60 protein-coding genes, 3 tRNA genes and 1 pseudogene are annotated in these 40537 nt (G+C 53.2%); 33 read left to right on the top strand and 31 right to left on the bottom strand.

Annotation, left to right across the window (positions count from 1 at the left end; genetic code table 11):
* Positions 1–218: 218 nt before the first annotated feature.
* Positions 219–1514 (top strand): MFS transporter, encoded by a 1296-nt coding sequence (locus ACOTYN_RS21470; RefSeq protein WP_023331104.1) that lies wholly within the window; start codon positions 219–221, stop codon positions 1512–1514.
* Here ACOTYN_RS21470 and ACOTYN_RS21465 read toward each other — a convergent pair.
* The 5 genes from ACOTYN_RS21465 to trxC all read right to left on the bottom strand — a co-directional run bounded on the left by ACOTYN_RS21465 (position 1511) and on the right by trxC (position 7232).
* Positions 1511–1834 carry a YfiM family lipoprotein gene (locus tag ACOTYN_RS21465; RefSeq protein ID WP_014884860.1) on the bottom strand — a complete coding sequence of 108 codons (324 nt, stop codon included), beginning with the start codon at positions 1832–1834 and terminating at the stop codon, positions 1511–1513. The two genes, ACOTYN_RS21470 and ACOTYN_RS21465, sit on opposite strands and share 4 nt — an antisense overlap.
* Positions 1835–1879: 45 nt before the next feature.
* On the bottom strand, positions 1880–3235 hold the full coding sequence (gene pssA / locus ACOTYN_RS21460; RefSeq protein WP_023331103.1) for a CDP-diacylglycerol--serine O-phosphatidyltransferase: 1356 nt from the start codon (positions 3233–3235) through the stop codon (positions 1880–1882).
* 110 nt (positions 3236–3345) lie between these two features.
* Positions 3346–6009, bottom strand: a complete 2664-nt coding sequence (locus ACOTYN_RS21455) for a bifunctional acetate--CoA ligase family protein/GNAT family N-acetyltransferase (RefSeq protein ID WP_058691192.1) — start codon at positions 6007–6009, stop codon at positions 3346–3348.
* Between the two features lie 35 nt (positions 6010–6044).
* On the bottom strand, positions 6045–6743 hold the full coding sequence (gene tapT / locus ACOTYN_RS21450) for a tRNA-uridine aminocarboxypropyltransferase (protein WP_071922980.1): 699 nt from the start codon (positions 6741–6743) through the stop codon (positions 6045–6047).
* Positions 6744–6812: 69 nt separating this feature from the next.
* Positions 6813–7232 carry a thioredoxin TrxC gene (gene trxC / locus ACOTYN_RS21445; protein ID WP_014884856.1) on the bottom strand — a complete coding sequence of 140 codons (420 nt, stop codon included), beginning with the start codon at positions 7230–7232 and terminating at the stop codon, positions 6813–6815.
* A 204-nt stretch (positions 7233–7436) separates the two neighbouring features.
* Here trxC and ACOTYN_RS21440 point away from each other — a divergent pair, with 204 nt between their 5' ends.
* Entirely contained in the window at positions 7437–8567 is a 1131-nt protein-coding gene (locus tag ACOTYN_RS21440) for a tRNA/rRNA methyltransferase (protein WP_014884855.1), read from the top strand.
* A 40-nt stretch (positions 8568–8607) separates the two neighbouring features.
* Here the strand turns inward: ACOTYN_RS21440 and ung are convergent, their stop codons facing one another.
* Positions 8608–9297 (bottom strand): uracil-DNA glycosylase, encoded by a 690-nt coding sequence (gene ung, locus ACOTYN_RS21435; RefSeq protein ID WP_071922981.1) that lies wholly within the window; start codon positions 9295–9297, stop codon positions 8608–8610.
* A gap of 314 nt (positions 9298–9611) precedes the next feature.
* Here ung and grcA point away from each other — a divergent pair, with 314 nt between their 5' ends.
* Complete coding sequence (gene grcA, locus ACOTYN_RS21430; RefSeq protein ID WP_071922982.1) at positions 9612–9995, top strand: autonomous glycyl radical cofactor GrcA; 384 nt, start codon at positions 9612–9614, stop codon at positions 9993–9995.
* 52 nt (positions 9996–10047) lie between these two features.
* Here the strand turns inward: grcA and srmB are convergent, their stop codons facing one another.
* Positions 10048–11376, bottom strand: coding sequence for an ATP-dependent RNA helicase SrmB (srmB, locus tag ACOTYN_RS21425; RefSeq protein WP_014884852.1), 1329 nt, complete (start codon positions 11374–11376; stop codon positions 10048–10050).
* A gap of 132 nt (positions 11377–11508) precedes the next feature.
* Between srmB and trmN the strand changes: the two genes are divergently transcribed.
* A complete protein-coding gene (gene trmN, locus ACOTYN_RS21420; protein WP_332959045.1) occupies positions 11509–12246 on the top strand; it encodes a tRNA(1)(Val) (adenine(37)-N(6))-methyltransferase TrmN in 738 nt (245 codons plus the stop codon).
* Here trmN and nadB read toward each other — a convergent pair.
* Positions 12231–13850 (bottom strand): L-aspartate oxidase, encoded by a 1620-nt coding sequence (gene nadB, locus ACOTYN_RS21415; RefSeq protein ID WP_071922983.1) that lies wholly within the window; start codon positions 13848–13850, stop codon positions 12231–12233. The genes trmN and nadB overlap by 16 nt on opposite strands.
* Before the next feature lie 343 nt (positions 13851–14193).
* On the opposite strand from nadB, the gene rseD reads away from it, so the two are divergent.
* The 6 genes from rseD (at position 14194) to ACOTYN_RS21385 (ending at position 18618) form a co-directional block, all read left to right on the top strand.
* Positions 14194–14277, top strand: a complete 84-nt coding sequence (rseD, locus tag ACOTYN_RS21410) for a rpoE leader peptide RseD (RefSeq protein ID WP_223605340.1) — start codon at positions 14194–14196, stop codon at positions 14275–14277.
* Positions 14274–14849, top strand: a complete 576-nt coding sequence (gene rpoE / locus ACOTYN_RS21405) for an RNA polymerase sigma factor RpoE (protein ID WP_006176728.1) — start codon at positions 14274–14276, stop codon at positions 14847–14849. The genes rseD and rpoE overlap by 4 nt, the downstream gene beginning before the upstream one ends.
* Positions 14850–14880: 31 nt before the next feature.
* Positions 14881–15531, top strand: a complete 651-nt coding sequence (gene rseA / locus ACOTYN_RS21400) for an anti-sigma-E factor RseA (protein ID WP_014832926.1) — start codon at positions 14881–14883, stop codon at positions 15529–15531.
* A complete protein-coding gene (gene rseB / locus ACOTYN_RS21395; protein WP_071922984.1) occupies positions 15531–16484 on the top strand; it encodes a sigma-E factor regulatory protein RseB in 954 nt (317 codons plus the stop codon). Before rseA ends, rseB begins: the two co-directional genes overlap by 1 nt.
* A complete protein-coding gene (rseC, locus tag ACOTYN_RS21390; RefSeq protein WP_014884848.1) occupies positions 16481–16957 on the top strand; it encodes a SoxR-reducing system protein RseC in 477 nt (158 codons plus the stop codon). The genes rseB and rseC overlap by 4 nt, the downstream gene beginning before the upstream one ends.
* A 431-nt stretch (positions 16958–17388) precedes the next feature.
* Positions 17389–18618, top strand: coding sequence for a site-specific integrase (locus ACOTYN_RS21385; protein ID WP_332959041.1), 1230 nt, complete (start codon positions 17389–17391; stop codon positions 18616–18618).
* Here the strand turns inward: ACOTYN_RS21385 and xis are convergent.
* From xis to ACOTYN_RS21285, 20 genes and pseudogenes are all read right to left on the bottom strand, one after another.
* The gene (xis, locus tag ACOTYN_RS21380; RefSeq protein ID WP_163313352.1) at positions 18596–18880 is read right to left on the bottom strand and encodes an excisionase Xis; all 285 of its coding nucleotides are present in this window, start codon (positions 18878–18880) and stop codon (positions 18596–18598) included. The genes ACOTYN_RS21385 and xis overlap by 23 nt on opposite strands.
* 46 nt (positions 18881–18926) lie before the next feature.
* Entirely contained in the window at positions 18927–19166 is a 240-nt protein-coding gene (locus tag ACOTYN_RS21375; RefSeq protein ID WP_332959038.1) for a DUF4060 family protein, read from the bottom strand.
* Positions 19153–19593 (bottom strand): hypothetical protein, encoded by a 441-nt coding sequence (locus tag ACOTYN_RS21370; protein ID WP_332959036.1) that lies wholly within the window; start codon positions 19591–19593, stop codon positions 19153–19155. The genes ACOTYN_RS21375 and ACOTYN_RS21370 overlap by 14 nt, the downstream gene beginning before the upstream one ends.
* Entirely contained in the window at positions 19590–20237 is a 648-nt protein-coding gene (locus tag ACOTYN_RS21365) for a hypothetical protein (RefSeq protein WP_332959034.1), read from the bottom strand. Before ACOTYN_RS21365 ends, ACOTYN_RS21370 begins: the two co-directional genes overlap by 4 nt.
* Positions 20234–20458 (bottom strand): hypothetical protein, encoded by a 225-nt coding sequence (locus tag ACOTYN_RS21360; protein ID WP_332959032.1) that lies wholly within the window; start codon positions 20456–20458, stop codon positions 20234–20236. The genes ACOTYN_RS21365 and ACOTYN_RS21360 overlap by 4 nt, the downstream gene beginning before the upstream one ends.
* Before the next feature lie 91 nt (positions 20459–20549).
* Positions 20550–20741, bottom strand: coding sequence for a DUF1382 family protein (locus ACOTYN_RS21355; RefSeq protein WP_332959030.1), 192 nt, complete (start codon positions 20739–20741; stop codon positions 20550–20552).
* The gene (locus ACOTYN_RS21350) at positions 20738–21034 is read right to left on the bottom strand and encodes a DUF4406 domain-containing protein (protein ID WP_332959028.1); all 297 of its coding nucleotides are present in this window, start codon (positions 21032–21034) and stop codon (positions 20738–20740) included. Before ACOTYN_RS21350 ends, ACOTYN_RS21355 begins: the two co-directional genes overlap by 4 nt.
* A complete protein-coding gene (locus tag ACOTYN_RS21345; RefSeq protein ID WP_006176198.1) occupies positions 21031–21249 on the bottom strand; it encodes a hypothetical protein in 219 nt (72 codons plus the stop codon). Before ACOTYN_RS21345 ends, ACOTYN_RS21350 begins: the two co-directional genes overlap by 4 nt.
* A complete protein-coding gene (locus tag ACOTYN_RS21340; protein WP_332959055.1) occupies positions 21246–21848 on the bottom strand; it encodes a phage N-6-adenine-methyltransferase in 603 nt (200 codons plus the stop codon). The genes ACOTYN_RS21345 and ACOTYN_RS21340 overlap by 4 nt, the downstream gene beginning before the upstream one ends.
* Positions 21837–23252: pseudogene (dcm, locus tag ACOTYN_RS21335) on the bottom strand (DNA (cytosine-5-)-methyltransferase); the annotation flags it as partial. The gene ACOTYN_RS21340 and the pseudogene dcm, both read right to left, overlap by 12 nt.
* The gene (locus ACOTYN_RS21330) at positions 23249–23710 is read right to left on the bottom strand and encodes a hypothetical protein (RefSeq protein ID WP_052687530.1); all 462 of its coding nucleotides are present in this window, start codon (positions 23708–23710) and stop codon (positions 23249–23251) included. The pseudogene dcm and the gene ACOTYN_RS21330, both read right to left, overlap by 4 nt.
* 2 nt (positions 23711–23712) lie before the next feature.
* Positions 23713–24393, bottom strand: coding sequence for a lambda exonuclease family protein (locus ACOTYN_RS21325; protein ID WP_252076652.1), 681 nt, complete (start codon positions 24391–24393; stop codon positions 23713–23715).
* Positions 24390–25235 (bottom strand): phage recombination protein Bet, encoded by an 846-nt coding sequence (gene bet, locus ACOTYN_RS21320; protein ID WP_332959025.1) that lies wholly within the window; start codon positions 25233–25235, stop codon positions 24390–24392. The genes ACOTYN_RS21325 and bet overlap by 4 nt, the downstream gene beginning before the upstream one ends.
* Before the next feature lie 18 nt (positions 25236–25253).
* Positions 25254–25538 (bottom strand): host nuclease inhibitor GamL, encoded by a 285-nt coding sequence (gamL, locus tag ACOTYN_RS21315; protein ID WP_265193225.1) that lies wholly within the window; start codon positions 25536–25538, stop codon positions 25254–25256.
* Between the two features lie 7 nt (positions 25539–25545).
* A complete protein-coding gene (locus ACOTYN_RS21310) occupies positions 25546–26517 on the bottom strand; it encodes a hypothetical protein (protein ID WP_332959021.1) in 972 nt (323 codons plus the stop codon).
* A 70-nt stretch (positions 26518–26587) separates the two neighbouring features.
* On the bottom strand, positions 26588–26728 hold the full coding sequence (locus ACOTYN_RS21305; protein ID WP_023327239.1) for a host cell division inhibitory peptide Kil: 141 nt from the start codon (positions 26726–26728) through the stop codon (positions 26588–26590).
* A complete protein-coding gene (locus ACOTYN_RS21300) occupies positions 26725–26883 on the bottom strand; it encodes a hypothetical protein (RefSeq protein WP_332959019.1) in 159 nt (52 codons plus the stop codon). Before ACOTYN_RS21300 ends, ACOTYN_RS21305 begins: the two co-directional genes overlap by 4 nt.
* Positions 26880–27389 (bottom strand): hypothetical protein, encoded by a 510-nt coding sequence (locus tag ACOTYN_RS21295; protein ID WP_332959017.1) that lies wholly within the window; start codon positions 27387–27389, stop codon positions 26880–26882. Before ACOTYN_RS21295 ends, ACOTYN_RS21300 begins: the two co-directional genes overlap by 4 nt.
* Before the next feature lie 145 nt (positions 27390–27534).
* Positions 27535–27765 carry a hypothetical protein gene (locus ACOTYN_RS21290; RefSeq protein ID WP_045899640.1) on the bottom strand — a complete coding sequence of 77 codons (231 nt, stop codon included), beginning with the start codon at positions 27763–27765 and terminating at the stop codon, positions 27535–27537.
* A 57-nt stretch (positions 27766–27822) separates the two neighbouring features.
* Positions 27823–28035 carry a hypothetical protein gene (locus ACOTYN_RS21285; RefSeq protein WP_001514161.1) on the bottom strand — a complete coding sequence of 71 codons (213 nt, stop codon included), beginning with the start codon at positions 28033–28035 and terminating at the stop codon, positions 27823–27825.
* A gap of 346 nt (positions 28036–28381) precedes the next feature.
* Between ACOTYN_RS21285 and ACOTYN_RS21280 the strand changes: the two genes are divergently transcribed.
* Positions 28382–28579 (top strand): hypothetical protein, encoded by a 198-nt coding sequence (locus ACOTYN_RS21280; RefSeq protein ID WP_280021463.1) that lies wholly within the window; start codon positions 28382–28384, stop codon positions 28577–28579.
* 135 nt (positions 28580–28714) lie between these two features.
* On the opposite strand, the gene ACOTYN_RS21275 is transcribed toward ACOTYN_RS21280, so the two are convergent.
* From ACOTYN_RS21275 to ACOTYN_RS21265, 3 genes are all read right to left on the bottom strand, one after another.
* Complete coding sequence (locus tag ACOTYN_RS21275) at positions 28715–29647, bottom strand: hypothetical protein (protein ID WP_047720571.1); 933 nt, start codon at positions 29645–29647, stop codon at positions 28715–28717.
* Positions 29644–30123: a DUF6932 family protein gene (locus ACOTYN_RS21270; protein ID WP_047720573.1), complete on the bottom strand. Its 480-nt coding sequence runs from the start codon at positions 30121–30123 to the stop codon at positions 29644–29646. The genes ACOTYN_RS21275 and ACOTYN_RS21270 overlap by 4 nt, the downstream gene beginning before the upstream one ends.
* A 160-nt stretch (positions 30124–30283) precedes the next feature.
* Positions 30284–30973: an XRE family transcriptional regulator gene (locus ACOTYN_RS21265; protein ID WP_016042178.1), complete on the bottom strand. Its 690-nt coding sequence runs from the start codon at positions 30971–30973 to the stop codon at positions 30284–30286.
* A gap of 110 nt (positions 30974–31083) precedes the next feature.
* Here ACOTYN_RS21265 and ACOTYN_RS21260 point away from each other — a divergent pair, with 110 nt between their 5' ends.
* From ACOTYN_RS21260 to ACOTYN_RS21155, 22 genes are all read left to right on the top strand, one after another.
* Positions 31084–31311 (top strand): transcriptional regulator, encoded by a 228-nt coding sequence (locus ACOTYN_RS21260; RefSeq protein WP_016042179.1) that lies wholly within the window; start codon positions 31084–31086, stop codon positions 31309–31311.
* 29 nt (positions 31312–31340) lie between these two features.
* Positions 31341–31907 (top strand): toxin YdaT family protein, encoded by a 567-nt coding sequence (locus ACOTYN_RS21255; protein ID WP_071283599.1) that lies wholly within the window; start codon positions 31341–31343, stop codon positions 31905–31907.
* Positions 31908–31996: 89 nt separating this feature from the next.
* The gene (locus tag ACOTYN_RS21250; protein ID WP_015571544.1) at positions 31997–32143 is read left to right on the top strand and encodes a hypothetical protein; all 147 of its coding nucleotides are present in this window, start codon (positions 31997–31999) and stop codon (positions 32141–32143) included.
* Positions 32136–33032, top strand: a complete 897-nt coding sequence (locus ACOTYN_RS21245; RefSeq protein WP_332959005.1) for a DNA replication protein — start codon at positions 32136–32138, stop codon at positions 33030–33032. Before ACOTYN_RS21250 ends, ACOTYN_RS21245 begins: the two co-directional genes overlap by 8 nt.
* Complete coding sequence (locus ACOTYN_RS21240) at positions 33022–34455, top strand: DnaB-like helicase C-terminal domain-containing protein (RefSeq protein WP_332959003.1); 1434 nt, start codon at positions 33022–33024, stop codon at positions 34453–34455. Before ACOTYN_RS21245 ends, ACOTYN_RS21240 begins: the two co-directional genes overlap by 11 nt.
* Positions 34455–34799, top strand: a complete 345-nt coding sequence (locus ACOTYN_RS21235) for a winged helix-turn-helix transcriptional regulator (RefSeq protein ID WP_045355016.1) — start codon at positions 34455–34457, stop codon at positions 34797–34799. The genes ACOTYN_RS21240 and ACOTYN_RS21235 overlap by 1 nt, the downstream gene beginning before the upstream one ends.
* Complete coding sequence (locus ACOTYN_RS21230; RefSeq protein WP_166479206.1) at positions 34796–34993, top strand: hypothetical protein; 198 nt, start codon at positions 34796–34798, stop codon at positions 34991–34993. Before ACOTYN_RS21235 ends, ACOTYN_RS21230 begins: the two co-directional genes overlap by 4 nt.
* A complete protein-coding gene (locus ACOTYN_RS21225) occupies positions 34990–35199 on the top strand; it encodes a hypothetical protein (protein WP_332958997.1) in 210 nt (69 codons plus the stop codon). The genes ACOTYN_RS21230 and ACOTYN_RS21225 overlap by 4 nt, the downstream gene beginning before the upstream one ends.
* A gap of 1 nt (position 35200) precedes the next feature.
* Entirely contained in the window at positions 35201–35476 is a 276-nt protein-coding gene (locus tag ACOTYN_RS21220) for a hypothetical protein (RefSeq protein WP_045356266.1), read from the top strand.
* A gap of 3 nt (positions 35477–35479) precedes the next feature.
* A complete protein-coding gene (locus ACOTYN_RS21215; RefSeq protein WP_332958994.1) occupies positions 35480–36028 on the top strand; it encodes a DUF551 domain-containing protein in 549 nt (182 codons plus the stop codon).
* On the top strand, positions 36028–36282 hold the full coding sequence (locus tag ACOTYN_RS21210; protein WP_310834696.1) for a hypothetical protein: 255 nt from the start codon (positions 36028–36030) through the stop codon (positions 36280–36282). Before ACOTYN_RS21215 ends, ACOTYN_RS21210 begins: the two co-directional genes overlap by 1 nt.
* Positions 36283–36510: 228 nt before the next feature.
* Positions 36511–36948 (top strand): recombination protein NinB, encoded by a 438-nt coding sequence (locus ACOTYN_RS21205; RefSeq protein ID WP_032180568.1) that lies wholly within the window; start codon positions 36511–36513, stop codon positions 36946–36948.
* Positions 36948–37118: a NinE family protein gene (locus tag ACOTYN_RS21200; RefSeq protein WP_332958987.1), complete on the top strand. Its 171-nt coding sequence runs from the start codon at positions 36948–36950 to the stop codon at positions 37116–37118. Before ACOTYN_RS21205 ends, ACOTYN_RS21200 begins: the two co-directional genes overlap by 1 nt.
* Positions 37111–37755 (top strand): recombination protein NinG, encoded by a 645-nt coding sequence (locus tag ACOTYN_RS21195; protein ID WP_332958985.1) that lies wholly within the window; start codon positions 37111–37113, stop codon positions 37753–37755. Before ACOTYN_RS21200 ends, ACOTYN_RS21195 begins: the two co-directional genes overlap by 8 nt.
* Positions 37752–37868 carry a hypothetical protein gene (locus ACOTYN_RS21190; protein WP_015705894.1) on the top strand — a complete coding sequence of 39 codons (117 nt, stop codon included), beginning with the start codon at positions 37752–37754 and terminating at the stop codon, positions 37866–37868. The genes ACOTYN_RS21195 and ACOTYN_RS21190 overlap by 4 nt, the downstream gene beginning before the upstream one ends.
* Positions 37865–38554, top strand: coding sequence for a bacteriophage antitermination protein Q (locus tag ACOTYN_RS21185; RefSeq protein ID WP_332958982.1), 690 nt, complete (start codon positions 37865–37867; stop codon positions 38552–38554). The genes ACOTYN_RS21190 and ACOTYN_RS21185 overlap by 4 nt, the downstream gene beginning before the upstream one ends.
* Positions 38555–38652: 98 nt before the next feature.
* Positions 38653–38727 (top strand) — tRNA-Asn (locus ACOTYN_RS21180).
* Positions 38728–38732: 5 nt separating this feature from the next.
* A tRNA-Gly gene (locus ACOTYN_RS21175) sits at positions 38733–38807 on the top strand.
* Positions 38808–38812: 5 nt separating this feature from the next.
* Positions 38813–38887 (top strand) — tRNA-Thr (locus tag ACOTYN_RS21170).
* A 192-nt stretch (positions 38888–39079) separates the two neighbouring features.
* A complete protein-coding gene (locus ACOTYN_RS21165) occupies positions 39080–39385 on the top strand; it encodes a phage holin family protein (protein WP_131798034.1) in 306 nt (101 codons plus the stop codon).
* Positions 39372–39812, top strand: a complete 441-nt coding sequence (locus ACOTYN_RS21160; RefSeq protein ID WP_047359544.1) for a lysozyme — start codon at positions 39372–39374, stop codon at positions 39810–39812. Before ACOTYN_RS21165 ends, ACOTYN_RS21160 begins: the two co-directional genes overlap by 14 nt.
* On the top strand, positions 39809–40279 hold the full coding sequence (locus ACOTYN_RS21155; RefSeq protein WP_251854196.1) for a lysis protein: 471 nt from the start codon (positions 39809–39811) through the stop codon (positions 40277–40279). The genes ACOTYN_RS21160 and ACOTYN_RS21155 overlap by 4 nt, the downstream gene beginning before the upstream one ends.
* Positions 40280–40537 lie beyond the last annotated feature (258 nt).

The raw sequence follows: 40537 nt of genomic DNA, 5'->3' as shown, positions 1-40537 counted from the left end.
TGCCAGGCATCAATCAAGAAGAACCCCGTACCGTAAGGTGCGGGGTTTTTTGCTTTGGGTTTTTTTCCCCTGGCCTTTCTCTTAATCTCTTACCCTGCTAATGGAATGTGTGATCCCTGTCTCAATGTTATTTATAACAAAATTATAACATTTCATTTACGAGGTAATTGAGTCTCCTGGCTCAATACACCGCTGTTTATGGCAGGAGCATAATCACAATGACAGAAAGTATTACATCAAACGGGACGCTGGCTAACAGTGATACCCGAAGAAGGGTATGGGCAATCGTCAGCGCCTCTTCCGGGAATCTGGTTGAATGGTTTGACTTCTACGTCTACTCATTCTGTTCACTCTACTTCGCACATATCTTCTTCCCGTCCGGCAACACCACAACACAGCTACTACAAACGGCAGGGGTATTTGCCGCCGGATTCTTAATGCGACCCATTGGGGGCTGGCTGTTTGGGCGTATTGCGGATCGTCGCGGGCGCAAGGCCTCCATGCTGATCTCGGTTTGTATGATGTGCTTTGGATCTCTGGTGATCGCCTGCTTACCAGGGTATGAATCGATCGGGACATGGGCGCCTGCGCTGCTTTTGCTGGCTCGCTTATTCCAGGGGCTATCGGTGGGCGGTGAATACGGTACCAGTGCGACCTACATGAGTGAAGTTGCCCTGGAAGGCCGCAAAGGTTTTTACGCCTCATTCCAGTACGTCACACTCATTGGTGGTCAATTGCTGGCGATTCTTGTGGTGGTGATCCTGCAGCAGATCCTGACAGACGAACAACTTCACACATGGGGATGGCGAATTCCTTTCGCACTGGGCGCAGCACTGGCGATTGTCGCACTTTGGTTACGCCGTCAGTTAGATGAAACCTCGCAGAAAGAGGTCAGGACGCTAAAGGAGGCGGGAACATTCAAAGGATTATGGCGAAACCGCAAAGCTTTCCTGATGGTGCTGGGCTTCACTGCGGGCGGCTCTCTCAGTTTTTACACTTTCACCACCTATATGCAAAAGTATCTGGTGAACACCACCGGAATGCACGCAAACGTCGCCAGCGTTGTTATGACAGTGGCACTTTTTGTCTTTATGCTCATCCAACCGATTATCGGTGCGCTTTCCGATAAGATTGGTCGCCGTACGTCAATGCTGATCTTTGGTGGGCTTTCAGCGCTGTGTACTGTCCCTATTTTGACAGCCCTTCAGCATGTCTCCTCGCCATATGCCGCATTTGCACTGGTGATGCTGGCGATGGTGATTGTCAGTTTCTACACATCGATCAGCGGAATACTGAAAGCCGAAATGTTCCCGGCACAGGTACGAGCGTTAGGGGTAGGGCTCTCATATGCGGTAGCCAATGCGCTGTTTGGCGGATCGGCGGAGTACGTTGCGTTGTCGCTTAAATCATGGGGAAGTGAAACGACATTCTTCTGGTACGTGACGGTAATGGGCGCGCTGGCCTTTATTGTCTCCCTGATGCTGCATCGCAAAGGGAAGGGCATTCGTCTTTAATAATGCGCCATCTGCCAGACGGCATAGCCGGTGGTTGCACCGGCGACGTCCCAGGCGAAATCTTTCCAGCTCCAGCCGCTCCCCGCGGGGCGGCTATCCCACAGTTCTTTTGATGCTCCAAGGCTTACTGAGAACATCAATCCTATCGCTGCGCTCCGGTCCCGGCTGTATCCCTGATGCTGTGCATATTCGTTACCGGCTGCAGACAGCATTGCGGAGGCGAGGAAGTGCTGAGCCTTATCCTGTCCGGACCAGCTATCGTTGGCCATATGGCTGCAGCCACTCAGAAAGAGGACGCTCAGTAGCAGAGAAGTACGCATCAACGGGCTCCATAAAAAAGCCCTGCGGGTGACAGGGCTCTGACATTACAGAATACGGCTGATAAGTCGGTCGATACGGATACGACGTAAACGGCGGATCAACTTACGGACTTTCACCGGATAATCGGCAATGCTCTGTAGTTCGCGGTAATGGTTAACCACCGTAGTATGCGTGCGAATCAACTCCAGCTCACGTTCACGCTGGGCGGCTAACTCATGCTGCGGGTCATGGATGAGAATAGCGTTTTCCAGATCCAGTCTCCAGGCGCGTGGGTTAAGGTTGTTACCGGTCAGCAGCATCCACTCATCGTCGACCCACATTCCTTTCAGGTGGTAACTGTTGTCTTCATCTTTCCACAGACGCACAACCAGCTGGTCAGTGTTGACGTAGTACTGTAAACGGCTCAGGAAACGACGCAGGTTAATCTCATAAAGATAAGGCAGCGCACCGATGATTTTGAACGGCTGGTCTTCAGGGATGAAAAAGTCGTTTGCTGTTTTATCGCCGACGATAATTTCCACTTTTTTACCGTCGCGCAGTAGCTGAATGATATTTCGCACCAGCACGGCAGGAAGGTTGAAGTATGGCGTACAGATGGTGAGTTTCTGCTCTGCGCATGGCATCAAATGGAAGATCGTTTTGTTCAGCAGGCTTGATTTGCCGAGCCCTACCAGCGGGGTAACAGATAACTCTTCGTTGTTCGCATCGCCCTGGAAATGGTAGACAGCATCGCGCAACTCCTGGCGGAAAGCGCGAACATCATTTTTGATCTCCGGGCTTTTAGGACGCTCAGGATCGTCAAGGCGATTAACACCACGACCGTGTACCAGGTTTTTATCAACCCAGTTGAACATGATATCGGCCATCTGTGGATTACGAATCAGGTGGTAGCGGTCGTAGCGATATTTATCGAGCTGATGAAGGTAGACATCATTCAGGCTTGCGCCGCTGTACAGGACGCTGTCATCAATGATGAACCCTTTAAAATGAAGGACACCGAGTGCTTCACGGGTATTAACGGGTACGCCATAAACAGGGACATCGACGCCAGGATTTTCCTGCGCCGTGCGGCAATACCAGTCTGCATTAGTATTGGAAGCGGCTGCGCCGATACGGCCACGCTGAGCGCGATGCCAGTCAACCAGTACGCGAACATCCAGTTCCGGACGCTGACGTTTAGCTTCATAGAGTGCGTTGAGGATCGCACGACCGCCTTCATCTTGTTCAAGATACAGGGCCACAATGCAAATGCGTCGCGTGGCGCTGGCAATCTTTTCCAGAAGCGTTTCCCGAAAATGAGCGGGAGCATAAAAGAACTCTACATCATCAACTGACTGAGAAATCTTCGGTAGTTGAGCAAGGTGTTGTTGATGTTTATTACGCTTAAATTTTGACAACATCACAGTGCGTTTCTTCTCTGTTCATTGAAGGGTTGTCTGTACCATGCAAACAACATAAGCGGACAATGATACCACCAGTCCCGTCCAAAGTGGGTAACATTTCCAGTAGGTTACTCGTGTTTGTCTGCTGATGTCAGGACGAGGGACAAGGCAACAATACCTTCCTCCAGCTGAATATCAACGTCAAATCCGAGTTTTCGCGCCAGGGTCACCATACCGCGATTGTTTGGCATAGTAATGCCATTCAGGCGCAACAATCCGTGATCTCGCGTATAACTGATGAGTTTTTCCAGCAGTCGTCTACCCAGCCCCAGGCCTTTAAGATCGGAGCGCACCAGCACGGCAAACTCCGCATCGACATTATCCGGGTCAGAAATGGCTCGCGTGACGCCGAGGATCTCATCATCATGATCTGCACGACGCACGGCAACAAACGCCATTTCTCGATCGTAGTCGATCTGGGTCATATTGGCTAAATCATCGTGGGTAAATTCGTTGATTTCGCTAAAATAGCGGTAGTAGAGATCTTCTTTTGTAACCTGAGAGATAAAGGCCCGCAGCTGGGGTTCATCTTCCGGCAGAATTGGGCGGAACAGGACGCGTTCCCCGTTTTTCATCTCTACCCACTCCTCCAGATGCAGAGGATATGGACGGATTGCCAGGCGGCTCTCTCTGTCCCCTTCGAAGGGCGCGATATCCAGCGTCACGTCCAGCGCCGTAAACTCATTGCCGGAAGCGAGTAGCGGATGGATATCCAGCCGCTGGATCTCGGCACAATCCACGATCAGATTAGACACCTGCACCAGGAATTGACTTAACCCGGCAATATCGAGCGGACGCAAGGCACTGCGGCCACGGATCTTTTTGCTTTTAATCGCCTGAATGATCAGATAGCGCGCGAGGTTCATGTTCAGCGGCGGTAAAGCAACGACAGCCTGTTCCTCCGGGTGCCACTCCACGCCACCTTCTCCCAGCATAATAAGCGGGCCGAAGACGGGATCGTGCTCTACCACGACTCGTAGTTCCTGAGCGCCTGCGCGGTTAGCCATGCTTTGTACCAGCAGTCCGTGGATCCGGGCCTGCGGCCAGGCCATCTTAACGCGATCAAAAATGGCATCGGCTGCCTGCTGTACCTCCGTTGCCGTACGCAGATACAGCATGACACCCTGAACATCTGATTTATGCGGTATATCGGGAGAGCGCAGCTTAAGAGCGACAGGATAGCCAATCTGCTCCGCAATATGTACTGCCTCGGCGCTGTCGCTGGCGATCCAGGTTGGCAGGGTTTGCATCCCGTAGCTGCCCAGAATGGGCTGCACTTCATGCGTATCAAGCGATGTCGCGCCCTCTTCAATAGCCTGCTGCAAGAGTCGATGAACGTCGACGGTATTCGCCGTCAGGTTACCAGGTAGCGCCGGGGTTTCGCGTAGCTGCTTCTGATTGCGGCGATATTCCACCATATGCATAAATGCGGTGATAGTCCCTTCCGGCGTACGGTAGGTTGGCAGACCGGCTTCGCTGAACAGACGTCGTGCCTCCTGAGATGAAAACTCACCGCACCAGTTTGTCAGCAGAGTGACATATTTGCCGCGCGGATGGTTGCGTACAGCTTCAATTAACGCGCGCGCACTTTCACTGCCCGGCGCGACTGCGCTGGGGGAGTGGATAATCATCAATGCATCGAAGTCCTGACTATCCAGCAAAATTGAGATAGCCCGAATATAGCGATCGCTGCTGGCGTCATCGCGCAAATCAAGCGGATTGCCGGGCATCACGCTTGTCGGAAGCGCCTCTCTGAGGCGTTGAAGCGTCTCTTCACCCAGCGTTGCCAGCTTTCCGTTGCGCAGCCACAGTTCATCCAGCGCAAGCGCAGCAGGGGCCGCACCATTGCTGACAATCATTAACTTCTCGCCACGCAGTGGGCGCATGTGGCTGAGCGTCTCAACGGCGGAAAAAAGCTCGTGCGTATCCTGCACCCGCAGTAACCCCGCGCGCTGGATGGCGGCATCCCAGGCGGGATCCATGCCGGAATGAGACTGCAGGAGACGCTGGGCAGCAGGACTGCGACCGCTTTTGATAACCAGGATCGGCTTATTGCGCGAAGCACTTCGTGAAGCCGATACAAAACGACGGGCGTCGCTCAGATGCTCAAGATAAAGGAGTATCGCGCTGGTTTTGCTGTCACGAGCCAGGAAATCCAGAAGCTCATCAACGTCGATATCCAGGCTGTCGCCCAGGGCAATGAAGTAGGAGAAACCCATTTCGCGCTGTTGCGCCCAGTCGAGGATTGTGTTCGATACTGCAGCCGACTGCGAGATAAACGCCAGTTTGCCTTTGCGGATCGGTACCGGGGAGAAACTGGCATTCAACCCCTGCCAGGGGGCGAGCAGGCCCAGGCTATTCGGGCCAAGGATACGCATCTGGTAGCGGCTGGCGTAGGCGAGCAGTTCGGGTTGCTGTTCAGGTGGAGACGAGAGAATAATGCAGGTTTTACACCCTTTCTTGCCAAGTGCTTCCAGCAGTTCCAGATTGCGTTTCGCATTCGTACACAGCACGGCGAGGTCCGGCACAAAAGGCAGGCTCTGCACATCTGGCCATGCCAGCACCCCCTGAACGGCCTTATAAGCCGGCGTGACGGGCATGACGGGGCCATTAAATCCTCCCGCGAGCAGGTTGCGCATCATCAGATAGCCTGCCCGATCCGGTTTCATGGATGCGCCGATAACGGCAATGGATTTAGGACGTAATAGCGCTTCTAACCCTCGCTGGCTCATGCAAGTCTCCCGTGATTGCAAGCGACCTGATGATTTTAAACGCTTTCTGACGCTGTTGCTGTGATGCTGCCCTTATGAATGGTTTTTCCCGCCAGATAGCGTTCCCGGAAACAAGAGAAATGGTTGCCCAGGGCGCCGGCTGCTGCGGTATCCCCGGCTAAATCCAGCAGCGAAATGGCCACCTCGGCGGTGCAATATTGTCCGTCAGCATGCGCTTCACGCAGGCGATAAGCCGAGACGCGGGAAAGATCGACAGAAATGACCGGCAGCGCGTCAAGGTAAGGGCTTTTGCGAAACATTTTCCGCGCTTCGGTCCATGTGCCGTCCAGCATAATAAACAGCGGTGGCTTACCGGACGGTGGCGCCGAAAGCACCTGACGATTGTCGCCTGCGTAAGAGGCCGGGAAAACGACCATCGGCTGATAGTCCGGGTTTGTCACAAGATCGAGCAGGGCCTGTGGCGGCTCGGTGCGGGACCATTGAAACGCGGCAGTATCCGGCAGAATATCGGCAATCAGCCGCCCTGTATTACTGGGTTTCATCGGCTCGGTATCAAACATGACCAGACAAAAACGGCTTTTAGCCGTACTGGGTGCCAGCGTTTCGCACAGGCAAACTTTAAGCGGAAGCAGGCAGCGCTGGCAGCGACGAATGCGATTGCCACGGGCAAGAAAAGGACGAGTGGCGCGCGCAAGGCGTTCGGCGCGTAACTGGAGGACAGCGTTATCGGTCATGGGCGAAGTGAAGGAAAAACGCCATTTTCGCAGAGGCGGGAGCGGGGCACAAGATGTGCCCCGTGAAAGTTACAGTGATTCGTTTAACCAGCTGTCAAACGGCGCTTTCGGTACTGCGCCATTGAGCATGTCGACGACTTCACCGTTTTTAAAGATCATAATGGTAGGGATGCTGCGAATGCGGAAACGTGCGCTAAGCTCGCGTTCCGCCTCGGTATTCACCTTAACAAAACGCATCTTACCGCTGCGCTCTTCGGCCACGTCTTCAAAGATTGGCGCGAAGCTTCGGCATGGACCGCACCACGGTGCCCAGAAATCGACCACCACCGGGAGATCGTCCTTGAGGAGTTTGTCCAGCGTAGCACCCGTCGCGTTAATGACATCGCCATCAAACAGTTCGTGGCCACAACGTCCGCATTTCGCACCATCGTCAATCCGATCGTCCGGAATGCGATTAAGAGCCTGACAGTTGGCACATACGGTATTCATAACTAACCTCTGATAGAGCCGTGGGACAGCGGCAGAACGCCGATAATGTTTCTAATATGTTACATATTATCAATGAGCCTGTTTGAAACAACAATGCGTTTTATTCAATGAGAACAATAGTCACAGGCTTTTGTACGAAATTATGGCTATGCGCTGGCACATCGGGTAATCTGCGCGCTTCGCGCAGCGCTGGTGGAGAAAAGCATGAACGACGAAATGAAAAATAAAAGCGGCAAGGTCAAAGTGATGTATGTCCGCAGTGATGATGACTCTGATAAACGCACCCAAAATCCGCGTACCGGAAAAGGTGGCGGCCGTCCGGCGTCTTCTCGTGCAGACGGTGGCCGTCGCCCCGCCCGCGATGACAGAAACACCCGCGGTGATGACCGCAAACGTGACGATCGCAAACGCGATGACCGTCCGCGTTCCGACCGCCCACGTAGTGACCGTCCACGCGACGATCGTCCGCGTGATGACTTCTCGCGTGACAACGCCTCCCCGTGGCGCACCGTTTCTCGCGCCCCGGGGGATGAGACGCCAGAGAAAGCCGATCACGGCGGTATCAGCGGTAAAAGCTTTATCGACCCGGAAGTGCTGCGCCGTCAGCGCGCGGAAGAGACCCGCGTGTATGGCGAGAACGCCTGCCAGGCGCTGTTCCAGAGCCGTCCTGAGTGTATCGTCCGCGCCTGGTTTATCCAGAGCGTGACCCCGCGCTTTAAAGAAGCACTGCGCTGGATGGCCGCGAACCGTAAAGCCTACCACGTGGTGGATGATGCCGAGCTGACCAAAGCGTCCGGTACCGAGCACCACGGCGGCGTCTGCTTCCTGATCAAAAAACGTAACGGCACCACCGTGCAGCAGTGGGTCAGCCAGGCGGATGCCGATGACTGCGTGCTGGCGCTGGAAGATGTAGGCAACCCGCACAACCTGGGCGCGATGATGCGCAGCTGCGCGCACTTTGGCGTGAAGGGTGTGCTGTTACAGGATGCCGCACTGCTGGAATCCGGTGCCGCGATCCGCACAGCAGAAGGCGGAGCGGAGCATGTGCAGCCGATCACCGGCGACAGCGTGCTGGACGCCCTTGAGCAGTTCCGTAAAGCGGGTTATTCCATCGTGACCACGTCGAGCCATGCTGGTACGCCGCTGTTTAAAGCGACGCTGCCGCGTAAAATGGTGCTGGTATTAGGTCAGGAACGTGACGGTCTGTCTGACGCGGCGCTTTCCAGTGCTGATCTGAGCGTCTCTATCGACGGGACAGGTAATGTAGAAAGTCTGAACGTGTCCGTTGCGACCGGCGTACTGCTGGCGGAATGGTGGCGTCAGAATAAGGCATAAGCCTCTCAATGTGCCGGGTCTGGCCCGGCACATTCAAACCCTACTCGCTCTCTGCCGGTAACACTGGCATCCAGTCAATTGGCGTTTCGCCACGTTTTTCCAGCCATTCATTCGCCAGAACAAAGTGATTACTGCCGAAGAAACCGCGATGTGCCGACAGCGGAGACGGGTGCGGCGCTTTTAAAACGTGATGGCGCTGACGGTCGATAATCGCCCCTTTCTTCTGCGCGTGAGAACCCCACAGTAAAAACACCACGCCTTCACGATGTTCGTTGATCAGGCTAATAACCTTATCGGTAAAGGTTTCCCAGCCCAGGCTGGCGTGAGAATGTGCCTGACCCGCCCGTACAGTGAGTACCGTATTTAACAGCAGCACACCCTGATGCGCCCAGCTTTCCAGGTAACCGTGGGTGGGGCGGGTGAAGCCAGGAACGGTTCCCTCAAGCTCTTTATACATATTGAGCAGAGAAGGGGGGATAGCCACGCCCGGACGGACGGAGAACGCCAGCCCGTGTGCCTGACCCGGGCCGTGATACGGATCCTGGCCAAGAATGACCACCTTCACATCGCTCAGCTCAGTGTAACGAAAGGCGTTGAACACATCTTTCTGCGGCGGATAAATCGTCTGCCCGGACTGACGTTCAACTGCAACGGTGCTGAGTGTATTAATAAAATAGGGTTGTTGTTTTTCTTCTGCCAGCACATCGTGCCATGTCAACGGTGTGGTCATCTCGCTCTCCTGCGAATCTCATTCTGTGTCTAGCTTACCTGTTAAACGCCAGTGAGCAAAATGACGCGCTGAAACGTGCGCTAAGTAACTAAATTTATTTTGAAAAGATACACAGCCAGTTGAATTGGTAAGGTGCTGAAATTGATCTAAAACAATAAATTCAAACCACACTCTTTATGTGGTTGGTGTTTTTGTTGATTTAAATCAATAAATCGCCGGGGTGCGAGTGATATATATACACACAAGAAACAATGGTTTTACCAATTGGCCGTGTGAGGCCGACACCAGTTAATGTAGCCTAAGGGAGGCAACACATGATTACAGGTATCCAGATTACTAAAGCTGCAAATGACGATCTGCTCAATTCTTTCTGGCTGCTGGACAGCGAGAAAAACGAAGCACGCTGCGTGGTTGCAAAAGCCGGTTTTACTGAAGATGAGATCGTGCCAGTGAGCAAACTGGGCGAAATCGAATATCGTGAAATCCCAATGGAAGTGAAACCGGAAGTGCGCGTGGAAGGCGGTCAGCATCTGAACGTTAACGTTCTGCGTCGTGAAACGCTGATGGATGCCGTTGAGCACCCTGAAAAGTACCCACAGCTGACTATTCGCGTGTCTGGCTATGCGGTTCGTTTTAACTCACTGACCCCAGAGCAGCAGCGCGACGTTATCGCGCGTACCTTTACTGAAAGCATGTAAGGTTCCAGTTTCGGGGGGGAATAAAAAAGCCGGGGAAATCCCCGGCTTTTTCTTACTCTTCAGTTTTCGTATCCTGCGCGGCAGCGCTTGGCTTACGACGCTTACCAATGTTTTTGGTATCGCGGTGGCGTTGCTTAACGCGCGGCTTCTCTTTTTCTTTCTCTTTTCTCTCAGCGCGTTTTGCGAGTGCTTTCTTGGACGGTTTGCCCGTCATTTTTTCACTCGGCGCGCGGGTAGTTGGGCGCAGGCCGTCAATGACGCGAGATTTCAGCGGCTCATCAACATAGCGACCAATTTTTTGCAGCAGCAGGTGATCGTGCGCTTCAACCAGTGAAATCGCAGTACCTTTACGTCCGGCGCGACCGGTACGGCCAATGCGATGCAGATAGGTATCACCACTGCGCGGCATATCGAAGTTGATCACATGGCTCACGTCCGGAATGTCGATCCCACGCGCGGCAACGTCTGTCGCCACCAGCACGTTCACGCGGCCATCGGTCAGGCGTTTGATGCCTTCGGTACGCTTAACCTGCGCCATCTCACCTTCGAGGTAGCAGTTATTAATGCCCGCATTACGCAGCATTTCTGCCAGCTCGTGCACGCGCTCGCGTTTACGCACAAAGACGATGGTACGCAGAGCATCTTCCTGCTTCAGCAGGTGCTTCAGTAATTCGACCTTGTGCTCAAGGTTGTCCGCACGGTAATACCACTGGTGGATCTTCTTGCGCTCACGCGTAGAGGGCGTCGCAGAGACTTCAACCGGATCTTCCAGCAGACGCTCGGCGAAATCTTTAATCGCGTCCCCTTCAAGGGTGGCAGAGAACAGCATCGTCTGGTTACGCCAGCGCGTCTCGCCCGCAATATGTTCGATATCCTGTGCGAAGCCCATGTCCAGCATGCGGTCGGCTTCATCCAGAATCAGCGTTTCTACCGCGCGGCAGTCGAAGTTCTCTTCTTTAATGTACTGCAGCAAACGGCCCGTCGTCGCAACAACGATATCCTGGTTTTCGCTGAACACTTCGGCGTGGTTCATATACGCCACGCCGCCGGTAATAGTGGCGATATCCAGATGGGTGTTAGCCGCCAGCTCACGCGCGTGATCGGCAACCTGCATGGCCAGCTCGCGCGTAGGCGTCAGGATCAAAATACGCGGTGGGCCTGATTTTTTTCGTGGAAAGTCGAGCAGGTGCTGCAACACAGGCAGCAAATAGGCTGCTGTCTTCCCCGTGCCGGTTGGCGCAGAACCGAGCACATCGCGGCCCTCAAGCGCAGGCGGAATGGCCGCTGCCTGAATGGCGGTCGGGCGTGTAAAGCCTTTGCTCTCAAGTGCATTGAGCAGGCTTTCATCGAGTTCAAGTTCGGAAAAAGTCGTTACAGTCATGTTCTACCTCTGTGTGGGGCGCTGATTATAGACGTTACGGCTGTAATCTTCATCTGTTTGTATGGATATCGCTTTGCGGTGCCTTCGCTTTCCCCTATGCTACTCCAGTTTCACTTAGAAGGTTGCCCTGACATGTCTCAACTCAAAGCGCAGTTGCGCCGCGATGGTTTTACGTTTAAACAGTTTTTTGTCGCCCACGATCGCTGTGCCATGAAAGTCGGCACCGACGGTATTTTACTGGGAGCATGGGCCCCTGTCGCAGGTGTTAAACGTATTCTTGATATCGGTACCGGCAGCGGGCTGGTGGCGTTGATGCTGGCCCAGCGTACGGAAGAGCATGTCACGATTGATGCCGTTGAGCTCGATGCGCAGGCTGCAGGGCAGGCGAGTGAAAATGCGGCCGAATCCCCCTGGGCAGACCGGATTCGCGTTCAATGTGCGGATGTGCTGGTCTGGGGGCCTGAACAAACTGCGCGTTACGATCTTATCGTCAGCAACCCTCCTTACTACGCGCCCGGTGTCGAGTGTGGTACCCCTGAACGTGAACAGGCGCGTTATACCGGTTCACTCGATCATAAAGCACTGCTTACCAGCGCGGCTGAACTCATCTCTGAAGAGGGATTTTTTTGCGTAGTGTTGCCAGAAAGCACGGGTAATACATTTATTGGTCTGGCGCAGGAGATTGGCTGGACATTACGTTTGCGAACTGACATTTCTGATACGGAAGGACGACTGCCGCACCGCGTGCTGCTGGCGCTTTCGCCAAAAGAAGGTGAATGCTTTAATGACCGTATGGTGATTCGAGGGCCAGACCAGCGTTATTCCGAAGATTACACTGCTCTGACCCAGGCATTTTATCTGTTTATGTGAACCTGCGGAGCCAGTATCGACGGGCCAGATTCAGCAAGCTGATCCGGGTAGTCCAGGGTGTAGTGCAAGCCGCGGCTCTCTTTACGCATCATGGCGCAGCGAACAATCAGCTCGGCAACCTGCACCAGATTGCGCAGCTCCAGCAGATTATTGGATACGCGGAAATTGGCATAATATTCATCAATTTCCTGCTGCAGCATAGTAATGCGGCGCAACGCACGTTCCAGACGTTTTGTGGTGCGCACAATCCCTACGTAGTCCCACATAAACAGCCGTAGCTCATGCCAGTTGTGTTGGATCACGACCAGCTCGTCCGGGTTATCCACGCGGCTTTCATCCCAGGCAGGTAAGTGCTCGGTCTCGCGGGCGTAAGGCATGCGTTTCGTGATGTCTTCCGCCGCTGACCAGCCGTACACCAGACACTCAAGCAGCGAGTTCGACGCCATACGGTTCGCGCCGTGAAGGCCGGTATAACTCACCTCGCCGATAGCATACAGACCTTCTACGTCGGTGCGCCCGTGATCGTCAACCATCACGCCCCCGCAGGTATAGTGGGCCGCAGGCACAATGGGCACCGGATCGCGGGTCAAATCAATCCCCAGGTTCAGCAGCTTTTCGTAAATCATTGGGAAATGCTGGCGAATGAATGCGGCTGGCTTATGGCTGATATCGAGATACATGCAGTCCACGCCCAGACGTTTCATTTCATGGTCGATGGCGCGGGCAACGATATCGCGAGGGGCGAGCTCGCCACGCGCGTCAAAGTCCGGCATAAAGCGGGTACCGTCAGGGCGTTTCAGATAAGCGCCTTCACCGCGCAGAGCTTCCGTCAGCAGGAAGTTGCGCGCCTGAGGGTGGAACAGGGCTGTTGGGTGAAACTGATTAAATTCGAGATTCGCCACGCGGCAGCCTGCGCGCCAGGCCATGGCGATACCGTCTCCGGAAGCGATGTCCGGGTTAGTGGTGTACTGATACACCTTTGAGGCGCCGCCCGTCGCCAGTACAACGGCCTTCGCCTGACAGGTTTCAACCTTCTCTTTATTACGGTTCCAGACCCATGCACCCACCACGCGACGCGGACCAGGCAGGCCAATCTTGTCGGAAATAATCAGGTCAACGGCATTACTGCGCTCAAGAACCCGAATATTAGGATGGTTAAGCGCTTTACCCACCAGCGTGGTCTCCACCTCTTTACCGGTGGCATCCGCTGCGTGCAGGATGCGGCGGTGGCTATGGCCGCCTTCGCGCGTCAGGTGGTAGCTCTCTTCACCGTTAGGCTGAATCTGGGTATCAAATAATACGCCCTGACCGATGAGCCACTGAACGCAATGGCGGGCATTGCTGGCAACGAACTCTGCGGCGTGCGCATCCACGATCCCGGCGCCGGCAATCAACGTATCTTCTACGTGCGACGCTATGCTGTCGGTCTCGTCAAACACGGCGGCAATACCGCCCTGGGCATAAAATGTGGAACCTTCACTTATCGGTCCTTTACTCAGAACGATAACGTTTTGATGCTCGGCCAGGCGCAGCGCCAGAGAGAGACCGGCAGCGCCGCTACCGATGATCAGGACATCACAATGGAGTTCAGATGTTGTGTTCATGATTGTTGTTTAATTTACTAAACAGTGTTGGGTCAGAATAGCACCTGAGTGCGATTTATCGCACGTTTTTTTTAGAGGTTGTTGCAATGGCTAAACGCGTAAGACGGAGTAAATAGCGGGTAAAGGAATGAAATTATTTTGCGAAGCAGATCGTTAGCGTCAGATTTTGTGATGAAATAAAGACTGGGTTGCGTTACTCTTCTCGCGGGAAAAAGATGTTTCTTGTCAGAAAGTGGTGCGTATCGTGAACAGACTTATAATGAGAGAAAATGAACAGTCTGCGGCGCGATGAACAAAAACAAAGGCGTTACGGAACTTATTGACGATCGGGCACTCTAACTCGGTGCTTGCTCAAAGTGCGGTGTTTTTAGAGTGGCGTTTCGATAACGCGTGGAATTTAGGTTTGGGGAGACATTACCTCGGATGAGCGAGCAGTTAACGGACCAGGTCCTGGTTGAACGGGTCCAGAAGGGAGATCAGAAAGCCTTTAACTTACTGGTGGTGCGCTACCAGCATAAGGTGGCGAGTCTGGTTTCCCGCTATGTACCGTCAGGTGATGTGCCTGATGTGGTGCAAGAGTCTTTTATTAAGGCCTATCGCGCGCTGGATTCTTTCCGGGGAGATAGTGCTTTTTATACCTGGCTGTACCGTATTGCTGTCAATACGGCAAAGAATTATCTGGTTGCTCAGGGTCGTCGTCCGCCGTCCAGTGATGTAGACGCTATCGACGCCGAAAACTTCGAAAGTGGCGGTGCGCTGAAAGAAATTTCGAACCCTGAGAACTTAATGTTGTCAGAAGAACTGAGACAAATTGTTTTTCGCACGATCGAGTCGCTCCCGGAAGATTTACGCATGGCAATTACGTTACGGGAGCTTGATGGTCTGAGCTATGAAGAGATAGCCGCTATCATGGATTGTCCGGTCGGTACGGTGCGTTCACGAATCTTCCGTGCGCGAGAAGCTATTGATAATAAAGTTCAACCGCTTATCAGGCGTTGACGATAGCGGGATACTGGAAAAGGTATTAGGCATGCAGAAAGAAAAACTTTCCGCTTTAATGGATGGTGAGACGCTGGATAGTGAGCTGCTCAACGAGCTGTCTCATTCTCCCGAAATGCAAGAGACCTGGGAGAGTTACCATCTCATCCGTGACACGCTGCGCGGCGATACCGGCGAGGTTCTCCATTTCGATATCTCTGCCCGCGTGATGGCGGCCATTGAGAATGAGCCTGTTCATCAGACCACTCCGCTGATTCCTGAAGCTCAACCTGCACCTCACCAGTGGCAGAAAATGCCGTTCTGGCAAAAGGTGCGTCCGTGGGCCAGCCAGCTCACCCAAATGGGGGTTGCTGCATGCGTATCGCTTGCAGTTATCGTTGGCGTCCAGCACTATAATACTCAGTCTGAAACTAATCAGCAGCCAGAAGCGCCAGTGTTTAACACACTGCCGATGATGGGCAAAGCGAGCCCGGTTAGCCTGGGCGTACCGGCTGATGCTTCCGCCAGCGGCGGTCAGCAACAGCAGGTGCAGGAGCAGCGCCGTCGCATTAATGCGATGTTGCAGGATTACGAGTTGCAGCGTCGTCTGCACTCTGAACAGCTTCAGTTTGAGCAGGCCCAAACCCAGCAAGCTGCTGTGCAGGTGCCCGGAAACCAAACTTTAGGAACGCAATCGCAGTAATGAAGCAACTTTGGTTCGCCATGTCTCTGATGGCGGGTAGCCTGTTCTTCTCTGCCAACGCCTCGGCTGATGTTTCATCCGGGGCGTTGTTGCAGCAAATGAATCTGGCCAGCCAGTCACTCAATTACGAGTTGGCATTTATCAGCATTAATAAGCAGGGCGTCGAGTCGTTACGCTATCGTCATGCCCGTCTTGATAATCAGCCACTCGCCCAGCTTTTACAGATGGATGGTCCGCGTCGGGAAGTTGTCCAGCGAGGCAACGAAATCAGCTATTTCGAGCCCGGCCTGGAGCCTTTCACGCTCAATGGCGACTATATCGTTGATTCTCTGCCGTCACTCATCTATACCGACTTCAAGCGGCTGGCCCCTTACTACGATTTTATTTCGGTAGGGCGTACGCGCATCGCAGACAGACTGTGTGAAGTGATCCGCGTGGTTGCTCGCGATGGCACGCGCTACAGCTATATCGTCTGGATTGATGCGGAAACCAAGCTGCCGATGCGTGTGGACCTGCTTGACCGCGACGGTGAAACGCTTGAACAGTTCCGCGTGATCTCCTTCAGCGTGAACAATCAGGTTGGCAACAGCATGCAGAATCTGGCCAAAGCCAGCCTGCCGCCGCTGCTTTCTGTTCCGGCAGGGGATTCCGTTAACTTCAACTGGGTTCCTTCCTGGATCCCGCAAGGCTTTAGCGAAGTGTCCAGTAGCCGTCGTCAGTTGCCAACTATTGACACGCCCGTTGAGTCGCGCCTCTATTCCGACGGTTTGTTCAGTTTCTCGGTGAATATCAACCGCGCAACGGCAAACAGCGCTGAGCAAATGCTTCGTACCGGACGTCGCACGGTGAGCACCACGGTACGTGATAACGCAGAGATCACGATTGTGGGTGAATTACCTCCGCAGACGGCGAAGCGCATTTCAGACAGCATTAAATTCAGGGCCGCGCAATGATTAAAGAGTGGGCAACCGTCGTCTCGTGGCAAAATGGCGTTGCGCGCGTCAGTTGCGATGTCAAAGCCTCATGCAATAGCTGCGCATCCCGTGCCGGGTGCGGCAGCCGCGTGCTGAACAAGCTTGGGCCGCAAACGTCGCATACTATCTCTGTGCCAAGTGAACAGCCGCTGGTGGCGGGGCAGAAGGTTGAACTGGGGATTGCGGAAGGCAGTCTGCTCGGTTCCGCGATGCTGGTCTATCTCTCTCCGTTGGTCGGGTTATTTATCATGGGCGGCCTTTTCCAGACCCTATTTGGTACCGATGTGGCCGCCATGTGTGGTGCCGCGTTGGGGGGCATCGGGGGATTCTGGCTTGCTAAAGGTCTCTCACCGAAGCTTGCCGCGCGCGAAGAGTGGCAGCCTGTCATTCTCAGCGTTGGGTTGGCACCAGACCAGCTTCGTGTCGAGACGCTCTCTTCTGAGGCCCGATGATCCATCGGGCTTTATCAATTTTTACGTCCTAATACAGAAAACGCCCTTTCTTCACGCTATACCTGTCTCTAAGTGCATTTCCAGGTAGCGAGGATGTAGTGTAGAATGCTGCGTTTTCGCACTGAAAAACGTCAGGCTAAGAACAGCGGCCTCCAGGAATTCGTAAGGCATAATTATTTAACTATATGAAGAACATACGTAACTTTTCGATCATTGCTCACATCGATAATTGATACCCCGCCAGCCTCCGCAAACCTCCGACACAAACGCCTCAAGATCCCCATAAAATAAGCCTTTCCAAAAATTATACTGTTTGCATGTACAGTCAACCTACGACATCATAAGTCATGGTTTTTGTGTCCACCAGCGCGTCCATATCCTATGATGGACACATAACCTCCCGTTCTGATGGACACACGCAGGGACAAATCATGGCTATTTCAGATAGTTATCTAAAGTCGTGCCTTGGGCGCGAACGAGACAAAGTTGAAGAAAAGGCAGACCGGGATGGTCTGTGGGTACGCATCTCCAAAAAGGGGGCCGTTACTTTTTTCTACCGATTCCGCTTCCTGGGCAAACAGGACAAGATGACGATCGGCAGCTATCCGGAGTTCGGATTAAAAGCCGCGCGCGATGAAGTCGCTAAGTGGGCGGCTATTCTTGCCCGTGGCGAAAACCCACGGATCAGGCAAAGCCTCGATAAAGCCAAGATTAATAGCCAGTACACCTTCGAAGAGCTGTTTCGAGAATGGCACTCTATGGTGTGCGTTCAGAAAGAAACGGCAGGGCAGATCTTACGTACGTTCGAACTGCACGTTTTCCCCAAACTCGGAAAATATCCTGCACATCAGCTCACGCTGCACAACTGGCTCACTGTCCTCGACCGATTGGCTCAGGGTTACAGCGAGATCACCAGGCGCGTAATCAGCAACGGCCGACAGTGTTATTCCTGGGCGGTAAAACGGCAGCTGCTGGAAGTTAACCCGCTGTCAGAAATGTCTGGGCGTGATTTCGGCATCCAGAAACAAATGGGCGAGCGAACACTGGACCGCAAAGAGCTGACGATTGTCTGGCGTGCGATTGAGGATTCCCGCCTTATTGAGCGAAACAAGATCCTTTATAAATTGTCACTTCTGTGGGCGTGCAGGGTCGGCGAACTCCGGCAGGCTGAAGTCGCACACTTTGATTTTGAAGAAGGGATCTGGACTGTTCCATGGGAAAACCACAAGACAGGGCGGAAGACAAAGAAACCGATAATTCGACCTATTATCCCGGAAATGCTCCCGCTGATAAAACGGGCCATTGAGCTGGCGCCTGGACGCTTTGTTTTTTCAAAATATGAAGAAAAGCCGATGAGTGAAGGCTTTCATATGAGCATCAGCAGCAACCTGGTTAAGTTCATGCTCAAGGCTTATAACGAGCAGGTCCCACACTTTACTATTCATGACCTACGCCGAACTGCGCGCACGAATTTCTCAGAGCTAACCGAGCCGCATATCGCCGAGATAATGCTCGGGCACAAACTGCCTGGTGTGTGGTCGGTGTACGACAAGCACACCTATGTTGAGGAAATGAGAGTGGCATATGGTAAGTGGTGGGCCCGACTTATGAGCATCGTCGAGCCCGACATTCTGGAGTTCACGCAGCGTCAGGTCGGGTGAGACGGCCTTTATCATCACGGGTTAGGTTCAGGTGAGACATCGGCTTGCGGGTAGCCCTGGACATCTCTTTTATCTGCCAGGCGGTGACTTTGGTTTTTAACCATTTGTTGGGGCCGCCCATATAGGCGCAATCCGGCTCAGGGAAAGGGTTCTCGTTTGGGGCTCTTTTCCTGTAGCGTTCGAGCGTACGCGGGGAAATACACAACTGGCCGCAGATATCTTTGGTGCTCATCAGCTCAAATTTATTCGTTGCTTTGCTCATCTTCGTTCTCCAAGGGCCCCATTTGGGGCCGTTTGATAATGCTTTATCAGGACACTTGACCGGGAAGATTGCGCAGCCTGCGCGCACCGTTCATGGCTGTCGCAACGTAGCTGGCCCGGAGGTTAACAACTTCCACGGTGACCTTAATTCCATCCACCACCACGGTGTAGGTGGTCTTGGTCTTCTGCTTTCCGAATTCACCGTAAATTTCCACATGCTTCGCCAGTGCTGCCTCACATGCCCGGCGTGCCAGTGGCGATTGTTTGCTCCGGTTAATCAGTTGCATGATCCCCCCACTCAATAACAGGTATTGCCAGGTCTATTGACCATGAGATGAGCTCACGTTCTTCGGGATTTTTGCATTCCCCGTAGACGTAATATCTGGCACCAGCACGACCTTTTGCCGGGTCGAGAATTTCAACCATGGGTCCTTCTTTTACCGCGGCCAGAATCTGATGCTGTCCGCCGACGATATTCAGGGACGGAACTGTGAGGAAATAAATAAAACCGGGTAGCAATTCGGCCTTCTTTGGATGCCCATAAAAGTAGGGTATGCGGTAATGGTCCATCGCATCATCGAGCCACGCTTCTCTGCTGTGAAATTTCTCATGCCATAGCGTGACGACATCAGTTACTGGTTGGCTTGATATCATTGCTACGCAAGCAGACATGCAGCTATTGTGGGTTGGCTGTTGCTGGTGCTGAAGGCTCATGCTGCGCGCTCCTCAATCCGTTTAAACTCGATCACCCAGACCCATGGGTTAGCGCGCCAGCTGTCAGAGCCGTAGATAGACCGCCATAACGCTGCGTAAGCCTCTTTAACGTCACGGGCCGAGGAGCCAGAAATTCCCTCCGAACGTGCGTCTTCCTCACTGATATCGTTCAGCTGCTCGACCCGTACATCGGTGATCTCCAGCAGAATACGGCTGGCCCAGCGCGGCATGTGGATGCTGGGTGTCCAGCGGACATCCTCAGCCGGCGGCACGTTCTCGTAATGAGTTGGAACATGCGCAGGGTAATTCGCGCGATAAAGTTTCAGATCCGGCGCGCTGGCTCCAGCCTCTGCCCACGTCTCCCGCACCAAGATGCGGTCGCCGACGTCACCGAACGGGCAGGTATAACCTTCATTCTCATCAGCAACGCCAAATACATCTTTCTTAGCAGGCTGCAGGTATCCGTTTTTATCGACCACGCCAGGCGTGTACCAGTGTGCGTTTAAATCCAGATCGTAACCGTTATGCGTTGGGTGGAAGCCATCAGACGGCTGAACTTTCATGACCCGCCGCGTCTGCGTCTTCCGCCCGTCGAGGATGGCGCGCACCATCTCGCAGTTGAATATCATTCCGCGCTCTTTCATGACCTCACCCAGCCTTTACCTTTCACGTTACGTATAGCCCCGATTTTACGTAATGCCTGTAAGCGATTATCGACGAAGCGGAATGGATATGATTTCCCTTCTGCAGCCGCAAGACGCTCTGATTCAGTAGCCACATCTCGGACGTAAATCTTATGGAAAGGCGTGGGATGCCCTCCGATTTTGTTCATGATGAGCCTGTCTAGTTCGTCGTATTTGCTCATAATCAGTGCTCCCGGAACTGTCGGTTAATACGGTTGAAGGTGAACGACAGCAATAAAAAAGGCCGCTTTAGCGACCTGGTGAATTTGGCTTTCATGCTGCACCGCATTCATTCTTCTCGGCTTCGACCGCCATATTTTCAAGCCGTCGCGATAACTCGGCGGCCAGCGTCTGGAACTCTTCCTCGGTAGCCACCGGGATCGGCACAAAGCGAATCCCGATGTGTGCGAGGTTGTTGGCGATTTCGAGGCTCTTCCTCAAATCAACGGGTGAGGCTCTGTTCATGCGGCGCGCTCCTCTTCCTGGAAGATAATTTCCATTTCCAGCTTCTCGGCCAGGGCATTCTCCGCTCGGGCACCAGCGGAGTGCTCCCAGCCTTCAAGCATGTAGATAGCATCAGCACAGCGAAGCATTGCCAGGCAGATGTCCATGTACTCGGCCTGGGTTAATCCATCTGGTAGACGGGCGGGATTCAGAACAATATGGCCTCTCGACCAGAGATGAAAATGCGCATGGTTAAAAGCGGCACGGTTAAAATTAGGTAGGCCGCTCATCGGTCCGGCAATATAAACTTTCACGATTCCACTCCGAAGCGGCGATTAAGCCGCCCTGTGTATACGACGAACTCCAGGAGGCTAACTCCCAGAGCTTCTATTTTCTTGTGATGCTTGTTGATGATGGGAGGAACCGTTTCGTTCCAGTTTGGCTTAGGCTTCTTGCGCATGGCCTGCTGGATTTCCTCGGTGCATCGGCGGCAGGCTGCGCGAATGGCGTTGTCTGTTTCTGGCGTCATGCGGCCTCCCGGCGGGCGAGAAGTTTCGCCCCGAAAGCCATCAGCTCGTCCCGGTCCACAGTTGCGAAGTGGCAGTGTGTGCGCGGGTACGGTCGCCAGATGATGAGCATACTGCCTTTATTATTTCCGCTGACTGGCTTACCGGTGACTGGGTTTATAAATGCCAGCCGCCCGGCGGTGATGAAGCGCACCTCGCTGGCGGTCTGGATAGCCTCTTTGAACCAGCCAACTGAAGTGTCTGCCGGTACCAGCATGACCGTCCCGATCTGATTGGCGCTCTCGGCAGCGGCCTTCTTAACGAACGGCGTGATGTCGCTGTATGGCGGATTCAGCCAGACGTAGCCGGGTACGTTCAGGTAATCAGTCCAGGGCGTTTCCAGCGTGTTCTGCTCGGCGGTGATGAACTTCCGGCACAGTGCGTTATGCGGCGCTGCGGCGGCATCCAGTTGGAAGCAAAACTCAGCATCAAGGGAAGCGAAAAGGGCTGGCGGAGTGCGCCATAGGTCGCGCTGGTCGAGCGGTGTTTTACTTCCGCCGTAATCACCGTTCAGCTTCTCGGCTGGCAGCGCTGCGGCGATGCGCTCTCCGATCCAGCGCATAACCGGTACTGCCATGCTATTGCCGATAGCTTTGTAGCGCGGCCCGTCCGGGCATTCAGCGGCATCCTTTCCGCGCCATCCGATCAGTGTGTGATTGTCCGTAAAACCCTGAAGGCGCTCGCACTCAATCGGAGTAAGGCGTCTAACCTGAGGTCCAAACACAACGTGCGGATCCTGGTCGCTTCTTCCTCGACCATGATCAGCTTTAAGTGTTGGAAATATTTGATCGCTTGGCGCTGGTCCTGCTCCTCGTGAAAGGTTTCCTGGCTGGAAAGCTATCGCTGGAGGTTGCCCGCTATTTGCATGGCTGGTGTTGTGGTTCCCGGCCCGTAATGTTGGCGCCATATCAACAGTGGCATCCGCGCCGTTGTCTTTGTAGCTGAAAGCAATGCAGGCATTTTCTTGACCATTGTTGCGTCCGAGTGTGTGTGCCAGTTCGCAATTGGTATCTGGATCCTGCGTGCCGTGCACTGCGAAGGTTTCCACTTCAAAGTCTATTCTCTGTCCTTTCGCAGTCAGGCAGGCGGCAACATCGATGTTTCCACTGGTATTTCCACCGCCGAAAGCCACAACTGGAACACCTCTCCCGGTTCCGTCCTCACTACCATCAAATCCTTCGCCCTTTAATGTGTGGCTAACGTCACCATTAGCGCACTGAGCTATCAGGTGTCCTGCTTGAGCCTGATTGTCGTCAGCGCCACACGTTCCAACACCTCTTGCAGTAAGTGCGGCAACTTCCTTTTGCATTTCTCGGCGCGGCGCAGAATCCCGGCGCACGCTGTCGAGCTCAAAAAGTACCGCTGCGGGATCGAATCCTTTTCGAGCACTTGCCACAACGAACACACGGCGGCGTCGTTGGGCCACTCCGAAAAATTGAGCATCAAGGACGCGCCAGGCGATAACCCTTTCTGGTCCAGACACACAACCTGCGTGCGTCCATTTTCCCCCTGCTGGCTGCAACTCACTGCTTTCTCCGGCAAGTCCTGCCAGAAAGCACCCGAAGGCATTGTCTTTGCTGCTGAGCACGCCGGGGACGTTTTCCCAGACGATGATTGCTTCTGGCTCACCGCGTTCGCGGCGCTTTGCGTCGATTGCATTGGCTAATTCCACGTAAGAGAGGGTTAACTGGCCTCGGTCGTCAGACAGGCCTTCACGTAAGCCGGCGATGCTGAATGCCTGACAAGGCGTGCCGCCGACCAGAACATCAGGAGCTTCAACTTCACCAGCGCGCACCCCGTCCGCGATTTTGGTCATGTCGCCGAGATTGGTTACTTCCGGCCAGTGATGGGCGAGGACTGCAGAGGGGAAGGGTTCGATTTCAGAGAACCAGGCAGGTTCCCAGCCGAGAGGCTCCCACGCTTTACTGGCAGCTTCGATGCCGCTGCACACGCTTCCGTATTTCATGATGTACGCTCCGGATCGTTAACATCCCAGCCATTACGCTCAATATTGGTTTGCAGCCGCTTATCTCCTACCTCTTCAATGCTGCGACCGGTAATCTCCGAGACTTCGGCGTTTGAGTGTCGCCACAGCAGCGCCAGCTCTTCGGTAGCCCATTCAGGCATGACTTTTCCTCCTGACGATCGGGCAAGTGAGTTGCGCTTGCTGCGCACGGAGTGGATAGAGCGGCCGGTTGCCGTGGCGATTTCCTCGGGAGTGAACCGGCCAAACAGAAACAACTCTGCTTTGGTCCACTTCCTGAGGTTGGGGTTGGCTGGGAATTTCACATCGAGGCGCGCGGCCTGGGTGTAAACGGCGCGCTCTGTTCTTTCCAGTTTTTCGGCAATCAATGAGAGTGGCATCTGTCCTGCAACTTCATGCAGGAACAGGTTTTCCCACGGTTGCCAGTGATTTGCTCCCATGGTTACCTCCATTGCTCGCCAAACGTGAAGCCGATCTCTGCCAGCGCCTCGTCCATCTTCTCGATGAACTCCGGCACCATTTCGTTGAAATCGGACATGTACTGAGGATCCCGCTCAACGACGACATGATGAATGCCTTCGCGTTTCATGCGCGGGTCGTAGTTGGCAAAGAACCAGGCGTCTTTTCCGGTAACCCACATGCTGTACTGCACTTGGGCCATGTAGGCGGACTTGATGGCTTCGAAACCGCCAAGACGGAATTTCATAAAGTCGCGGGAGGTGAACGGGCATTTCAATTCGAGGCCGAAATCGTTACTGCAAAGGCCGTCAGGGGAGCACGCAGTGCGCATGCTCTCGTCACGGAACAGGATCGGAGACTCCGTGACTTTCACGTCGGTGGTGAACTCGAAGAGGGTGCGGGCGTCTTCCTCGTACTGCTTTCCCCAGGCCAGCGCCTTCGCGTTAACCTCTGGTGCGACGCCAGTACATACCTCAGCGAGCAGCGTGTGGAAGTAGGACATTTTCATGTCTGTCCACTTCTTCCCTGATCTTGGCTTGGCGATGACGTTGTGCACTTCAGAGGCGGTGATAACGCCGAGGCGCAGCCGGTGCCACGCCTCATCGCCCTGTTGGATAGTGGTTACGTCAATGCCGGTCCGAGCCAGGATAATTTCGGGTGTCATGCTGCCGCCTTAGCTTTTTTCTGAAGGAAGTTGAACCCTTTCTGTGCCTCTTCTTCAGTGAGGTCGGACGCCTCAAGAATTGGCCGTTTGAAGATGTCGCTGCACACTGGGAGGAAGTCTTTCTCCCAGTCTTTATCCAGGGTCGTTAAGAGATCGGTGATAGCCTGAAGTGTTTCTTCACTTGCAGCTGGTGGAAGCGCTTCTGTGATGCTGCGCGGCGTGACGTCACGGATATCAACGTCCAGTGATTTGCCTTCCATTTCTTCGGCGGTAGGCTGCTGTCCGATCTCGGGCCAGGCCTTACGCAACGCCTGGGCTTCTGCGCATTTCGCCAGCTGTCCGTATGGGCGCTTTTTCCACATCGCGTTCGGCGCCGTGGTGTCGCGGCCACCGGTTGCGTAGTTTTCAATCCAGTATTCTTTGGCGCTGAACTCGACGATTTCGCCGCTGGGCATGCGCTTGTAGACGGTGTATTTGCACCACTGAGGGAAAGTTACTTCGACACCAGAGAGCGTCTGAGTCGTGTCTGGCCCGAACTCTGGTTCGCGGGCACCGGCATAATCGCCGGAGCGGTCCGCCTGAATTCGGTAAAGCCCAATGCCCGGCATGACCACGTCGCGCCATTCGCTTTTGCCCGTTCTTGAGTCTTTGACGCTCATCGGCACGAGGTGAACAGGCTTCAACAACGGATCCAGCTGGCGGGCACGGCAGTAATCGAGCGCCATCATTACCGATTCGTCTTTGGCGCCTGGATAGATGCTGTTCTTCAGCGCGCTCCAGGTAGCGACGTCGATACCTTTTTCCGCCAGCGCGCTCGCTGTGATTGTTAATTCGTTTGCCATCGTTAATCCCCTCAAAAATTAAAACGGGCAGCCGGTACGGTGTTCCCAGTCGTATTCCGCCTGGGCGTAAGCAACTGCCGAAATGAAATCGTTGTAGGCCTCGCCAGCTTTATCGCTGCGAAGTCCTTCGTATGGGCTGGAGTCAATCGGGATCGTGAAGTGGAAGAGGCCGGACGGCTCATTTGGCATCATGTCGATGATTTGCTGTGCCCTGTCGTCGATCCATTTCTCTTTCTCGTCGGTGAGCTGCTGCTCAACCCAACGCCGATCTTCGATGCGGTCGTAAGTGAGGTATGCGTTCATGGTTGCCTCAGTAATGAATTTTCGCGCAGGGGATCAGGTCATCTTTTAGAGCGGTAAGAACTTCGATAGCCTGTTCGCGGGTTAAGCTGGTGTTGCTGGTGAGCGCGTTAACGATGTTGGTGCCGACCGTTTTGCGGTGCTTCACGTCGGCTTCACGTTTTGCCTGCTCATCGGCAATCCTCTTCTCTTCGGCCAGACGCTTCTCTTCTGCCTGCCTTGCCTTAAGGCGCTCAGCTTCCACTGCCGCGGCTTTTTCGCGCTCCGCCCGGGCTTCTGCTTCCTGCTTCTCGCGTGCCGCACGCTGTTCAGCCTCGATGCGCTGGCGTTCAGCCAGCTCTGCACGTGCTTTCTCTTCAGCTTCACGGCGCGCTGCGGCTTCAATCTCCGCTTTGTGCTTCGCTTCGGCATCTCGGAGGGCTTGTTCTGCCGCTTCCTGCTTCAGTCGTTCGTCACGTTCACGCTGAGCCTGTTCCGCCTGGCGGCGCTGCTCTTCGCGGTCACGGTCGAAATCCTTGTTCATAAGTAGAGCCATTTCGTGGTCCGCTTCGAACTTGGCAGCCAGCTCCTGATCGAACCTGATGTTCATCTCCAGCGCTTCGGCGTGCATCGCGTTCATGGCTTCTTCAGCCTTAATGCGTTCCTGCTCGGCTTCCCATTCGGTGAGTGGACGGCGGGTCGCATCGCGCAGCTCGTCGCAGGCATCAACGAATCGCTTAATTTCGGCCTCAGCCGGACGCACAGCCTCTTTAAGGCGCCTCAGGTACTCTCTGCCCGGCTTTTCAATTGCCGTCTTACTGCGTGATACCTGCGCCGCCAGAGAGGCGACACGGTCACGGCCTTTCTTCGTGGACAGGTCCGGTACTTCGTTTACAGCCTGGCGGATTTGCTCGAGATAAGCGTCAAGGCCGCCGGCTACGTAAAGCACTGGCGCCTGCTCAGGCTTGATTTCGATGACTGTTAAGTCCGTTACTTCGCTCATGGTTTCTCCTGAAATTTGGATGTGCAGATCCCGCCCGCGTAATGCCAGGCCGATCGGTTGAATAGGGGGGTTAGGCTGTTTTTCTATGCCACGGATAACCGATGGCAACCTTCATTTCGTCGTAGGCTGCCATCCACATGGCGCCATCACCGATAAACAGGGCAATGGCTGCTTTACTCTGCGCGGCGCGCAGAAGGTGATGATTGATCATGCCTTCACCTCAACCTGTTTCAGGAGGCCAGCGAAATGCATTTGCCAGCGGTTCATCGTCAGCTTTTCGCGAGGGTTCGATACCGAAGTCAGTTGCCACTCGTTATCGTTGAGCTTTTTGGCGGTGTACTGCTTGCCGTTGTGGGTGACTGTCATGATTCCTCCCGGGCTTTGGAGTTTGCCGCGTTGATGGCGTCAATGTTCATCAGGCAGTAGATAGCGCACTCAGCGTCGTAATCACTCAACCCGCCGCTTGCCAGCTTATTAAGTGCGGTGCCAGTTAAGCCGATCTTGAAGCAGATAGAACCGTGTTTAGGTCCATATCCATAGCGATGGTCTTCACGCTGATCGCTCCATTGGGCGTAGTTTTTTGTGCCAAAATAACGCTCGCTCAGGCGAGTGAACCCCGACGCAATGTCGTTAATCGCGTCTTCAACACACCCGCGTCGCTCCGCGCTTTGTTTCGGGTCTCCGAAGTTAATGATCGTCATGCCATGCCGAACCATATCAACCGTTAGACCTTTATTGGCCAGGTTTATACCTTCAGACACGACAATCAACTCCTTGACGATGCGTGAGGTGTCATCAGCAAACTTCGCCTTCAACTGAGCCAGCTCAGCTTCAATTGCCATTTTCTGTTTGGTCAATTCGATAAGAGTCATAATCATCTCCGCGCTTAAGGCCGCGCCGCCGAACGTTAAACAAGACTTCTGCGCTAATGGGCGGTGGATGGCCGCCGGTTGTCATAACTAAGCAACCTCTGTGAAGTTGCTGAGGTATGCCCGATAAAAAACCCGCCGGAGCGGGTCAATCGTTTGTTACTGTGTAACCTTCGTTTTCAAGCCAGCGAACCACATCAGATTCATCCATTGCATCAAGAAGTGATTCCGCCGTGTACTCAGAAATAATTTCTTCAGGCTTAACACATTCAACTAACTCGATACTGTCGATATCGATTTCCATATGCCTATTCCATCCGTCGCCGTATGGGTTAATAGAGTTAATTTGCTTAACTTTTAACGTCGCATCTATTGCCATCGCCTTACCCTCTGTCGTTACCCGCTGATGCGGGAGAAATGCTTTATCTATCAGCTGCTACAACTCATCACGAATCTGTGAGAGTGTGCTGATCGCCTGGTAATGACCGCGACGCTGCTCTTCTGTTTTGAACGCACGCATATCGTCTTTTATCGATGCGATTGCCTTATTCAGGACTTCCACTTGCGCTTCTTTAATCGCCTGTTTGCGTGGCTTCTGACGCTTCTTAGGAAGGTCTCTTAAACACGCCGGAATGTATGTCTGAGTCATAAAAAATCCTCTTGTGATTCAGCACAGCCCACTCAGCTTCGAATGGACTGGAATAAATCTTTTTTCGCTTTGCCATAATTGCCGCTCTCCCTGAGCCCGCCTATGGTCCGACGCATGGTTTACTGTCGCGCCGTTCGACTGACCGAATCTCCACTTCGCCGCTGGCTAACTTCGCTCAGCTGTCGATGTTTCGTTTCGATGGATTAAAGATAACCTTAGTTATGAGTGATGGCAATAACCTAATTTATAATATCAATCACATAAGTTATAAATTAATGATAACTAAATGAATTTATTTTTGTAAATCATGAGTGCTATGCTTAAAAAAACAGCAGGAGGGATGTGCATGGTTCTGGATGAAGAGCGTATAAGCATGAAAATTCAGGCGATGGGGCGGGCGGTGATGGAATTGTCACTGGCTGAATTACCCATGACCCAGCAAAACATCATCGACAAGCTGAAGCAGTACCGGAAGGAAACAGGAAACGTGACAGGGAAGGAGGTGAACAGGGATGCTGCGGAGATAGTCAGGAAAGGGCAATAAAAAAGCCCGCACGGGCGGGCAGGTAGTGTTGCGATAGTTATTGTTATCAGCTTCAGGCTGAATAGTTATCGGCAGAATGGCGGATAGCTTTATGGGTGGGCAATAAAAAACCCGGCGCGGTGGCCGGGTGAGATATTAAAGAACCGATTTAACAAGATGGTTTTTACGGTACAGACCTATGCGATCATTGTGAATCTCAGTAGTCTCCACTAAAAGAGAAACAATCTGTCCGACTTTGTGTTTTTTTTGTATTAAATCTAGCATTTCAATCGGATAGGAAGCCTTTAAATGTTCACCACCAACATCAAGCTCCAGCTTCCCATATTTGGATAGAACGACCAGTTCGCCTGTAACCGTTTCAGTAATGGGAGGGGATGAAATGGTTGATGTAAGTCTACTCACCAAGTACTTAATTTTATTGGAGTCAATAGTTGCCACCTTGGTGCCATTACTAAATGGACCGGTCCAACTTGCATCAAATGTTAAGTTGTGTTTATCACATTCCTCTACGATTCTCTTAAGGCTTACAGTGGAATTGTATCCTATTTCAGCGACGTGATTCATGAAGTTGTTGTCGTCATCGCTTAACAACAAATCGAATATTCCTTTTACAGCCTTGCTGGGTACTGTTTCTACTAATTCTGCTATTCCTGTATAGAAGGTGACGCCCAATTTTGTAGACCCAGGGGATAAATCAGCCAGCCTGAGGTTTAAGGAGCTTTTCACGTCGTAGGGAACTTTTTTTGAGTCCTTGCCTGAGGCAATTTTGTGTGTTGCTCTTTGTATTAGCGCTGCAAGATTTGTTGAAATAGCCCCAAGCAGCTCTAAAGGAATAGAGCCAAAGTCAACCTCAGAGCCTTTCAGCCGCAGCTCAAAAAAATCGATAAGTGGGTGCCGACTATCTTGCTTTAATTTTTCGGCCTTCAAATCGCTCAGATGAGAATCCATGGAGCGATAAAGAAGCATGTCAGCAAAGGACCTGGTTTTGTTTTGCTTCATTGCATCGACTTCTTTTTGAATGAAATCAATGCGTTTATCGCAATTTTTAAACATTGATTTATCATTCATAAAAAAATCCTCACTAACCCTTTCGGGTTTTCACTGCGATCAAAACCAAACCAACCGCGCCAGTAGCTACGCCAGTACTCATAATCATAGTTAGGGTCATCTAAATTCTTCATGAGTAGTAGGACATCAATTTTGTAGTTTTGTTTGATGTAGTTTCGGTCAAGCAAATTATCGACGCGGCCCCGAAGCATGACAGGTATTGAGTTTATCTTGCTATAGTCACATACCAACAAAATATCAATATCATCAGGCTCTGGTTTAGACGTGGTGTATGAACCATCAACCCATATTTCTGTAAAACAGCCATATTGAGCAGAAAATTCTCGAATAGATTCGAGTATCTGTATAAAATTACAGTATAGCATGCCTCGCCTGGATGATGAAGGAAAGCAATCGACACAATACGATTTTAATCCAGCTTCATCCATGTCATGGAACCCTGGCTCAAACAGGGGTGGGTAATTAATTTTATCCATAAAAAACCTTGCTATACATTTGTTTTTTTTATTAAAAATCTAACCACCGAAATGGTGACGGCAAGATGTTACATGGGGTTACAATCAGCCAATACACCGCATTAAATAATTTTTTCACCAGCTATACGCCGACCAAAACACCTTGCCGAAGCCCAAGCTGTCAAAGCTTGTTGTAAGCTATCGACTCATGGATCAGCGCTTTTCCCATGATATAGAGCTGGTCCTGATTCTCTTCTGTTACATACCAGTCTTTGTAAGCCGGGTTGTCTGAAAGCACGGCTAATTGAAGACCCTGCATTTGCAGGCGCTTGACATGGAAGTGCTGCCCGAAGACAAATGCGTATACTCCGTCAACCTTGAAGTTCCTCACCGAAACGTCAAAGAACAGGCGATCTCCCGACTGAATTGTTGGGCACATGCTGTCACCGTCTACGGTCATCACCTTCACATCATTTTGAGTGCGGTTCCCGAAAAGAGATCTGGCATGCTCAGTTGTGAACTCAATAGCATGCAGGACCTCAACAAATTCAGAAATCATAAAAGACCCCGGACCAGCGCTTACTTTCAGGTCTAAAACATCAACCCGAAAGACATCAATTGTTTCCGAGACAGGTTGGGCCGCCGATGGCACATTACCATCAATCCGCATTTCCCCCACTCCAGAACTAAGCCATTCCGGCCTTACACCCAGAGCATGAGCTAGCTCGACCATCTTACGGCTGCCGCTCGTTTTACCTGACGTCATCTTTTGAATTGCAGGCTGGGATATACCGACTTTATCAGCCAACTGTCCTTGAGATATGTCAGCGGCCGACATAGCCGCGTTCAGTCGTTCTGCAAATGTTTTCATCTTATCAATATATAACCGAGGTTATGTAGAGTAAAATAACAAAGGTTATGGACAATACCCATAACTTGGGTTATCTTTTCATTAATCCAGTAATCGGATAGGTAAAATCCATGAACAAAGTTATTCAACGAGCTTTAGAAATCGTTGGCAGCCAGAAGCGACTCGCAGATATTTGCGGCGTTAGCCAGCCAGCGGTTCACAAGTGGCTTAACGGTGGTTCCGTATCTCCGGAAAAAGTAACAGCCATCGTAAACGCTACTGGTGGCGAGATTAAGGCACACGAAATTCGACCTGATCTTCCCGACCTGTTTCCACACCCAGAGAACCATGCCGCTTAACGGCGGCCCTAACCACGAAAGGGAAAGCAATGCATTCACTTACGTATCACGAGAATAACGGATTCACTGCGAATCCGATGATTTCGATAAATCAAAGCGTTCCGCGCAATAACAGTAAGCTGACCAGGATCCGCGAAGCTGTTCGCGCCTGGCAGAAGGCAACGCCCGGACAGGCTCAGGTTCACATTTCGCAACTGGTAGCAAAGGAGTGGCTGGCGCGCGGCGGTCGTGGATTGCTGCTGGCCGGTTCTGAGCACAACACCAAGCAGAACTTCTTCCGGATGATTAACGACCCGGGACCTAAGAACGATAAAGGCCTGGTGCTACTGATCCCCGTCATTGTTGATGTGATGGCTCGGGATAACGAGAAAGTGGCGAGAGAGTTCGGTCTTGTCGCAAAGACTGAGGCCGAACTGATAGCCGAGGCCATGAAAGAGTGCACTGAAGCGCATCAGGCGAAGTTACTTGGTCAGCCGATACAACGCCTTGAGAAAGAGGTGAGAGAAGCTGCTGAAGCACTGCTGCGCTTCCTGCCAACTGAATCAATCGCTGCGGTGGTGACAAGTCTGGCCGCTATGGCGCCGGGAGTTATGTGATGGGAAGTATCAAAAATGGCGAAAGCCAGTCTGCGTCAACAGAACTGGCCTTCAGATGCAAATCGTGTGCACTCATTGCAGGAGGAATAATGGCAAAAAATCCACGCTATTACCATACCGCTGTACATAAAAACATAACCCGCGACCGCTTCATCCGCTCGGTTAATCCGATTGTGGCAGAGAAGATGCGCGCCATCCTGGAAGAACTGAAACGTAAGGAGAGTGGCCGTGGGTAACGTATCCAATTTAGCCGAAGCCAGAGAGGCCAGAAGGCTCCAGAAACCGCGCACGAATGACGGTAAGGGGTTTGCCTTGCTGCACCGTAAAATTATGGATGTGCCGTTCTACAAGGACGCTGAGGCGGCTCATTTATGGGTTCACTTGCTCCCGCGCGCTAATCACGAACAGACACTGGTATCGACTGATGTTGGCGATGTGATCTGCGAGCGCGGCGAGTTCATCACCGGGCGTAACACGCTGGCAATGGAAACGGGTTTGACCGCTGATCGCGTTAAATCACTGCTCCGTAAATTCCAGAATCTGGGCATGATCACCACCAAATCGAACAACCGTTTTACTGTTCTAAAAGTGGTCAAATATGACGAATATCAGTCAAATTTTTGTCCAGCCGATGTCCAGCCAGTGTCCAGCGCAAACGCAGTAGTACCAATGCCTGTGGAGGATGTGTGTCCAGCCGATGTCCAGCCAGTGTCCACAGATAACAATATATTAAATAACTCTCTTACTAACGTAAGAGAGTGTGCATCAGCAGCAGAAAAACCAGAGCAGAAAAAACCTTCTCTCAGCTGTGAGCAGGTAGTCGAGGTTTACCATCGCGTACTGCCTGAAGCCCAGAGCATCAGGATACTGACTGACAAGCGGCGTGCTCTGATCCGCACCTTCTGGCAGAAGGCCGGGAAAGTAACTCAGCAGCTCGACGGCCATAAGTTCACCTTGAGCGACTGGGAATCGTATCTGAGCTACATCGCCACTAACTGCCGCTGGATGCTGGAGAACCGCCCAGACCAGCGCACGGGACGCACATGGCGCCGCAAGGCTCTCGAATACTTCCTGAACGTGGATGTGTATGCCAAGACGCGCGAGGGGGCCTGTGATGACCTCTGAAATCCTGACCGTACCCCACAACGTCGAAGCAGAGCAGAGCGTCATCGGCGGACTCCTGCTGGACGATGACAACAGCGAGCGTGTTCAAAAAGTGCTGGCAATGCTCAAGCCTGAGTCGTTTTACATCCGGGTTCATCAGATCGTCTTTGCTGAATTACGTGACATGTTCCGAGCTAACAAGCCAGTCGATGGGTTGACGCTTTTCGACTCTCTGGAAAGCAAAGGACTTACGGAGCAGATCGGCGGTTTCGCCTACATCGCGCAGATCGCAAAAAACACACCGAGCGCTGCAAACATCGTGGCATACGCTGCATCAGTCCGCGAAGCCGCAATGGAGCGCTATGGCATCAGCCGACTGACCGAAGCTACTGAGCTGCTGTATTCCCGCAACGGCATGAGCGCCACGCAGAAGTACGAGGCCATTCAGGGTATTTTCACCCAGCTCGCAGACCATTCAAAAACCGGTAGTCGCCGTGGGTTGCGGTCGTTCGGCGAGGTTATGGATGACTGGGTAGCAGATCTGGAGAAACGCTTTGACCCTTCAGGCGAACAGCGCGGCATGAGCACCGGTATCCCGTCACTCGACCGACTGCTGGCGCCGAAAGGTCTGGTTAAAGGCTCTCTGTTCGTGATTGGCGCAAGGCCAAAGATGGGCAAGACAACACTATACGGGCAGATGGCGATCAACTGCGCGATTCGTGAGAAAAAGCCAGCGCTGATGTTCAGCCTGGAAATGCCAGGCGACCAGATCCTCGAAAAACTGGTTGGTCAAAAGTCGGGCATTAACCCGAGCATTTTTTACATGCCCGCCACGGATGATGCCGATGACCAGTACCAGGGCGACTACGACGGCGACTTTAAGAAGGCGATCGCAACAGCCGGGCGGCTGAGTGAAATCGACATGCTGTACATCGACGACACTCCTGGCCTGTCACTGGCGCATATCGTTACCGAATGCCGTCGAATTAAGCGCGAGAAAGGCTGCGTAGGCATGATTCTGGTTGACTACCTGACGCTGATGACCGCCGAAAAAGCAGACCGTAATGACCTGGCCTACGGGATGATCACCAAAGGGTTGAAGAACCTCGCCAAAGAGCTTGGCTGCGTCGTCGTGCTGCTGACCCAGCTCAACCGCGAACTGGAGAAGCGAGTGAATAAACGCCCGTTGCCGAGCGATTCCCGCGACACAGGGCAGATTGAGCAGGACTGCGACTACTGGGTTGGTATCCACCGGGAAGGTGCTTTCGATGACAGCGTGCCGCCGGGAGAAACCGAGTTAATCCTGCGACTCAACCGCCACGGCAGTACCGGAACGGTTTATTGCAATCAGATCAACGGGGCAATTTACGACACAGACCAGCAGGCCGCCGCCGCAGAACGCCGCGGGCGTGAGCAGCAGCCGAAAAAGAAAGGGGGATTCTGATGACCATAACAATCCGTGAGCAGGTTCTGGCAGCCCTGCGCAACAACCCAGGGCTGAACAACGCCAAGCTGGCAGCGCTTATAGGCATGGATACCAAAAAGATATCCGGAACGGTGAGCACGCTGCTGGCCGACGGCCTGATCAGTTGCGAAGGCAAATACGGCCAGCGCCTTTACAGCCTGACCAGTTACGGCATGCGCTTCGCCCCTGACACGATACCGGGCATGAAGCAGGGCAAGTCGAAGTTAATTCAGCGGACGGACACAAACGTGATCTGCCAGGAGTGCCGCAACAGCGCGGCGATGAAGCGAGTATTGATGGTTTGGGGGAGGGTAGGGGTATGAAAATCGAAGATATCAAAAACGTTGCGGTGTTCTTCAATTTGAACGGCAAAACGGTGGCTTTGCGCATGGAGCCTGAGCAGAAAAGGATTATCGCATTAATGGCCTTGAATACTGCGGATGGTCGCGCAGAACTGATTGAAGTGCCGCACATGACTTTACCAGCAGATCCAGCCATGCAGGAGGCCGCCCAATGAGCAACATCGACAAACTGAAATCAGCCTCAGCGAAAGCGGTCGATAACTTCGACCCGAATATGTTCGTGGAAACTCGCGATGTTCTGGCGCTGCTGGATGAGCTGGAAGCCAAAGACAAGCAGATTGCAGATTTGAAAGAGGCGTTCAGCATTGCATTGTCTGCTGCTGGCATCGATGTCCCCACCGCAGCCGGTAAAGGGGAGTGAAATGGCTAAATTTACAGACGTACATGACCTGTTAACCGCTTATCAGAAACAGGCTCGGAAGATACCCCCTAAGGGTGTTTATGCCTCAAGGCATCGTCAGGTTGAAGTGCAGGCGGCACACGCACGCAAGTTAATGCGCAAGCGTCGGCGGTCTGTCGGCAAGTCAAATAAGCTTGGCTGTCGTTTTACGGCGGAAATGCGCGTAGCGCTGATTTGCGATATGAATTTCTGGGCGCTGGTTTGCCGCTCCAACCGTCAGAATGTGATTAAGGACTAACCCATGACATTCACCAAAGAACAATTACAGCACATCATTGAAACCGATCACGTCCAGTGTGGTGATGCATCTGCATTGGCACGCATGGCGCTTGCGGGGATGGAAGCGGAGCCTGTTGGTACGTTCAAGAAAGGTCCGTGTGGGTACCACCCATCTTTTCATGAAGATGCCGTACCGCTATACACCGCCCCGCCAGCGCCGGTATCTGTGCCTGATGCGATGGAAATGGATGATGACTTTGACAGCGCGTTTGAACACGGAAAAGCTGTCGGCTGGAACGCCTATCGCGCAGCCATGCTTCAGTCGTTCGGTAATTCCGAACAACTCAACTCTCCGGTGATTCAGGATGGTTGGGTGGCTTGCGTTGAGCGGATGCCTTCCGCAGGAGAAAAAGTGTTGGCGTACCGTCCAGACGCGCCGGAAAGTAATGATCCATTAATCAAGATGGCAACGTACGTTGGCGGGTCAGCACACGGACACGGCTTTGATTGCTACTGCAAGCCAACCCACTGGATGCCGCTGCCAGCAGCACCGCAGCAGGAGGTGAAGTGATGGGCAAGTTAACTTTCGTCATTGAGTTCGAAGACGGCAAGGAGCCGCCAGTACATGCCCATATGGAAGCTTTGGGCGGGAAGGTTGTAGCGGTCGCGTTCCGGGATGCATTGAGCGAGGGTAATCCTACGCAGACGCTCACTACCCATCCTCAGGTGCTTAGTGAGATGCGGTGCTTTATCTGCAATGGTAAGCATCCTATCGGTGTCGCCTGCCCACTCAGTTCGCCATCAGTGGTATCGCATAATGCCTGACCCATTCGACGCATAACAAACAGGCCTCTTCGGAGGCCTTTCTCTTGAGTTGATTTTGTTGAATCAACCGTCCATACTTTCTTTGCTGATGGACTGAACACCCATTGGTGACTTCTGCGCATTTAAGGGGACTTAAATGCGACCACAATCTGAACTCCTCACCTTGTCACAGATGCAGAAATGCACCTGCGATTTTCTTCATTCTGCGTTACCTCTCGGAGGTGGCGTATGAAACAGCCTGTTTTCTACCTCCGCGACGAACGCGTTCGCGATAACCTCATCGACTACATCAGGAAGCTGCCCGTTAACGACGCTCTGCCGCTCGTGGTGAAGTTTTCTGAGGCTGACCGCACTCTCGCCCAAAATGACCTCTTCCACGCTCTCTGTGGCGATACAGCGAAGCAATTGCAATGGGCTGGCAAGTCGCGCGACCTCGCTTCATGGAAAGTCCTGTATGTCTCAGGCCATGCCATTGCCACCGGTAAGCCTGGTGAAGTGGTGCCGGGTCTGGAAGGTGAGTTCTGCGCCATCCGGGAAAGCACTGCGAAGATGGGCATCCGTCGCATGACCAGTCTCATCGAATACAGCCAGGCATTTGCTGTGCAAAACGGCGTGCAACTCCGTGAAGTTCGCTACTCAGGTGATTACTTCGGGAGGGTTGCGTAATGGCTAGCCCTCTCGCACGCGTCATCACAAACGAAATCTTCCGCGTTCCGGCGCGCCGCCAGCGCAAGCCCGCGGTTAAGCCGTCCGACATCCCGACGCTGAAGGACTACACCGCCCGCCTGGTGGATCAGAAATGGCTGCGTCTCGCAGCGAGGAGGAAACGTGCGTAAGCCATCCCGCCGTAAGTGCAAAGTATGCGGTGAATACTTCGTGCCGAAATTCCACGACATCCGGATCCGCTGGTGCAGCCCGGAGCACGGCGCAATCCTCGCGATGGAAGAGCGCGAAAAGGAGAAGGTGAAAGCTGCGGCTAAGCGCATCAAGGAGCAGAAAGAGGCAGAGAAGGCCGGGCGCAAACGCCGCAAGGCCAAGCGCGAGTCACTCAAATCTAAATCTCAGTGGGATAAAGAGGCTCAATCAGCTTTCAATCGCTACATCAGGATCCGCGATGAAGGTAAGCCATGTGTCAGCTGCGGCAATCCACTTATTGGCAAAAGCAATTACCTAACTGGAAGCGCCATTGACGCCAGCCATTACCGTTCGCGTGGTGCGGCCTCACATCTGAAATTCAACACATTCAACGTACATAGTGCCTGCACACGCTGTAATCGCCAGTTGAGCGGCAATGCTGTCGAGTATCGCATCCGTCTTATCGACCGCATTGGCCTGGAACGAGTTGAGCGTCTTGAGTCTAACAACGAGCCGCGCCGGTTCGATATCCCATACCTTCAGCGCATCAAATCCATTTTCACACGCAAAGCCCGCGCGCTGGAAAAACGCCGGTCCCGCCGACAGGAGGCAGCATGAATCATGCCGACTTCCTGAGGTACCAGGCCGAAAGCGTTAAGCGTGCCAACCTGCCGCCAGTAGCAAAGCACAGCCAGACCAAAACCAACCAGCCACAGAAGGAAGCCGCATGAACAGTCAGCAACTGGAATACGTACGTCAGCAGCTCATTGTGGCGACCGCAGATCTGAGCGGGGCGACGAAAGGGCAGTTGGTAGCTTTCGCCGAGAACGCGCAGTTCACCGCGACGGCGCGCAGCCGGGGCCGGAAAAAGGTGTACGACAAGGATAAGCAGCGCATGGTCAACCCGGACGGCCCGCCGATGAGCGGCAGCCAATCCCGCGCCAAAGGTTCATCCATCTCGCTGGTCGGGCCGATTGAGTTCGTGACCGCATCCTGGCGCCGCGCAGTACTGTCTCTGGAAGACCATCAAAAAGCATGGTTGCTCTGGAACTACAGCGAGAACATCCTCTTCGAGTACCAGGTGGCGATCACTCAGTGGGCATGGGCTGAGTTCCGGGAGCACCTCGGCGCGAAGAAGGTGGCCGGCAAGACGATGGAGCGCCTGAAGAAGCTTATCTGGCTGGCGGCGCAGGACGTTAAAGCAGAGCTGGCGGGCAAGGACGTGTATCAGCATCAGGAACTGGCGGCTCTGTGCGGCGTTAAACCTGATAACTGGTGCCATAACTACGCCGACTACTGGCGGGCCATGTGCACCATCTTTAAGCGTCTTGATGGCGATTCTCTTCTATGCACTGTGAGAACACGATCACAACAAAAGTCGACTTTTTCGCAGCAGGGTATTGCAAAAGTCAATTAAATAGCATACATTTCATGTAAATCTGATATCGTCGCCATAGCTTCGTAGGTCGACAAAGAATTAAGAGCCTCGCCATCGTGCGGGGCTTTTTCGTTTCAGGGTCAGAAGCACAGCGGTTGTGCGTTCGGCTGTTAACCGAATGGTCGAAGGTTCGAATCCTTCCTGTCCCGCCAATTCTGCATCTGTCGTAGTTTGGGAATTACGTCTGGCTTCCAACCAGAAGATGCGGGTTCGATCCCCGCCAGATGCTCCAAATTCGCCGGTCTAGTTCAGTGGCAGAACGGCAGCCTTGTAAGCTGCGCGTCAGAGGTTCGATTCCTTTGCCCGGCACCAGAACCCACTACCTGGGACCCTTCGGCCAGAGAGCCGACATTGCCTTACCCTCACATTGCCAGCCTGTCGCTGGCTTTTTTATTCCAGGCCCCGGGAACCATCATCGACACGCCTACTTGTTAAATCGTCCCGAGGGCCTGATCCCTTACTACAAACAGCACCCCGTTTTTCGGAGGTGATATGGCTAAACGTATGCAAGATAAAGAAAGCATTGCCGGAGTGTCATGGCTGATTGTCCTTGCTCTGTCATGCTGGGGCGGCCTGGTCCGATACCTTATTGACGTGAAGCAGAGCAAAGCAACCTGGAGCTGGATCAACGCGCTGGCGCAAATTGCAGTGTCCGGCTTTACCGGTCTCATTGGCGGCCTGATCAGCGTTGAAAGCGGGCTGAGCCTTTACATGATCCTGGTTACGTCTGGCATTAGCGGGGCGATGGGCTCCGTGGCACTGACGTACTTCTGGGAACGCCTGACGGGGATGAAGAATGCAAACCAGTGATAAAGGCATTGCCCTGATCAAGCAGTTCGAAGGCTGCAAGCTCACCGCGTACCAGGACAGCGTCGGAGTGTGGACGATCGGATACGGATGGACTCAGCCTGTCGACGGAAAACCAATCCGCGCCGGGATGACGATTAAGCAGGAAACAGCAGAACGTCTGCTGAAGACCGGGCTGGTCAGCTATGAAAACGATGTGTCCCGCCTGGTTAAAGTCGGCTTGACTCAGGGGCAATTCGACGCCCTGGTGTCGTTCACGTATAACCTCGGATCCAGGTCATTGTCGACATCGACTCTTCTGCGAAAACTCAACGCCGGAGATTACGCTGGCGCTGCCGATGAGTTCCTGCGCTGGAATAAAGCTGGTGGCAAAGTCCTGAACGGGCTGACCCGTCGCCGGGAGGCAGAGCGGGCTCTGTTCCTGTCATGATTGGCGCGCTGGTTAAGCGTTACTGGTTACAGCTGCTGGTGCTGGTGTTAATCGGCGTGCTGGCGCTCCTCGTGAACCACTACCGCGACAACGCCATCACCTACAAAGACCAGCGCGATAAGGCCACCAAGAATCTCAACCTGGCTAACGCCACCATAAAAGACATGCAGACCCGCCAGCGTGATGTCGCTGCGCTGGATGCCAAATACACGAAGGATTTAGCTGATGCGAAAAAGCAGCTTGATGATCTGCAGCGTTGTGTTCGCGATGGCAAGTGTGGGCTGCACGTCAACGCCAGATGTCCCGCGAACGGAGCGACCAGCACCGGCGGCGTGGGCGATGCTTCCGGCCCCCGACTTACTGACTCCGCTGAACGGGATTATTTCACCCTCAGAGAGCGAATCGTCACAGTGACGAAGCAGGTCGGTTATCTGCAGGACTACATCAAAGAGCAGTGTCTTAAGTGATTCGTCACCCAAATAACAGAGCCTGACTTCGGTCGGGCTTTTTTATGCCCGAATTTCACCGCGCACCGCAGCGCATTCAACCCACGTCGAACCATACCCTTTGAAATGAGCCTTTGAGGAAGTCAGTTAGTGCTGGCGAGCCTCGACGGGCTGATTTCCTATGCGGCAAAGGTTCATCTCAAAGAAAGGTACACGCCATGCTGACCTGCCCCCACGATTAGATACAACACTCAGTTAGTAACGTCGGAATCTTCATTC

The sequence above is a fragment of the Enterobacter cloacae complex sp. IR5458 genome (genome assembly GCF_049238025.1).
GTDB classification, from domain to species: domain Bacteria; phylum Pseudomonadota; class Gammaproteobacteria; order Enterobacterales; family Enterobacteriaceae; genus Enterobacter; species Enterobacter kobei.
The sequence above is the reverse complement of the archived record's forward strand: the minus strand, read 5'-3'. Positions and strand labels throughout refer to the sequence as shown.

Coding starts and splice junctions, on each gene's coding strand:
- ACOTYN_RS21240 (WP_332959003.1), top strand. CDS start 33,022: ATGACCTCTGAAATCCTGACCGTACCCCACAACGTCGAAGCAGAGCAG.
- ACOTYN_RS21255 (WP_071283599.1), top strand. CDS start 31,341: ATGCATTCACTTACGTATCACGAGAATAACGGATTCACTGCGAATCCG.
- ACOTYN_RS21355 (WP_332959030.1), bottom strand. CDS start 20,741: ATGAACAGAGCCTCACCCGTTGATTTGAGGAAGAGCCTCGAAATCGCC.
- nadB (WP_071922983.1), bottom strand. CDS start 13,850: ATGAACACAACATCTGAACTCCATTGTGATGTCCTGATCATCGGTAGC.
- ACOTYN_RS21375 (WP_332959038.1), bottom strand. CDS start 19,166: ATGCAACTGATTAACCGGAGCAAACAATCGCCACTGGCACGCCGGGCA.
- ACOTYN_RS21290 (WP_045899640.1), bottom strand. CDS start 27,765: ATGGCAATAGATGCGACGTTAAAAGTTAAGCAAATTAACTCTATTAAC.
- grcA (WP_071922982.1), top strand. CDS start 9,612: ATGATTACAGGTATCCAGATTACTAAAGCTGCAAATGACGATCTGCTC.
- xis (WP_163313352.1), bottom strand. CDS start 18,880: ATGAGCAAAGCAACGAATAAATTTGAGCTGATGAGCACCAAAGATATC.
- gamL (WP_265193225.1), bottom strand. CDS start 25,538: ATGAACGCATACCTCACTTACGACCGCATCGAAGATCGGCGTTGGGTT.
- rseA (WP_014832926.1), top strand. CDS start 14,881: ATGCAGAAAGAAAAACTTTCCGCTTTAATGGATGGTGAGACGCTGGAT.
- ACOTYN_RS21270 (WP_047720573.1), bottom strand. CDS start 30,123: ATGGATAAAATTAATTACCCACCCCTGTTTGAGCCAGGGTTCCATGAC.
- pssA (WP_023331103.1), bottom strand. CDS start 3,235: ATGTTGTCAAAATTTAAGCGTAATAAACATCAACAACACCTTGCTCAA.
- ACOTYN_RS21325 (WP_252076652.1), bottom strand. CDS start 24,393: ATGACACCCGAAATTATCCTGGCTCGGACCGGCATTGACGTAACCACT.
- ACOTYN_RS21285 (WP_001514161.1), bottom strand. CDS start 28,035: ATGACTCAGACATACATTCCGGCGTGTTTAAGAGACCTTCCTAAGAAG.
- ACOTYN_RS21250 (WP_015571544.1), top strand. CDS start 31,997: ATGGCAAAAAATCCACGCTATTACCATACCGCTGTACATAAAAACATA.
- trmN (WP_332959045.1), top strand. CDS start 11,509: ATGTCTCAACTCAAAGCGCAGTTGCGCCGCGATGGTTTTACGTTTAAA.
- ACOTYN_RS21225 (WP_332958997.1), top strand. CDS start 34,990: ATGAGCAACATCGACAAACTGAAATCAGCCTCAGCGAAAGCGGTCGAT.
- ACOTYN_RS21200 (WP_332958987.1), top strand. CDS start 36,948: ATGGCTAGCCCTCTCGCACGCGTCATCACAAACGAAATCTTCCGCGTT.
- ung (WP_071922981.1), bottom strand. CDS start 9,297: ATGACCACACCGTTGACATGGCACGATGTGCTGGCAGAAGAAAAACAA.
- ACOTYN_RS21210 (WP_310834696.1), top strand. CDS start 36,028: ATGGGCAAGTTAACTTTCGTCATTGAGTTCGAAGACGGCAAGGAGCCG.
- ACOTYN_RS21470 (WP_023331104.1), top strand. CDS start 219: ATGACAGAAAGTATTACATCAAACGGGACGCTGGCTAACAGTGATACC.
- ACOTYN_RS21235 (WP_045355016.1), top strand. CDS start 34,455: ATGACCATAACAATCCGTGAGCAGGTTCTGGCAGCCCTGCGCAACAAC.
- ACOTYN_RS21455 (WP_058691192.1), bottom strand. CDS start 6,009: ATGAGCCAGCGAGGGTTAGAAGCGCTATTACGTCCTAAATCCATTGCC.
- rseB (WP_071922984.1), top strand. CDS start 15,531: ATGAAGCAACTTTGGTTCGCCATGTCTCTGATGGCGGGTAGCCTGTTC.
- ACOTYN_RS21360 (WP_332959032.1), bottom strand. CDS start 20,458: ATGAGCAAATACGACGAACTAGACAGGCTCATCATGAACAAAATCGGA.
- ACOTYN_RS21205 (WP_032180568.1), top strand. CDS start 36,511: ATGAAACAGCCTGTTTTCTACCTCCGCGACGAACGCGTTCGCGATAAC.
- ACOTYN_RS21300 (WP_332959019.1), bottom strand. CDS start 26,883: ATGACAGTCACCCACAACGGCAAGCAGTACACCGCCAAAAAGCTCAAC.
- ACOTYN_RS21190 (WP_015705894.1), top strand. CDS start 37,752: ATGAATCATGCCGACTTCCTGAGGTACCAGGCCGAAAGCGTTAAGCGT.
- rpoE (WP_006176728.1), top strand. CDS start 14,274: ATGAGCGAGCAGTTAACGGACCAGGTCCTGGTTGAACGGGTCCAGAAG.
- tapT (WP_071922980.1), bottom strand. CDS start 6,743: ATGACCGATAACGCTGTCCTCCAGTTACGCGCCGAACGCCTTGCGCGC.
- ACOTYN_RS21310 (WP_332959021.1), bottom strand. CDS start 26,517: ATGAGCGAAGTAACGGACTTAACAGTCATCGAAATCAAGCCTGAGCAG.
- ACOTYN_RS21330 (WP_052687530.1), bottom strand. CDS start 23,710: ATGGGAGCAAATCACTGGCAACCGTGGGAAAACCTGTTCCTGCATGAA.
- ACOTYN_RS21155 (WP_251854196.1), top strand. CDS start 39,809: ATGATTGGCGCGCTGGTTAAGCGTTACTGGTTACAGCTGCTGGTGCTG.
- ACOTYN_RS21440 (WP_014884855.1), top strand. CDS start 7,437: ATGAACGACGAAATGAAAAATAAAAGCGGCAAGGTCAAAGTGATGTAT.
- ACOTYN_RS21345 (WP_006176198.1), bottom strand. CDS start 21,249: ATGACGCCAGAAACAGACAACGCCATTCGCGCAGCCTGCCGCCGATGC.
- bet (WP_332959025.1), bottom strand. CDS start 25,235: ATGGCAAACGAATTAACAATCACAGCGAGCGCGCTGGCGGAAAAAGGT.
- srmB (WP_014884852.1), bottom strand. CDS start 11,376: ATGACTGTAACGACTTTTTCCGAACTTGAACTCGATGAAAGCCTGCTC.
- ACOTYN_RS21230 (WP_166479206.1), top strand. CDS start 34,796: ATGAAAATCGAAGATATCAAAAACGTTGCGGTGTTCTTCAATTTGAAC.
- trxC (WP_014884856.1), bottom strand. CDS start 7,232: ATGAATACCGTATGTGCCAACTGTCAGGCTCTTAATCGCATTCCGGAC.
- rseC (WP_014884848.1), top strand. CDS start 16,481: ATGATTAAAGAGTGGGCAACCGTCGTCTCGTGGCAAAATGGCGTTGCG.
- ACOTYN_RS21370 (WP_332959036.1), bottom strand. CDS start 19,593: ATGAGCCTTCAGCACCAGCAACAGCCAACCCACAATAGCTGCATGTCT.
- ACOTYN_RS21465 (WP_014884860.1), bottom strand. CDS start 1,834: ATGCGTACTTCTCTGCTACTGAGCGTCCTCTTTCTGAGTGGCTGCAGC.
- ACOTYN_RS21265 (WP_016042178.1), bottom strand. CDS start 30,973: ATGAAAACATTTGCAGAACGACTGAACGCGGCTATGTCGGCCGCTGAC.
- ACOTYN_RS21275 (WP_047720571.1), bottom strand. CDS start 29,647: ATGAATGATAAATCAATGTTTAAAAATTGCGATAAACGCATTGATTTC.
- ACOTYN_RS21220 (WP_045356266.1), top strand. CDS start 35,201: ATGGCTAAATTTACAGACGTACATGACCTGTTAACCGCTTATCAGAAA.
- ACOTYN_RS21385 (WP_332959041.1), top strand. CDS start 17,389: ATGGCTATTTCAGATAGTTATCTAAAGTCGTGCCTTGGGCGCGAACGA.
- ACOTYN_RS21160 (WP_047359544.1), top strand. CDS start 39,372: ATGCAAACCAGTGATAAAGGCATTGCCCTGATCAAGCAGTTCGAAGGC.
- ACOTYN_RS21295 (WP_332959017.1), bottom strand. CDS start 27,389: ATGACTCTTATCGAATTGACCAAACAGAAAATGGCAATTGAAGCTGAG.
- ACOTYN_RS21365 (WP_332959034.1), bottom strand. CDS start 20,237: ATGAAAGAGCGCGGAATGATATTCAACTGCGAGATGGTGCGCGCCATC.
- ACOTYN_RS21260 (WP_016042179.1), top strand. CDS start 31,084: ATGAACAAAGTTATTCAACGAGCTTTAGAAATCGTTGGCAGCCAGAAG.
- ACOTYN_RS21305 (WP_023327239.1), bottom strand. CDS start 26,728: ATGATCAATCATCACCTTCTGCGCGCCGCGCAGAGTAAAGCAGCCATT.
- ACOTYN_RS21185 (WP_332958982.1), top strand. CDS start 37,865: ATGAACAGTCAGCAACTGGAATACGTACGTCAGCAGCTCATTGTGGCG.
- ACOTYN_RS21215 (WP_332958994.1), top strand. CDS start 35,480: ATGACATTCACCAAAGAACAATTACAGCACATCATTGAAACCGATCAC.
- ACOTYN_RS21280 (WP_280021463.1), top strand. CDS start 28,382: ATGGTTCTGGATGAAGAGCGTATAAGCATGAAAATTCAGGCGATGGGG.
- ACOTYN_RS21165 (WP_131798034.1), top strand. CDS start 39,080: ATGCAAGATAAAGAAAGCATTGCCGGAGTGTCATGGCTGATTGTCCTT.
- ACOTYN_RS21340 (WP_332959055.1), bottom strand. CDS start 21,848: ATGCGCTGGATCGGAGAGCGCATCGCCGCAGCGCTGCCAGCCGAGAAG.